This is a genomic window from Streptomyces sp. NPDC001270 (genome assembly GCF_042896695.1).
Classification (GTDB): Bacteria; Actinomycetota; Actinomycetes; order Streptomycetales; family Streptomycetaceae; genus Streptomyces.
The window spans coordinates 394,975-451,351 of record NZ_JBIAXM010000001.1 but is presented as its reverse complement, the minus strand read 5'-3'; the positions used below and the strand labels follow the sequence as shown (position 1 = coordinate 451,351).

The following is a 56,377-nucleotide window of genomic DNA, read 5'->3' as shown; positions in this document are numbered from 1 at the left end:
TGATGCCCATGCGGTCGCGGATCATGACCAGCCGCTCGGTACGGGCGTCCCAGATGGCGAACGCGTACATGCCGTTGAGGTGCTCGACGAGCTTCTCGCCCCAGACCAGGTAGCCGCGCAGCACCACCTCGGTGTCGGAGTCGGTGTCGAACCGCTGTCCGGCGCGGCGCAGTTCCGCGCGGAGTTCGGTGAAGTTGTACGCCTCGCCGGAGTAGACCATGCTCACCGCGCCGTCGGGGGTCTCGACGGTCATGGGCTGGGCGCCGCCCGGCAGATCGATGACCGCGAGTCGCCGGTGTCCCAGGGCCGCGTGGGGCGAGAGCCAGACGCCCTCGGCGTCCGGTCCGCGGCACGCCATGGTCCCGGTCATGGCGTCGAGGTCTTGTCCATGCCCCGTCAGGTCACGCTGGTAAGAGACCCAGCCGGTGATTCCACACATAAGCACCTCATTCCCGTCAGGAAAGTTGCCTCGGGATACTGGTGCCCTATGCATGTGACAGATTCACGCTCCGGGAAACCCGGACAATGTGGCATTTCACACAAGTAAACTTGTGTTAATAAGAGGTTTCGGCGGTGCCGCGGACCTGGCCTGTGGGGATGGGAATTCCCCCACCGCCGAATTACCGCGACACCCCGTGACCGCCCCGGCGGGCGGAGGCCGACGGGCCCGCCGTGAGGCCGGGGCCCACCGTCAGGCCGGTGCCACCGATACCGCCGCCAGCCGGTGCACGTCCTTCGCCGTCCCCGTCACCCCGGACAGGAAGCCCTGGGCCCGCGGTGACGCGTGTTCCGTCAGCCAGGCCGGGTCGATGTCGCACACCGCGATGCGGACGCCCGTCCCGGCCAGCGCCAGCGGGAGCGTGTGGACGACCGTGGACGGGAAGCTCAGGATGGTCCGGCCGATCGGGCCGCGGCGGGCGATCAGTTCCAGGGGGAGATCGGGACGGACGATCTCCAGGCCCGTCTCGGTCGCGAGGCGGCGCAGCTTCTCCGTGCTCTCGCGGCGGTGGGCGAAGTAGCGGTCGGCGCCGTGCGCCTTGGCCAGGCCGCGTACGGCCTCCACGTACCGGTCGCCGTCCACGACACCGGTCTCCACCAGCGACGTACCGACCATGTCGGCGCCCTTGGTGATGCGCGGCGGCCCGAACCGGGCGCGGGTCCAGCCGAAGCCGTTGGCGGTGACCGTGACGCCGTCGGGGACCTCCTCGACCGGCATGGAGGAGAACACCTCCACCCGGCGGCCGGCGCTCGGCGTCAGGCGGCGCCGGGCCGAGGAGGAGACCGGGGCGAACAGCAGGTCGCGCGGGCCCGGCCGGCCGCCCTTGCGGTGCCAGCGCACCAGCCGTTCACCGCGCGCGAGTTGGGCGACGAACTCCATCGTCGCGGTGCCGTCGTCGACCACCACCAGGTCCCGGGCCCGGGTGATGGTCAGCAGCAGTTGTACGTAGCGGGAGAACGGATCCCCCATGACGATCCGGTCGGCCCGGCGCAGCGCACCGGCGAGGCCGCCGATGGTGTGGAAGGGCGCGGTCGTACCGCCCCGCGCCTCCTCCCAGCGCACCTCGTACCCCTCGTCCCGGGCCAGGTCGGCCATGCGACGCAGCTGACCGCGGGTCATCGGGTCGGTCGGGGACAGCACGACGACCGTGAGGTCGCGGCCGGCGGACGGTTCGCCGTCCGCGACGGTCCGCCGTACCTGGGGCGGCACCGACCGTGCCGCCCCGGGACCGGACGCCTGCGCCCCGGCCGCTCCGCTCAGGGCGTGGGTGTGCGCCCACTCCAGTACGTTCAGCAGCTGTACCGGGCTCTCCACGAAGGCGAGCGTGCTCAGGCTGGGGCCGGCGTTACCGGCGCGGCGGTTCATCGGCGTACGACCGTCCCGTGAGGCGTTCGGCAGGCGTCCAAGGCGGACTCGGGTGCAATCGGTGTCAGACCTGGACCGGCTCGCCCGCCGCCGCGGCGATCTCCGCCTCGGCGACGGCACCGGCGACCCGGCGCAGCTTCTTCATGGGGCCAAGCTCCGAGTCGTAGACCTTCTTGACGCCGTCGCCGAGCGAGGACTCGATGATCCGGATGTCGCGGACCAGGCGCGTGAGGCCCTGGGGCTCGACGGAGGCGGCCTGGTCGGAGCCCCACATGGCGCGGTCGAGGGTGATGTGGCGCTCGACGAAGGTGGCGCCGAGGGCGACGGCGGCGAGCGTGGTCTGCAGGCCGGTCTCGTGGCCGGAGTAGCCGATCGGGACGTTCGGGTACTCCTGCTGCAACGTGTTGATCACGCGCAGGTTCAGCTCCTCGGCCTTGGCCGGGTAGGTGGAGGTGGCGTGGCAGAGCAGGATGTTGTCCGAGCCCAGCACCTCGACCGCGTGGCGGATCTGCTTCGGGGTGGACATGCCGGTGGAGAGGATGACCGTGCGGCCGGTGGCGCGCAGGGCGCGCAGCAGCTCGTCGTCCGTGAGGGAGGCGGAGGCGACCTTGTGGGCCGGGACGTCGAACTTCTCCAGGAAGGCGACGGCCTCGGTGTCCCACGGGGAGGCGAACCAGTCGATCCCCTTCTCCTTGCAGTGCTCGTCGATCTTACGGTAGTCGTCCTCACCGAACTCCACGCGGTGGCGGTAGTCGATGTAGGTCATCCGGCCCCAGGGCGTGTCGCGCTCGATGTCCCACTGGTCGCGCGGCGTGCAGATCTCCGGGGTGCGCTTCTGGAACTTCACGGCGTCGCAGCCGGCCTCGGCGGCCACGTCGATCAGCTTGAAGGCGTTGTCCAGGTCGCCGTTGTGGTTGATGCCGATCTCGCCGGTGACGTACACGGGACGGCCGGGGCCGGCCTCACGCGAACCGAAGGTACGGATGCGGGAGTTGGTGGTCATCAGGGGTGTCCTTACTTGGTGAGGGAATCGAGAGAGGGGCCGAGGATCCAGCTGGCGATCTCTCGGATGGCACCGTCGCCGCCGGGGACGGTGGTGACCGCGCGGGCGGCGTCGCGTACGACCTCGTGGGCGCTCGCGACCGCCACCGGCCAGCCCACGAGGGCGAAGCAGGGGAGATCGTTGACGTCGTTGCCGACGTAGAGCACGCGCTCCGGCGCGATGCCCTCTTCCTCGCACCACTGCTTGAGGGCGAGGTCCTTGCGGTCGATGCCGTGCAGCACCGGGATCTTGAGCTTGCGGGCCCGCGCGGCGACGACCGGGTTCTGCTCCGAGGACAGGATCAGCATCTTCAGGCCGCTCCTGCGCAGCGCCGCGATGCCGAGTCCGTCGCCGCGGTGCACGGTGACGAACTCCCGTCCGTCGGCGTCGATCTGCACCCGGTCGTCGGTCTGGGTGCCGTCGAAGTCGAGGACGACCGCGTCGATGTCGTCGGCCGCGGGGAGCACGGCACCGGCCGGCTCCGCCGCACGGGCGGCGTCCGCGTCGAACAGCGGGGCCAGCGCGCGGGCGCGGGCGAGGTCGTGCGGGTCGTCGACCTCCAGGACCCGGGCCGGGTCGGTGCGCACCAGCTCGGTGTGGCCGAAGAAGCGGTGGTTGTGCTTGCGGAACCCGGCGGCGTCCATGGCGTAGGCGGCGCCGGTCTCCAGCAGGTCCTGGGGGCGGTCCTGGCGGCGCGGCCGGAACGACTTGTCGTGGTTGACGCCGTAGCCGCCCTGGGTGGCGGTGGAGTGGGTGACGCGGGTGGTGCCGCCGGCGGCCTGCTCGCGGGCGGACTCCACGGCGACCGGGTCGTCGCCCGCGTCCCGCCAGACGAAGCCGTGGAAGGCGGCCACGGTCAGCGCGGTGTCGGCGCCGTTCTCGACGACGGCACCCGCGACCCCGTCCAGGTCCTCGTGGGTCAGGAAGGGGCTGGTGCACTGCACGAGCAGGACGACGTCCACGCTCGCGCCGTGCAGCCTCTCGTGCGCGTCCATGGCATGCAGCACGGCGGCCTCGGAGGTCGCGGTGTCACCCGCGATGGCGGCGGGCCGCAGCACGACCTCCGCGCCGGCCTGCCGCGCGGCCTCGGCGATGGCCTCGTCGTCGGTGGAGACGACGACGTCGGTGACCAGCCGGGCGGCCAGGCACGCACGCACCGCGCGGCCCACCAGCGGCACGCCGGCGACGGGCGCGAGGTTCTTGGCGGGTACGCCCTTGGAGCCGCCGCGCGCGGGGATCACGGCGAGCACCCGGCGCACGGAAGCACCTCGGCCCGCTTCGGAGTTGGACATGGGCTCTCCTCCTTGACGCGGGATCCGGTCGCTCACAGCTCTCCCATTCGTCGGATCACGGGTGCCACCCGCTGGACGCCGTGCCGGTACGCGCCGCGTGCCGCCCTGCGGACGATCTGGCGGACGGGTCCCGGTGACTTGTCGGCGGCGGGTGCGCCGGGCAGCGGGGAGCCGTCCGGGCCGAGGTGGTGGCGGGCGAGGATCCCCGGCAGATAGCCGGGCGCGGTCTCGGTCGTGTAGTAGGGGTTGAGGCGCGGCAGGCCGCCGGGCCGGTCGAGCAGCCGGGCGATGCGCTGCCGGGCGAAGTCGAAGGCCGTGCCGTACGAACCGTCGGCGGCGACGCCCTGCCGGGCCAGCCACGCGGGCTCGGGCGCGGGGCGGTGCCCGGCGTCCAGCTGGTCCCAGGAGGCGAGGCAGCCGGATCCGACGAAGTGGTGGTTGCCCAGCACCTCGCGGACCCCGAGGTCGGTCAGGACGACCGTGGGGATCCGGCGGTGCAGCGCTTCGAGGGCGGCCGTCGAGCTGACCGTGACCAGCAGGTCGGTGCGGTCGAGCACCTCGCCCATGTGCCCGTACACCAGCTGGAAGTTGGCGGGCAGTTCCTTGCCCTGCGCCAGCTTCTGGTAGGGCAGTTCCTCGATGTGCGTGGTGTGCTCGCCGGGCCGGGAGCGCAGCTTCAGCAGCACCTCGCGGTCGGGGAACGCCTGCGCGTGCCGGATCAGCCGGTCGAGCAGGTACGTACGGTCCTTGCGGCTGTCCGGGACCGAGGGCTGGGCCGCGAACACGACGGTGTAGGGCCGGCCGCCCGGCTCGCCGGCGGGCGCGGGGTCACCGGCGTAGGGGTCGCCGCCCAGGAAGGGCAGCGCGACCTCGGTCACGGACGAGGCGTCGGCGCCCACGCCCTCGTACACGGCGCGGAAACGGTCCGCGTCCTGGCGGGAGTTGGCGAGGACGAGGTCCGCGCCGTGCCGCAGCAGCAGACCGTCCGCCAGCTTCTCGTAGACGACGCCGACGTAGCCGGTGACGACGACGGGCCGGTCGGTGCGGTCCTCCCACACCCGCTTCAGACCGTGCAGCATGGCCTGGACGCCGCCGCCGACGAGGGCGAGGACGAGGACGTCGTACGACTCCTGGTCCATGGCGCGCAGGAACTCGACGGCGGTCACCTCGCGCAGCGAGTCGGCGTGCACGCCGACCTCTCTGAGCTGGCGGGCGGTGGGGGTGGCACGCCCGCGCAGGAGGTAGCCGTCGAGGTGGATGCCCGATCCGTCGGGTTCGGCGGGGCGGCCGGCGATGCGGGTCGCGGTGAGCGCGCCCCACTTCCACCGGGTGTCGGAATCCGCGAGGACGGCGACCCGCAGGGAGTTCGTTGCACTTACTGGCACACCGAAGAAGCTAGGAAGCCATTCCTAGCTTCCGCCCAACCCAAATACAACAAACGGTTAACAGCACGTCGCCGAATGGCGAATCAGGCCGGGATCCCACGGCGAAAAACCGTGGTTCACGGCTTCGCCACATGTCGTTCACCTGATATCAAGGCGGCCGTCAAGACGAATGCTGGGGCTCCCCCTAACGTCGACGGCGTGGTCAAGCTCTCCGTCATCGTGCCGTTCTACAACGTCCAGCAATACGTGCCGGACACTCTCCGAAGCCTGCGTGCGAACGCCCGTGAAGACTTCGAGTTCATCCTCGTCGACGACCGCTCGACCGACGGGACACCGGAGCTGCTCGCGCGCGCGGAGCACGAGCTGCCAGGCGCTGTACTCGCCCGGCACGAGAAGAACGGGGGACTGGCGACCGCGCGCAACACCGGTATCGACCGGGCACGCGGCGAATACCTGACCTTCCTGGACGGCGACGACTGGCTCGCCCCGGGCTACTACCCGCGGCTGGTCGCCGCCATGGACGAGCTGGGCTGCGACTTCCTGCGCACCGACCACGTGCAGTGCACGGCGCGGGCGCGGGTGGTGCACCGGGTGCCGCACGGCCGCCGCAACAGGGTGATGAAGCCGCGGGAGGCGATCCTGCCCGCCGACCGCACCACCTCGGTCGACTACGCCTACGCCTGGGCGGGGATCTACCACCGCCGGCTGGTGGACCGCGGACTGCTGCACTTCACCGACGGGCTGCGCACGGCCGAGGACCGGCCGTGGATCTGGAAGCTGCACCGGGAGGCGGATTCGTTCGCCGCGGTGAACCTGCTCGGCACCTTCTACCGGCGCGGGGTCGCCTCGTCGCTCACCCAGATCGGTGACGTCCGGCAGCTCGATTTCATTCGAGCATTCGATCAGGTCATCGAAGAAACCGCCCAGGACCCCCAGGCGGACGAACTGCTGCCGAAGGCCGTCCGGACTTACTGCGCCATCATTTCCCATCATCTGGGATCCATCGAAAGGTTCGAGCCGCCGGTGGCGAAGAAGCTGAAATCACTGAGTGCCGCGGCGCTGCGGCGCATGCCGCAGGCCGTCCTGGACGACGCCCTGGACTCCATGGACCTCCAGCGCGCCACGAAGCTGCGCCGGCTGCGCCGCCGCCCCGCCCCGTCGGGGGTCGCCGCGTGACCACGCAGATCTTCCAGGCGTCGACGCTGTACGGCATGGCGACGCTGGCCGCCGCCCTCGACTCCGGCGCGTTCCGCCCCGCCGACCGGCGCATCCTGCTGGTCTGCAACAACGCGACGACACCCGAGACGACGCCGGGCCCGGACGAGATGCCGGGCTTCGAGCGGCTGCGGGAGCGCTTCGACGACGTGATCTCGTACAACGAGACGATCTTCCCCTTCCACCCGGGCGGCTGGCTCCCGCGGCCGGAGGACGTCCCACTGTGGGAACGCTATCTGCGGCTGGCCTGGGACCTCGGTGACGACGAGGTCGAGCTGGCCGTCGAGTCGATCCAGGTCAACCCGTCGCTCGGCATCGCGCAGATCTTCACCGGCGCCGCCGTCACCGTCTACGCCGACGGCCTGATGAGCTACGGCCCCACCCGCAACAAGATCGACCCGCTGGTCGGCACCCGGGTGGACCGGCTGCTCCACCTCGATCTGGTGCCGGGCCTCGTGCCGCTGCTGCTCACCGAGTTCGGCGTGGCGCCGGAGATCGTCCCGACCGCCGTGTTCACCAAGGTGCTGGCCGAGCTGTCCGGCAGCGGTGACGGCCTGCCGGACATCGACGAGCCCGCCCTGCTGCTCGGCCAGTACCTGTCGGCGCTGGGCATCCTCAGCGCCGAGCAGGAGGAGGACCTCCATGTGCGGATGCTGAAGGGGGCCGTCGACCTCGGTCACCAGCGGATCGTGTTCAAGCCGCACCCGTCCGCCCCGGCCCGCTTCACCCGCACCCTGGAGCAGGAGGCCGAACGGCTCGGCGCCGACCTCACCGTCGTCGACACGCCGGTCCTCGCGGAGGTGCTGTACCAGCGGATGCGCCCGGCCCTGGTCGTCGGCTGCTTCTCCACGGCGCTGCTGACCGCGTCCGCGCTGTACGGGCTGCCTACCGCCCGCGTAGGCACCGACATCCTGCTGGACCGGCTGTCCCCGTTCGAGAACAGCAACCGCATCCCGGTCACCGTCGTCGACGCGCTGCTGCCCGACCTGGCGGACCGTTCCGCGGTCACCGAGCAGCGGCCCGGCACGGACGCGGCGGCCCTCGGCGAGCTGGTCCGGGCGGTGGGCTTCACCATGCAGCCGAAGATCTACCCGCGGCTGCGCCCGGATGCCGAGCGCTATCTGGCCAAGCACCTGAGCCCGCACACGCTGCGCTACTTCAAGCGCAAGCGGCTGACCTCGCTCGGCCTGCCCGGCGGGATCCCGGCCCAGCTGTCGTTCATCCCGCGCAACGCCACCGTGCGCCGGGTGGCCCGGCGGGCGCGGGCGCTGAAGAAGGCCGTCAAACGTTAAGACCGGGCATAACCGAACAAAAGCCCTTGGGCTAGCACGGACTGGATCACCGTGCTACCCCAAGGGCTTCTCTCTACCCTTTTACATAACGACTCATTGCCCAGAGTTCACCTGGGGTTCCGCATTGGTTAGACATGGAGGGGGAGATGGTCGTATTTCCTTAAGACACATGAAGGTTCGGTCGGCCCACGGCCACACACGGGGCGGGCCCGATTGAAGGATTGATAACGTCCATGCGCATCGCTGTGTTCGTCGAGAACCGTAACGGCGTCGGCCTCGCCGCACAGATCATGAACGCCCCGGAGGCCCAGGCCCACTCCTTCCACCTGGTCACAGCCGACCGGGACGGGGACGTCGCGGGCTGGATCGAGCAGGAGGCGGCAGCCCGCTTCGACGATCTCAAGGTGCACAACCTGTTCCAGGTCGACGAGGCACTCAGCGGTGCCGAGTTCCTGGAGGAGGTGGGCCACCGCATCCACGCCTTCACCGACCGGGAGCGCATCGACCGGCTGGTGTTCTTCAACGACCAGTCGCAACGGGGCCGCCGGGTGGCCGGGGAACTGGGCCGCACCCTGCCGCTGATCCTCGTCCAGGACGGTCATCTCGACTTCCACTTCAAGAAGACGGACTCGGGCCTGCGCGACCAGAACTGGTACTACGGTTCGTCCTCGCCGGCCGCCGTCTGCGTGTGGGGACCGGCGACGGCGCACCACCTGCTGTTCCGCCAGGCGGACGCCGACGCGCCCGTCCACATCACCGGAGCGCTCGGGCACAGCGACGACCCCCAGCTGCTCAGGGCGGCCCGCTCGACCACCCACCGGCACGCCAAACGCCCCGGTGAGCCGCTGCGCATGGTCATCCTCGACCAGCCGCTCAGCGACCAGAAAAAGCTCTCCCGGGGCGACCACCGGCAGCAGCTCACCGAGCTGTGCGAGGCGCTCACCGCCTTCGGCGAGGTGGAGATCAAGCCGCACCCCTCCACGCTCCGCGGCCACCTGGAATGGCTCCAGAACCTGCCGGACGTCACGGTGCTCGACGAGAGCGCGCTGCTGGAGGCGGAGGCCCTCGACGGCTACGACCTCGCGATCACCTTCTTCTCCACCACCTACCTCCAGACCCTGCGGGCGGGCACGCCGCTGATCCTGTTCAGCCCGCCCCCGCTGAACATCGTCTTCCCGACGATCAACCACCCGCTGCTGCGCAACGTCGGCACGGTCGGCGAACTCGTCGACGTCGCCGCCGACCTCCAGCGCTCGGGCAAGTTCACCGCCAACGTGCACGGCGAGCCGGTCGAGCACTTCCTCACCTTCCACGAGGACGTGCCCTCCCGCGTCCTGCGCCGCATCGAGGAGGCCGAGGTCCCCGTGGAGCGGCCCGCCCCGCGGTGGTCCGCACCGGACGAGGGCCCGCAGGCCCACCTGTCGCGCGCCGAACGCGCCCTGCGCGCCGTCGAGGGCCGGCTGAACCGGCCGCGCTCGCTGGCCATCCTCGGCCTGGGCTTCTCCTACGTCACCGGCGTGGCGATCCCCGTGCTCACCTACACCCAGGCGCTGCTCGCCCAGAGCCCGGTCGACATCCGCTACTTCGACCTCGGGGTCTACTCACGGACCGAGGACGTCCTGGCCGACCTGGAGGGCGCCGAGGTCGTCCTGATCAACAGCCTCGCCCCGTTCTGGCGCTCGCCGCTGGCCAACGAGCTGACGGAGGCGCTGCACGCCCTGGGCCGCACCGTGGTGCTGTACGCCCACGAGACCGAGTACGTCATGAACTTCGAGGGCGAACAGCACGCGCTGCGGCACGCCGAGATGCTCAAGGTGCTGCCCAAGATCAAGGTGCTGTGCGTCTCCACCTCCCAGGCCGACATGTTCCGGCAGCTCGGCGTGAGCGACCCGGTCGTCGTCTACAACACGGTGCCGCTCGACACCCACCGCGCCCGCGCCCGGCGGACCCCCGGTGAGCGCCCGCGGATCGTGATGGTCGGCTCGATGCAGGACCGCAAGGGCCTCGACCTGTTCTCGCGGGTCGCGGAACTCGCGTACGCGCAGGGCCTGCCGTGGCGCTTCGCCTGGATCGGCCACAAGACCTGGCGGATCGGACCCTCCACCCTGCTGTCGGACCGCGTCGAGTGGATGGGAGCGCTCTCCCGCGACCGGGTGCGCGAGGAACTCGCCGCCTCGGACGTCTTCTTCCTCTCCAGCGTGGACGACCCGATGCCGCTGTCGGTGGTCGAGGCGGTGCAGCAGCGGCTGCGCGCCGTCACCTACCACCGGGTGGGCTCCCGCGAGGTGCTGGAAGGCGTGCCCGGCTACCACTCGTTCGCCGAGTACACGCCCGAGGCCGCGCTGGACGCGCTGCGCAAGGTGCTCGACGAGGAGGTGTCGGAGCAGGAGTACCAGGACGTCGAGGAGCTGTTCGACATCTCGGCCTTCACCGCCCGGATGACCACGGCACTCGGCCTCGCCGGCCCCGAGGACGTGGTGCGGGGTGGCGGCGCCGGGCCGGAGCCGGACGGCGAGACGGTCTACGGCGAGGGGCCGTTCGCCGCGGTGCTCTCCCGGCACGGCAAGTACCTCGCCGAGGACTTCACCCGGCACCTCACCTCGGGCAAGCACGACGACGCGCTGCGCGTGGGCACGGAGATCCTGCGCCGCCGCCAGCCGGTGGACGTGCTCATCGGCATGGCCGAGATCCGGGCCGGGCGCGGTGAGGTCGACGAGGCGCACCGGCTGCTGTCCGCCGCCGCGATCGCGGGCGGCGACCGGGCCAGGGTCTGGTCGGAGATCTCCCGCGTGGCGGGCGCGCTCGGCAGCCGCGGAAAGGCGATACGGCAGCTCGCCCGCAAGGAGTCGATCCGGATCGACCTCTCCAACCGCTCCGCGCGGCTGCTGAAGTCCGACTGAGCCGAACACGTCACGGGCCGGCGGCCGACGCGCCGCCGGCCCCGGCACGGGACCTGCCGGTCGAGCAGGCGGTTCCCCCGGGTGCGGGGTGGGTGTCCCTCGGGTGCGGGGTGGCTGTCCCCCGAGTGCGGGGTGAGCGGCTCCGGCATCCCGGGGATATCAGGACAGAACACCGCAATGAACCCCGCGGATCCGGGTAAGCGTGCGGGACCATGCCAGCGACATCCCCCACCCGTGCCTCCGTTCCCTCTCCTCCCCCGCCCGCCGCACTTCCCGCCCCGCCTCCCGGCCCCGGCCGCCACGGGGGCCGGCTGCTCGCCCTGGACGGGCTGCGGCTGCTGGCCGCGCTGATGGTCTGCCTCTACCACTTCGCCGGCCGCGGCGGCGACATCTCCCGCTCCTGGGGCCGGACACCGGCCCTGGTCTTCCCCGACCTGTCCCAGGCGGCCGTCTACGGCTGTATCGGCGTGCAGTTCTTCTTCGTCATCAGCGGCTTCGTGATCTGCCTGAGCAGTTGGGGCCGCGGCCCCGGCGACTTCCTCCGCTCCCGCGTCGCCCGCCTCTACCCCGCCTACTGGGTGGCCGTGCTCCTGGTCACCGCCGCCGCGTTCGTCCTGCCCGTCGTCCTGCACCCGCTGCGCCTCGACCAGATCCTGGTCAACCTGACGATGTTCCAGCAGCCGATGGGCGTGCCCCGGGTGCTGGGGGTGTGCTGGACGCTCTGGGTCGAGGTCCGGTTCTACGCCCTGTTCGCGGTGTGCGTGGTGCTGCGGGGCGTCACCTACCGCCGGGTCGTGCTGTTCTGCTGTGTGTGGACGCTGGCCGCGGTGATCTGCAAGAACGCCGGCAACCCGCTGACCGCGCAACTGGTCATGCCCGAACACGCGCCGTTCTTCGTCGGCGGCCTCGCGCTCTATCTGATCCACCGCTTCGGCCACAGCCCGACCCTGTGGGGCCTGGTGGGCGTCTCCTGGCTGCTCGGCCAGGAGTCCGTCACGACCGGGCTGTGGCGGCCGGGCGCCACCGGCGACTTCCACCGCAACCCGTACGTGATCCTGCTGCTGGTGACGCTGGGCTTCGCCGCCGTGGCGGCCGTGGCGCTGGGCCGGACGCGGTGGGCCGCCCGGCCCTGGCTGACCGCGGCCGGCGCGCTGACGTACCCCTTCTACCTGGTCCACGAGCACCTGGGCTGGTTCGTCATCCGGGTGCTGCACCGGGGACTCGGCCTGCCGCCGTGGCCGACGCTCACGGTCACGGTGCTCGGGCTGCTGGGTCTGGCCTGGCTGATCCACCGCTGCGTGGAACGACCGCTCGGGCCGCGGCTGAAGCAGGGCGGCGGAGCGTGGGGGCGCGACGCCCTCGACGGCAGCGGGCCGGGCGGCGGCGTACCGGGCGGGGGACGGCCGGGGGCCGGTGCGCCGGGCGGCTGACGGCCGGGCGGCGGCGCGGCGGCGCCCTGGACGACGGACGGCCGAGCACCGGTGATCAGGCGGGGGACGGCCAGTGGGCCGATGTGCCGGTGCACCGGGCGAGGGACGGCCGATGTGCCGGTGAGCCGGTGGCCCGGCCGTGCGTCGCTCCCGGCGGTGCTCAGCCGGGGCCGTACCGCGCCTCGATGCCCGCGATCACCAGCTCCAACCCCTCCTCGAAGCGCCGGTCGTAGTCTTCAAAGATCTCCGCGCCCGCCGCGGCCGTCAGAATAGGTCCTGGGGCACGTGGACCCCCCACACCTCCCGCAGCGCGCCGCACACCTCGCCCACCGTCGCGCGGGCCCGCAGGGCCTCCTTCATCGGGTACAGGACGTTGTCGTCCTTCCCGGCGCCTCCGGCCGCCTTGCGCAGCGCGGCCAGCGCCGAATCCACCGCGGCCCCGTCCCGCGAGGCCCGCAGCGCGGCCAGCCGCTCGGCCTGGCGGGCCTCGATGGCCGGGTCGACGCGCAGCGGTTCGTAGGGTTCCTCCTCGTCGAGCCGGAAGCGGTTGACCCCGACCACGACCCGGTCGCCCGCGTCGGTCTCCTGGGCGATGCGGTATGCGTTGCGCTCGATCTCCGCCTTCTGGAAGCCGTGCTCGATCGCCGCCACCGCGCCGCCCAGGTCCTCGACCCGGCGCATCAGGTCCAGCGCGGCGGCCTCCACGTCGTCCGTCAGCCGCTCCACGGCGTACGAGCCGGCGAAGGGGTCGACCGTCGCCGTCACGTCCGTCTCGTACGCCAGGACCTGCTGGGTGCGCAGGGCGAGGCGGGCGCTCCTGTCCGTGGGCAGGGCGATGGCCTCGTCGAAGGAGTTGGTGTGCAGCGACTGGGTGCCGCCCAGCACCGCGGCCAGCGCCTGCACGGCGACCCTGACCAGGTTCACCTCCGGCTGCTGCGCCGTCAGCTGCACCCCGGCCGTCTGCGTGTGGAACCGCAGCATCAGGGACTTCGGATCCCGCGCGCCGAACTCCTCGCGCATCACCCGCGCCCAGATCCGGCGCGCGGCACGGAACTTGGCGACCTCCTCCAGGAGCGTCGTACGGGCGACGAAGAAGAAGGACAGCCGGGGGGCGAACTCGTCGACGTCCATACCCGCCGCCACCGCGGTCCGCACGTACGCGATGCCGTCCGCCAGGGTGAAGGCGATCTCCTGCGCGGGCGACGCACCCGCCTCGGCCATGTGGTAGCCGGAGATCGAGATGGTGTTCCACTTCGGCAGCTCGGCGCGGCAGTACCGGAAGATGTCCGCGGTCAGCCGCAGGGACGGCCCCGGCGGGAAGATGTAGGTGCCCCGCGCGATGTACTCCTTCAGTACGTCGTTCTGGATGGTGCCGGTCAGCCGGTCGGCGGGCACGCCCTGCTCCTCCGCCACCAACTGGTACAGCAGCAACAGCAGCGCCGCCGGGGCGTTGATCGTCATCGAGGTGGAGACCTCGCCGAGCGGGATGCCGTCGAACAGCACCCGCATGTCCTCGATCGAGTCGACGGCGACCCCCACCTTGCCGACCTCGCCGTGCGCGATCGGGGCGTCGGAGTCGTGGCCCATCTGGGTGGGCAGGTCGAAGGCGACGGACAGGCCCGTGGTGCCGTGCGCGATCAGCTGCCGGTAGCGCGTGTTGGACTCGGCGGCCGTGCCGAAGCCCGCGTACTGGCGCATCGTCCAGGGGCGGCCGGTGTACATCGTCGGGTACACGCCCCGGGTGAAGGGGTACGCGCCCGGCTCGCCCAGTTGCCCGGCCGGGTCCCAGCCGCGCAGTGCGTCCGGCCCGTAGACCGGCTCGATGGGCAGTCCGGACTCCGACTCACGCGCCATGGTGGTGCCTCCGCGGTACGTCTCTACGCCGATGTCCGCCGGCCGCTTCCGGCCAGTCGGCTACTCCCCACCATGCCCCGTAGTTCGGCGGCGGTCACGCTGGGAAGCATCATGGGCATGAGGTTCACGGGGATCGACCGGATCGCTCGACGGCCCGCCGCCGCACTCGCCTCGGCCGCCGCGCTCACCGTGCTCACCGTGCTGTGCGGGTGCACCGTGCAGCCCACGACGGCCGACGGGAAGAACCGCTCGCCGGTGCGCATCCAGCTGCCGAGCGCCCGCCCGCCGGCCACGCCCGCGTCCGGCGGCGGCCCGGCGAAGGCCACGCCCGCGCCCGCGGCACCGTCCGCTCCCGCGCCGTCGCGCACCACCACGTCGCCGTCCGCCCCCGCGCCACCGCCGCCTCCGGCGCCGCCGTCTCCCGCGCCGCGCGTCCTGTGGTCCCGCGGGGACACCGGCCCGGACGTGCGCGAACTCCAGGCCCGGCTGCGCCAGGTCGCCTGGCTGTCCGACGGGCCGACGGGGACGTACGGCGAACTGACGGAGGAGGCCGTCAAGGGCTTCCAGGGCAAGCGCGGGCTGCCGCCGACCGGGCGGACGGACACCGTCACCTGGCAGCGGCTGGTCGGCATGACGCACGAGCCGGGCAAGTGGGAGCTGTACCTGATGGGCGGTCAGCCGGCCGCCGCGCCCGATCCGCGCTGCCTGACCGGCCGGGTGCTGTGCATCGACAAGACCAGCCGGACGCTGCGCTGGATGATCGACGGGCGCACGGTGTCGACGATGGCGGTGCGGTTCGGCGCGCAGTACACGCCGACCCGGGAGGGCGTGTTCCAGGTCTACTGGAAGTCACGGCACCACGTGTCGACGCTCTATGACTCCCCCATGCCGTACGCCATGTTCTTCAGCGGCGGCCAGGCGGTGCACTACTCGGCCGACTTCGCGGCCCGGGGCTACGCGGGCGGCTCGCACGGCTGTGTCAACGTGCGGGACGAGACGGCCGTGGCGGCGTTGTTCGCGCAGGTACGGACGGGCGACAAGGTCGTCGTCTCCTGGTGAGGCACCGACCGGCACGGAGTGCGGGCCTGGCGCGCGGGCGGGACCGGGGGAACGTGTCCCGCCCGCGCCAGGTGCACGAGCCGTAGGTACGGGGGGAACCCCGGCTCGGTGCGACAGCCGATGACCAGTCGGCTCGTTCTGTACTGCGTCACAGCGGCCGAAACTGTCACACCCGTCCCGGAAAAAGTTTCCCCGCGCCGCGAAGACGCAGGTCGGAGGGGTGGAGGCGGGAGACTCGGCCGAAGCTGCCGAACCGGCCGAACCAGCCGCAGCACCGGGCGGGTGACGGCGGAGGCACCGGGCGGGTGACGGCGGAGGCACCGGGCGGGTGACGGCGGAGGCACCGGGCGGGTGACGGCGGAGGCACCGGGCGGGTGACGGCGGAGGAGACTCAGAGCGCGGTGTAGGTCGGGCTCGGCGAGGGGCCCGGCGACTGTGCGGGGCGGTCCGTGGGCGCCGGGGCGGGGGAGGACGGGAGGGTCCTCTGACCATCGCCGCCGCCGTTGCCCTTGCTGTTTCCCTTGCCGTCGTCGTTGCCGTCGCCGCGGCCGTGGTCGTGGCCACGGCCCTTGCCCGGGTGGCCGCCGTCGTCTCCCCCGCTCCGGCCGTCTCCCCCGCCCCGGTCGCCCCAGCCGCCACGGCCGTCCTGGTCTCCCCGGTCGTCCTGGTCGTCCTTGGTGCCGTTCTTGTCCTTGCCGCCGTGCTCGTCCTTGCCGTCGGCGCTCTCCGTGCGGACCTCGCCCGCGGAGCCGTCGTTCTTCAGGAGGCTCTTGCAGTAGGCCGGCACCCGCGCGGGGCCGCCCGCTGCCGTCTCCAGTCGGCGCTCGCGGCCGGAACCCAGCTCCTTGCCGCCCTGGAGGTCACGGCAGGCCGCGGGCGCACCGCCCCAGGGTCCGGCGGCACTCCCGGCCCGGCCGGTGGAGTCGTCGGCGCCCGGCTTGACGGCGTTGGGGCCGGGCGTCCCGACCCCGGAGCCGGTGGCGGGGCTGTGGCTCGGCGGGGCGCTCGGCGTCGGCGGCCCCGACGGGCCGCCCCGGGTGGCGGGCACGGAGGGCGAGAGAAGCGGGCCCTCGGGCGTGCCGGCGACCGAGACCGACGCGGCGGGCCCGGGGTCACCCTCGCCGAAGGGCACCGGGAGGACTCCGGTTCCGGCGGCCACCGCGACCCCGCCGACCGTGCCCACGACCAGTGCGGCGGCGAGCGCCAGCCGTACGGGACGGGCCCGGCGGCGACGGGCGGGCGCGCGGCCGGCGCCGGAACCGATACGGACCAGCCCCGCGTCGGACGGCCGGCGCACCGCACCGGAGCGTCGCTCCTGCGAACCCTCCCGGTGCCCCACGGCGGCCGGCTCGGACGCCTCTCCCCTGGCCTTGCGGAAAGCCGCCAACGCGCCTTCCTCACCGGGGAGTTCGGCTCCGGCGGGGACACCCTCGGCGGAGAGCGCGGCCAGTGTCCTGGCGAGTCGTTCGGCCTGGCCGCGGGCAGCCGCGTCAACGGTTTCGAGCGGCTCACCGCGCAGCAGACGTTCCGCCGTTTCCCGGTTCAGCCACGGGTACTGCTCGTCGGCCATCACATGTCCTTCTGCGTCCGCGAACGCGTTTGCGTCACAGTGGCGGACGTCACCGTACGACCGCGTGGTTCTCGCTGGGCCGGCAGGGAGTCGAGCCGCCCGGCGGATTCCGGATCCGCGCCGAGCAGCTCCGCGAGCCGTTTCAGACCGCGGTGCGCGGCGGTGCGGACGGCGCCCGCGCGCTTGCCGAGTGTTTCGGCGGCGGTCTTGGCGTCGAGTCCGACGACCACGCGCAGGACGACCGCCTCGGCCTGGTCCTGCGGGAGCTGGGCGATGAGGGAGAGGGCGCGGCCGGTGGCCAGGGCCTCGATGGCCTCGCCGGCCGTGTCGGACTCGGCGGCCCGGGTGGTGAGTTCGGTCTCGTCGCCGCCTGTCACGGGGCGGCGGCCGCGCATGCGTATGTGGTCGAGCGCGCGGTTGCGCGCGATGCGGGCGGCCCAGCCGCGGAACCGGTCCGCGTCCCCGCTGAAGCGTTCCAGGTCGCGGGCGATCTGCAACCACGCCTCGGACGCGACGTCCTCGGCGTCCGCGTCGCCGACCAGCGTCCGTACGTATCCCAGCAGCCGTGGCTGCACCGCGCGGTACACGGTCCGGAACGCGGTCTCGTCCCCGTCCTGTGCCGCGCGCACCGCGGCGGTCAACTCCGCGTCGTCCCCCAGCACCCGTGGTGCCCTTCCTCGCGCGAACCGGCTCCGCTCACGCGGACCGGATCTCGCCGTCGTGGTTCCTGAATCGGTGGTTGCGGTGTTCGAGGCCGCAGCTGGATGCGGTGGTCATGCGCCCGCCGCGCCTCGGCGCGAAAGGCACGTTACGACCTGAAACCGCTCCCGTCCACGTCTGTACGAGGTGCAACCACCTCGTGACGCGGATCGGTGTGACAGAAAACGCCCCGGCGACGCTGAAGGAAGTACGGGCCGCCGCGCGGCCCGTGCCGCGCGACGGCCGGGGCCTCTCCTGTGGGGGGTGGCGGCCCCGGCCGTCGCCTCGGCCCTTCAACTCCGCCCTGGGGTTCTGCGCGAGGTCCGTGACCAGTGCGACCAGTGCGACCAGCGCGTGACCGGCGGGCCGGGTTGCCGTGCGGTCCGAATCCCCGGGGTCGATGACTCTTGAGCCACCGCCACCTGTCCCCTACCGGCTGCCTCCAGCCACCCGCCACGTGCCTGGTTCGAAGCCTGCCCGCTCCTGGTGTCACCCACTGTAGAGGGTGGGCAGATCGACCAGGAGGAGGTCGTCACGGCGGCCGGCCAGGTCGACCAGATCAGGGTAAAAGCCGTGCAGGGAGTACAGCGCCAGAGTGGTGGCAGCGGTGTCGTACCCCTGATCCGCGAGCAGGGCACGGATGCGTTCCAGGCGTTCCAGGTCGCCGGTTCCCCGGCGGGCGGCGGTCGCCTTGGCCTCGCCCAGCAGCGCGATCCTCGCGCGGGGAGCCTGCGGGCGCTCACCGGCGGCCAGGGCGATGACATCGACCTCGTGCTTGGTCCGGGCGGCCTGGTCGGCGACCTCGGTGGTACCGACCGGGCCGGGCAGTCCGCCGGGCAGCAGGGCGTGGGCGTACCGGCTGGTGAACTCGCGGGCCAGGTCCTCGAAGTGCGGTCCAAGGATCTTGGAGTTGAAGGCCGGAGTGGCCTGCTGCCACACCTGCTCGGCGAAACCCTGCTCCACGGCTGCGGCCTGTGGGAGGGTGATGAGCTGGTTGAAGCGGATGACGGGGTCGGCGAGGGTGATGACGGGGTGCCTGGAGCGGAGGATGTCCTGTTCCCGGCGGATGTAGCCGGTGGATTCCAGCACTCCGAGAGGATGCGCGACGGCGTTCCGCGGACGCTCCAGGGCCGCCCCGATCTTGCTGGGGGTGGTGGCGCCCCGCGCGATCGCGGTGAGGATGTCGTAGTACAGCGTGTGCTGGGTGATCCTCGGGTCCTCGCGCAACAGGTACTCGGTCTCGGTACGGGAGTACACGGCCCGACCGGGATCCAGCAGGGTGCGGGTGAGCCAGGTGTCGAAGCCGTCGTCCGGGTGCGGCCGGCCCGCCACCGGCCGGTAGCCGGGGGCCCCGCCCAGGACCGCGTGCACCTTCAGCGCGGTCAGCGGGTCGGCGATCTGCCAGAAGTCCCGGCTGTCACGGTAGTCGAAGGCGCCCAGCCGTAGATCGACCACGGCGCGTCCGCGCAGCGGCTTCGTCCCCGAGAGCAATTCGTGCATGACGCTCATCGCGGAGCCGCACAGGATCAGCCGTGGCCCCGGCCCGGCACCGGGCCGGGCACCCCGCTGGCGCTCGTCGTAGAGCTGTTGCAGCAGTCCGGGGATTTCAGGCGAGTGCTGGAGCAGATACGGCAGCTCGTCGATCACCAGGAACGGGAGTGCCGAACGGGCGGTCACGTCAAGGGCATTGGACAGGACATCGCGCCAGCCGGTCAGACGCAGACTCCCTGGCCGCAAGCCGGCGTGGGTGGCGACGGCGTCACTGAACCGCTGGATCGCAGGCAGCCGCCCCTCCTCCCGGACCGCCGTGACGTACAAGCCGCCGACCTGCTCGGACAGGGCCTGCAGAAGGTACGACTTCCCATACCGCCGCCGCCCGGACACGATGCCGAGCCGCATCGCCGGATCCGGATCAGTGAGGAACTCCGCAAGCAGATCCCACTCCCGCTCCCGGTCGACGACATCGTCGGGCTTGGCCGGCGGACTTGCCATCGATCGTCCTCCCAGCAACTTGGCCACCACGGATTACGTCCAAGTCTACTTCGACATGTTCCGTCGTACTGGAATTCACCTCTGAACCGGCGATGAGCGCCGATCCGGACGGAAAGCGAGAACCTGCACACTGCACCGAGAGAACAAAATGACTGGTCAGATGCCTTTCATGCTTCCGGCAGGCCAGGAGTGGCGGCCCCGGCCGTTGCCTCGGCGGGGGACACCGTCCCGCGCGAGGTCACTTCTTCTCCTTGGGCCGCTTCTCCTCGGGGGCCGGGGTTCCCTCGGTCTGCATCTGCTCGGGAGCCTGCGTCACCTCGGTCTGTTTCTCCTCGGGCTGTTTCTCGTCGGCCTGCGGTTCCTGGGCCTGCGGGGCAGCGGTCCGCGGTGCGGCGGTCTGCGGTTCCTCGGTCCGCGCGGCCGCCGCTGTCGCCGTGGCCGTCGCCAACTGCCGGGCACAGTAGGCCGGTACCTTCTCCGCGCCGCCCGCGGCCGTGACGAGCCGCTGCCACGCCGTCGAATCCAGCGCCTTTCCACGGCCCTTGACCTGCTCGTACGCCCGGCAGTGGGCCAGCAGGTCCGCGGCCGTGGCCGGGCGGTCCCGGTGCCCGTGGTCCGGGGCAGCGGACGGAGCGGGGGCCGGGCCCGTGGCGGCCGGGCCCGTGGACGGCTTCGCGGGCGGCCGGTCGCCGCTGTGCGTCGTGCCGCCGCCGTCCGCCGGCCGCGCGGACGGCGCGGCGGGCCTGCGGTCCTCGTGCGCGGGCGACCCGGCCGAGGCGATGGCGGCGACGGCCAGGCCGCCCAGCGCGATGCTCGCGAGCACCGCGGAGAGCGAGGCCCTGGCAGAGAGGCGGACGCGGCGCGGCCGGGAGAGCCGCCAGTCGTCGCGGCGCCGGGTCCGCGCCCGGTGCGCCTGCGTGCCGCGCGCGGCACGGAACGCGGCGACGGCCCGCCGCTCGGCCTCCGGGTCGACACCGGCACCGTCGGACCGGACCACCGTGCCGATCCGCTCCGCCAGCACCGCCTCCGGGCCCGCCTGCCCCCACACGGGCGCGACGCCGGCCCGGTGCGCACGCCGACGACCGGACCGCCCGCCGTCACTGTGCCGTTCGCCCATGTCCGTTCCCTGTCCCACCCGAGCCGAGCGCCGTCCGCCACGGCCCGCCGGGGCCCCGAGGCCGGGGACCCGCCGCCGCGCACGCCCGGCGGGACGCCCGGCCCCGTCGGCCTCCCCGGCCCCGTACGAGCCGCGCCCGCCGCCGTTCATGTCGCATCCCCCAGCGTGCCGGTGCCCTCATCCGTCACACCGCCGTCCGCCGCCGGCCGGCCCAGATCACGGCCGAGGCGTTTCAGCCCGCGGTACGCGGCCGTGCGCACTGCGCCGGGCCGCTTGCCGAGGACGCGTGCGGCGCCGGGGCCGTCCAGACCGACGACGACCCGCAGCAGCACGGCCTCGGCCTGGTCCCGCGGCAGCCCCCGGATCAGGGCGAGGGCGTGTTCGGTGGAGATGGCCTCCAGCGCCTGGTCGTACGTGCTGTGCGGGCCGGGCAGGTCCAGTACGTCCTGTTCCAGCCCGGTGGCCCGGGGCCGTACCCGCTGCCTGCGCAGATGGTCGAGGGCCCGGTGCCGGGCGATGGTCGCGGTCCAGCCGCGGAACCCGGCGCCGTCGCCCTTGAACCGGCCCAGGTCCCGGGCGATCTCCAGCCAGGCGTCGGAGGCCACGTCCTCGGCGTCCTCGCCGACGAGTCCGCGGAGATAGCCGAGCAGCCCCGGCTGCACGATCCGGTAGGCCACGGCGAAGGCGGTCTCGTCGCCGTCCTGGGCCCGCGCGACGGCCGCGCCCAGTTCGCCGTCGTACGCCTGCGGGCGGCGGCGTTCCCCTCCCTGGCCCAAGAACCGTCCTCGTCCGTCCGGAGCCGTGCCCGTGCTCGTGCCGCCGCTCCTCCTCACAGCGCACGGCATCGTGCGACACGGCGACTCGCGTCCCCCATGGTGATCAGCGCCGCACCTGACAGATGTGTCACAGCGCTCGGCGGACTCCGCCGCCCGCGGGCCGGCGGCCGTCAGCGCCCGGACGCCGACGCCGTCGCGTCCCGGCACAGCAGACGCAGCGAGCCCTGCCCGTCGAAGCAGCGCCGCGCCTCGTCCACGGGGTCCCACAGCCGGCCGTCGGGCGTGCGGACCCAGTGATCGCCGCCGGTCGCCCACCACTCGGCGCCGGTCTGCCGGACGATCACCTCGCCGGCGTAGGCGCCGAAGCCGCGCAGCACGTCCCGCACGGCGGCGTACGGTGGCCCCTCGCGCCGTATCTCGTCGATCATCCGGTCGACCCGCCACAGGCTCTGCGCCGAGTAGTCGAGCCGGACCCGCGCGCCCTCGCGCATCGTCGCCACCACGTCCGCCGCCCATCGCACGGGCTTGCTCGCGGCCTGCGGCCTGGTCTGCTGCTGTGCTGTCACCTGCTGCGCTGTCACACAGTCAAGAGCGACACGGGCGCCGCTTTCGTCACCCGGATCCGCACCGGCGCGCGCAACCGGCGCAGGACCGCCCCACCTCCCTCGCACCACGGCCACAGGGCCGGCCCGGCTCAGCCCAGCCGGTTCGCCAGTTTCTGGAAGTCCGCCCAGGAGACGGACGGTTGGCCCGGGTCCCACAGTTTCTGCACCGTGGCCCGCAGCGGCATCCGGATCCCGGCGGCCACCTGGTCCTGCGTCTGGGCGTTCGGGTCGTCGCACCACACGGCGAAGGATCCGCCGAGGATCTGCGGGTCGTAGTGGGCGGGCACGGCGGCGGTGCCGCGCAGCACCCGCGGGGTCCACTGCTCGTAGATGCGCTGCCCGGTGGGGTAGACGAAGGTCTGCGGCTGGCCGAGGACGTAGTACAGGAACTCGTCGTTGTAGTTGATGACCTTGCGTCCCTCGCCCAGGTAGTCCGTCGGCTGCCGGGCGCCTATCTCCTTGCCCGTCCAGTAGGCGACCTCCAGGTCCTTGGCAGGCTGCACGGAGGTGCCGCGGTAGAAGCCGTCGTTCCAGGCCCGCATCGTGCGCTGGTGGGCGCGGACCGTGTCGGCGCGGCCGTTGAGCCAGCCAGTCGCCAGGTCCTGGATGGTGCCGCCCGAGCCGTACGCCGTGCGGGCGGCGGCGGCCAGCTGCGGATAGGAGGCGGCGGGGTCGGACACCGCGACCGCCTGGTACTCGTCGCCGCCGAGGTTCCAGTAGGGACCGGGGAAGACGCCGGCGAACTCGTTGAGGAGGTCGTCCACGAGGCCGGCCGCGGCGGGCTTGGAGATGTCGATGGCACCGCGCGTGACGGTGCCCTGTGCGTTGCGCAGCTTCAGGTCGGGGTGGGCGGCGAGGACCGCGCCGAGGTGTCCGGGCGAGTCGATCTCGGGGACGATGTTGATGTGCCGGCCGGCCGCGAGGTCGGTGATCTTCTTGACCTGCGCCTGGGTGAGATGGTCCTTGGAGACGATCTCGGGATGGGTTGTCGACTGGATCCGGAAGCCCTGGTCGTCGGAGAAGTGCAGCCCCAGCTCGTTGAACTTCAGGTCTCCCAGCTCACGTATTCGGTCCTCTATCCAGGACTCGGTGAACGGCTTGCGGGCTATGTCCAGCATGAAGCCGCGCCGCTGCTCGGCGGGCTCGTCGCGCACGACGCCCTCCGGGGCGGTGCCGCCGCCGTGCACCTCCTGCTTGAGGGTGCGGGTGCCGTAGAAGACGCCCGCGTCGGTGGGGCCGCTGACGGTGACGCCGCCGCCCCGCACGGTCATGGTGTACGACTCGGGGTTCGCCTTCTTGTCGCCGCTCAGCTCCAGCCGTACGTCCCCGGCCCGGGTGTCCTGCTGCTGCCCCGCGTAGTCCAGGCCCAGCTCGCTCGCGATCAGCTTGCCCTCGTCGGCCAGGGCGGGGTCGGTCACCACGACCCGGTCGCCGCCGGCCGGGCGCCAGCCGGGGCCGCGCTCGGCGGTGTGCGAGCGCACGGCAGGTATCGTGCGGGGGGCCTGGGACAGCGGATAGGAGCGGCTGGGGCTCGGGGTGGCCGAACCCGGCCGTGCCGCCCCGGCGGGCCGCGGCCCGCCGTCCGCGGAGGCCCAGACGCCCAGTCCGACGCCGAGCGCCACCGTGCAGACGAACGCTCCGCCGACCGCCGCGCGCCGCCGCCTGACCTGCTGCGCCGACTCGCGACGCCTGTGCTGGCTCACCTCGCCAACGTAAAGCCGATGTCGACGCGATGCGTCCACGAACGGTTCCCAAACTCTGCCGTCCGGGTGAAATCCGGGCATCCGTCGGACACGGCATGACCACTCTCGATAACGTGGTGACACACCCTTCACAGCATCCGCTGCCGCCCCACATGTGACGCGAGGACCCACGCTGCCTGCGCACCGTCTCCCGTACCCCTCCGGGTCCTCCGGCGGAGTGGCCATACCGGCGCTCCCGGAGCAGACCCGCGTCCCGCCGTACCCCGGCCGGCTGGCCGGATTCAACGCCGACGCCGCCGACGAGGCCCACGAAGCCCTTCTGACCTGCCTGCACAGCCCGCGCTGGGCCCAGCGGGTCGCCGCCCACCGCCCCTACCCCGACCTCGACGCGCTGCTGGCCGCGGCGGACGAAGCGGCGTACGACCTGACGCCGGCGGACCTGGCCCAGGCGCTGGCCGCCGAGACCCCGCAACCCCTCCCGGAGGGCACCTACTCCGCCGCCCACACCGCCCTCAGCGCCGCGCACGCCGCCTACGAGGCCCGCTTCGGCCATGTCTTCCTCATCCACCTGGGCGGCATCCCGCCGGACGAGGCCCTGGACCGCACCCTCGAAGGCATCAGGTCCCGGCTGACGAACGACCCGGACGAGGAACGGGTGATCACGGCAGAACACCTGCGGCGCCTCGCAAGGCAACGTCTGGTGGAGCGGCTGAGGGGCGGGGGGAACCGCAGCACACCCGGGGCCCCACCCCGGTAGCCGCCACGCCCCCGATGATCCGTCCGTGCACCTTTGAGCACCATTTTGATCACACCGGGAGGCCCCCCGCCGAGCGCCGCGGGCACCCCGCTACCATGCTGGGGGCCGGTGGACCGTACCCGGCCGGGCCCGACCGACACCGAACAAGCCGGCGCGGCCCTTGTCCCCGCTCCCGGAGGGTTCTTCCGTGCCGGCTGGAACGCTGTACCGCGGCCGGGAAGGAATGTGGTCCTGGGTGGCTCACCGAGTCACCGGCGTCCTCATCTTCTTCTTCCTGTTCGTTCACGTGCTGGACACCGCTCTCGTGCGTGTTTCCCCCGAGGACTACGACAAAGTCGTAGCCACGTACAAGACGCCGATCGTCGCGCTGCTGGAGTACGGCCTCGTCGCCGCCATCCTCTTCCACGCGCTCAACGGCCTGCGCGTCATCGCCGTCGACTTCTGGTCGAAGGGCCCGCGCTACCAGAAGCAGATGCTCTGGACGGTCGTAGGTGTCTGGGTCGTCCTGATGGCCGGTTCGATCTACCCGGTGCTCGGCCACGCCGCTCGTGTCCTGTTCGGGAGCTGACGCCGATGTCCACCACTGAAACCACCGCTTCCGGGATCGGCCCCGTCGAGGGCGAGTCCCTGTACAGCGTCGACCACCCCGCGCCGCTCATCGAGGCCCCGCGCCTGCGCACCAAGAAGACCCCGAAGTCCACCCGGGGCAACTTCGAACTGGTCGCCTGGCTGTTCATGCGGCTGTCCGGCATCGTGCTGGTCGTCCTGGTCCTCGGCCACCTGCTCATCCAGCTGTTCCTGGACGGCGGCGTCTCCAAGATCGGCTTCGCCTTCGTGGCCGGCCGCTGGGCGAACCCGTTCTGGCAGGTCTGGGACCTCGCCATGCTCTGGCTCGCGATGCTGCACGGCGCCAACGGCCTGCGCACGATCATCAACGACTACGCGGAGCGCACGAACACCCGGCTGTGGCTGAAGGGCCTGCTCTACACCGCCACGGTGTTCACCATCCTGCTGGGCACGCTGGTGATCTTCACCTTCGACCCGAACATCCGCTAGGCACGGGGCTGCGAGAATCATGAAGATCCACAAGTACGACACCGTCATCGTCGGCGCCGGCGGCGCGGGCATGCGCGCGGCCATCGAGTCGACGAAGCGCAGCCGCACCGCGGTCCTGACCAAGCTCTACCCCACCCGCTCCCACACGGGCGCCGCGCAGGGCGGCATGGCCGCCGCGCTGGCCAACGTGGAGGAGGACAACTGGGAGTGGCACACCTTCGACACGATCAAGGGCGGTGACTACCTGGTCGACCAGGACGCCGCCGAGATCCTGGCGAAGGAGGCCATCGACTCGGTCCTCGACCTGGAGAAGATGGGCCTGCCGTTCAACCGCACCCCGGACGGCACCATCGACCAGCGCCGCTTCGGCGGTCACAGCCGCAACCACGGCGAGGCCCCGGTCCGCCGCTCCTGCTACGCGGCCGACCGCACCGGCCACATGATCCTCCAGACGCTGTACCAGAACTGCGTCAAGGAGGGCGTGGAGTTCTTCAACGAGTTCTACGTCCTGGACCAGCTGATCACCGAGGTCGACGGCGTCAAGCGCTCGGCCGGCGTGGTCGCCTACGAACTGGCGACCGGCGAGATCCACGTCTTCCAGGCGAAGGCCGTGATCTACGCGTCCGGCGGCTGCGGCAAGTTCTTCAAGGTGACCTCCAACGCGCACACGCTGACCGGCGACGGCCAGGCCGCGGTCTACCGGCGCGGGCTGCCGCTGGAGGACATGGAGTTCTTCCAGTTCCACCCGACCGGCATCTGGCGCATGGGCATCCTGCTCACCGAGGGCGCCCGCGGTGAGGGCGGCATCCTGCGCAACAAGGACGGCGAGCGCTTCATGGAGAAGTACGCGCCGGTCATGAAGGACCTCGCCTCCCGCGACGTCGTCTCCCGCTCCATCTACACGGAGATCCGCGAGGGCCGCGGCTGCGGTCCCGAGGGCGACCACGTCTACCTGGACCTGACGCACCTGCCGCCGGAGCAGCTGGACGCCAAGCTGCCCGACATCACCGAGTTCGCCCGTACCTACCTCGGCATCGAGCCGTACACGGACCCGATCCCGATCCAGCCCACCGCGCACTACGCGATGGGCGGCATCCCGACGAACGTCGAGGGCGAGGTCCTGTCGGACAACACCACCGTCGTGCCGGGTCTGTACGCGGCCGGGGAGGTCGCCTGCGTGTCGGTGCACGGCGCCAACCGCCTGGGCACCAACTCCCTGCTGGACATCAACGTGTTCGGCCGCCGGGCCGGCATCGCCGCCGCGGAGTACAGCCAGAAGGCCGACTTCGTCGAACTCCCCGAGGACCCGGCGTCGTTCGTCGTCGAGCAGATCGAGCAGCTGCGCGACGCGACGGGCACCGAACGGGTGGCGACGCTCCGCCGCGAGCTTCAGGAGTGCATGGACGCCAACGTCATGGTGTTCCGCACCGAGCAGACGATCAAGACGGCGGTCGAGAAGATCGCGGAGCTGCGCGAGCGCTACAAGAACGTGTCGATCCAGGACAAGGGCAAGCGGTTCAACACGGACCTGCTGGAGGCCGTCGAGCTGGGCAACCTGCTGGAGCTGGCCGAGGTCATGGCGGTGTCCGCGCTGGCCCGCAAGGAGTCCCGCGGCGGTCACTACCGCGAGGACTACCCGAACCGCGACGACGTCAACTTCATGCGCCACACCATGGCGTACCGCGAGGTGGGCGACGACGGCACCGAGTCCGTCCGTCTCGACTACAAGCCGGTCGTCCAGACCCGCTACCAGCCGATGGAGCGTAAGTACTGATGGCAACCCCTGTTCTGGACAAGGTGGAGGCGGAGGCCGCGGCGTCCCCCTACATCACGGTCACCTTCCGGATCCGCCGCTTCAACCCGGAGGTCTCGGCGGAGTCCACGTGGGAGGACTTCCAGCTGGAGATCGACCCGAAGGAGCGGGTCCTCGACGGCCTCCACAAGATCAAGTGGGACGTCGACGGCACCCTCACCTTCCGCCGCTCCTGCGCCCACGGCATCTGCGGTTCCGACGCGATGCGGATCAACGGCAAGAACCGCCTCGCCTGCAAGACGCTGATCAAGGACCTCAACCCCGAGAAGCCGATCACGGTCGAGCCCATCAAGGGCCTCACGGTCCTCAAGGACCTGGTCGTGGACATGGATCCGTTCTTCCAGGCGTACCGGGACGTCATGCCGTTCCTCGTCTCGAAGGACACCAACGAGCCGACGCGCGAGCGGCTTCAGTCGGCCGAGGACCGCGCCCGCTTCGACGACACGACCAAGTGCATCCTGTGCGCGGCCTGCACGTCGTCCTGCCCGGTCTTCTGGAACGACGGCCAGTACTTCGGCCCGGCGGCGATCGTCAACGCGCACCGTTTCATCTTCGACTCGCGTGACGACGCCGGCGAGCAGCGCCTGGAGATCCTCAACGACCGCGACGGCGTGTGGCGCTGCCGCACCACCTTCAACTGCACGGACGCCTGCCCGCGCGGCATCGAGGTGACGAAGGCGATCCAGGAGGTGAAGCGGGCGCTCATCACGCGCCGCTTCTGACGCCCCTCCCGCACACCGCCGAAGGCCCCGTTCTCCCTCCGGACGTCCGGAGGGAGAACGGGGCCTTCGCGCTGTCGGACGCCCTGCCCGGCCCCGGGAGCCGGCCGTCCGTCCGGGAGAGCGGTCCGGCCGGCCGCGCCGGAACGGGTCAGGTCAGCGGCCCCGGGCGCCGGTCGATCGCCGTCAGGTCGATCTCGATGTCGAAGGGCACGGTGAGCTTGAGACGGTCGTGGAAGATACCGCTGAGCGCGTACGTCGTGGTGGCGGGGTCGAGTTCGTAGACGTAGACGACGGGGAAGCCCTTGTTCTCGTCCTGCTCGACCCGCCAGAAGTGCGGGACCCCGGCCTGCGCGTACTTGCGGGGCTTGACCTCGCGGTCGCGCTCGCGGGAGTCGGGGGAGACGACTTCGACGGCGAGGACGACGTCCTCCGGTTTGTGCCACGTCTGGTCGGGACCGGTCGCCGCCGTGGTGGGCACCACGAGCAGGTCCGGCTCCGGCCGGTTCTTTTCGTCCAGCCGGACGGTGAACTCCCGGTCGACGTCATAGCGATCCGGCGCCTGCAGCAGCAGGCTGTACTCCAGTAGGCGCATGCAACGCAGATGGAACCGGGTCTGCGGACTCATGAAGACAAGACTCCCGTCGAGCAATTCCGTATGTGGCGGGAGGTCCGGAATCCGGTCGAGGTCGTCCGCGGTCCAGCCCTCGGCGGGCGGAATGGGCCAGTGGCTCGCCGACCCGGCGTCCAGCTCGTGATCGGATGCGGCGCTCATCAGTGCTCCCCTAGGTCGGAGTCTCGCCTGTCCCTTCAGCGTACCCAGGAGGAATACGGACCGCCTCACCTCAACGAGTGATCACGACCAGGTCCCCCGGACCGGTCCCGGAAGGCGCCGGATCCGCCCCGCTAATGTGACGTCATGTCAGACGAAGAGTCGTACGAGCTGCTCGGTTTTGACAATGTGCTGGTACCCGTCGGGGACCTCGGCGAGGCCGTCGGGTTCTACCGGCGGGTCGGGTTCACCGTGGGGTTCCGGTTCGACGAGGGCGGGATCGCGCTGCTGAAGGTCGGCGGCGAGACGCCCGGGATCCTGCTGCGGGCCGAGGAGGAGTTCGGGCACCGGCCGCCGCCGTGGCCCTCGCCGCGGATCTGGCTGGAGGTACCGGACGCGCGGGTGGCGGCGGACCGGCTCGCCGATGCCGGGATCGCGACGCTCGACGAGCCGGCCGCCGTGGCCACCGGGTGGGCCGTGGAGATCGCCGACCCCTGGGGCAACGTCATCGGGTTCACGGACTATTCGAAGCGGCCGGAACTGGGCCGGCGGTCCTGAACCGCCGGCCGGCCGTCAGATCCAGTCCAGCTGCCAGAGCCGGAACACGCCGGTGCCGTCCGAGAGGTACTGGCCGCCGGCGACGTCCTCGCTGCTGACCGTGTACTGCTTGGCCTGCCACAGCGGGATCAGCGGCACGTCGGTCGCCACCTGCGTCTGCAGGTCACGGAAGTCCTTGGCCGCATCGGTACGATCGGCGTACTTCTGGCTGTCCAGGATGAAGTCGTCGACGGCCTTGTTGCTGTAGGCGGTGCCCAGGGTGGAGCTGCTGCCGACGAGCGCGGCGCCGAAGGTGTCCGGGTCGGGGTAGTCGGCGACCCAGCCGACCGCCCAGGCGTCCATCTTCCCGGCCGCCCAGCGCTTTTGGAAGTCGGTCCACTCGTACCCCTCGACGTCCACCTTGAACAGGCCGTCCGCCTCCAGTTGCTTCTTCAGCAGGGCGGACTCCTCGGCTCCCGCGCCGCGGCCCCTGCCGTAGCCGAGGGTGATGTGCACCGGCAGCTTCACCCCGGCCTCGGTGAGCAGTTCCTTCGCCTTCGCGGGGCGCTGGGTCGGGTAGTCGTCGAAGAACGACGTGGTGTGGCCGGTGAGGCCGGTCGGGATCAGCGAGTACAGCGGGTCGACCGTGCCCTGGTACACGGTGGCGGCGAGTTCCTCACGGTTGACCAGCCAGGCCATGGCCTGGCGCACCCGTACGCCGTGCAGCGGCGAGTCGGTGCGGGTGTTGAGGTACAGGTTGCGGGTCTCGGAGCTGTCGGACTCGGTGACGCGCTGGTTCGGGTCGCTCGCGTTGAGGCCGGACAGCACGCCCGGCGGCAGCTGACGGGTGGCGACGTCGACCTGCTTGCCCTGCCACGCCTTGTCGAGGGCCTCCGAGTCGCTGTAGTACCGCATCTCGATGGGCCGGCCCGTGTCCTTCAGGTAGCCCTGGTAGTGCGTGTTCGGCGCGAGGACGGCCCGCTGGTCCTTGGTGTACGAGGTCAGCGTGTAGGGGCCGCTGCCGTCGACCCCGGAGTCGGTGCGCAGGTGGTCCGCCGGGTACTTGTCCCGGTCGACGATCGCACCGGCGCCGGTGGCCACCTTGAACGGGAAGGTGGCGTCCGGCGACGACAGGTGGAAGGTGACGGTGTCCTTGCCGTCCGCGGTGACCGAGCCGAGGGTGGAGAGCAGCGACTCCGGGCCGAGATCGGAGTTGATCTTCTTGATCCGGTCGAAGGAGTACGTCACGTCCTCGGCGGTCATCTCCCGGCCGCTGCGGAAGGTGATCCCCTCGCGCAGCCTGCACCGGTACGTCTTCAGGTCGCTGCCCACGAAGCCGCAACTGCGTGCCGCGTCCGGCACGGGCTTCACGCCGTCCGGCTCGTACGTCAGCAGCGACTGGAAGACGCTGCTGTACAGGGCCCAGGAACCGGCGTCGTAGGCGCCGGCCGGGTCGAGCGAGGTGATGGCGTCCGTCGTGCCGACCTTGATGGTCTTGTTCTTGCCGGCCTGCGACGGCAGCAGTTGCCAGCCGCCCACTCCCACGATCGCCAGCACGATCAGCGTCACGAGAATACGCATGCGAACCGATCGCATGGTGATGCCCTCCCCGGGCCTACCGCGGACCCTGCCCCTGACCTTGCACAAGTGCCACGCCCCGGCGTGGCGCCGCTCACCTAATCACACGTGTTTGGCCGGAGGGAAGAGTATTGGGCCGAGATGTGCGAGAACTTACCCAGCACGTGTTACAGCCGAGTTTCACAGTCCGTTCACAGTGGTCGGTTCATCACGATATGGCGTGATTCAATTCATGCCGATATGCCCCTCTTGGACTGCCGCGACCTGCGCATTCACAGCGCACACCAAGTGCGTCACCGCTCCAGAGGGTTACGTGTGGGGGTGTGGTGGCACCCGGGACGCTCAGATCCGTCCCGAGGCCAGCTGAACGACCGTGATGTCCGACGGTGCCCCGACCCGGGTGGGCGGACCCCAGGCACCCGCGCCCCGGCTGACGTACAGCTGGGTGTCGCCGTAGCGCTCCAGGCCCGCCACCGTCGGGTTGGCGGCCGCCGCGAGCAGGCTGCCCGGCCAGAGCTGGCCGCCGTGCGTGTGCCCGGAGAGCTGGAGGTCGACGCCGTGCCGGACGGCCTCGTGGATCTGCACCGGCTGGTGCGCGAGGAGCACGCACGCCCGTGCCGGGTCGCGGTCGCCGAGGGCCTTGCCGAAGTCCGGGCCCTGGCCCTCGCTCTCGCCCTGGACGTCGTTGACCCCGGCGAGGTCGAAGCCGGGCAGTTCGGTCCGGGCGTTCTCCAGCGGGCGCAGCCCCAGCCGCCGTACCTCCTCGACCCACTGCTCGGCGCCGGAGAAGTACTCGTGGTTGCCGGTGACGAAGTACGCCCCGTGCCGCGCCGACAGCTGGGCGAGCGGCGCCGCCGCCGGGCCCAGGTCGTGCACGCTGCCGTCCACCAGGTCGCCGACGACCGCGATCAGATCGGGCTGGGTCGCGTTGACCGTGTCCACCACCCGCTGCGCGAAACCCCGGCCGAGAACGGGGCCCAGGTGGATGTCGCTGACGACGGCGATACGGAACCCGTGTGCCGAGCGCGGGAGTTTGGCCAGCGGGACGGTGACCCGCTTCACCCGCGGTCCGCGCAGCACGCCGTAGGTGCCGTACCCGGCCGTGGCCACGGCGGCCGTGGCCGCGGCCCCGCCGACCACCCGGGAGACGAAGAGACGGCGGGAGGGCTCCGGCAGGGCGGACGGGGCCGGACCGGGAACGCGCTCGGACCGGGCGGACGGGGCGGATTCCGGACCGATGTCGGGGGCGGTGTCCAGGTCGGTGTGCAGGTCGGTGTCCCGCGGCGGGCCGGCGGCCGGGGCCGACCGCGGCGCCGGCTCCCGGGGCGCGGCCTGCGCCGGTACGGGTGGCGCGCCCGCCGGCACCGCCACCGGGACCGGGGCGGGACGGCCCGCGGCGGACCGCGGCGGCAGCCGGCGCAGCAACGGCCGTGCCACCTCCCCCGCCACCACCGCCAGCAGGAGGTAGAGCGCCAGCGCCATCCAGAGGAAACCGGGCCAGGCCAGGGCCCGTTGGAGCCAGAACGGAGCCCCGGAGCGCTCGGCGACCAGGGCCGCGACCATCAGGACCGGGCCCGCCACGAACACCGCCGTGCCAGTCCGGCGGGCGAGGCCCGGCCCGGCCGTCGTGTCACGGACCAGGCGCCGCCAGACGTACCAGTGCAGCCCGGCGACGACGGCCAGCACGGCCAGTGCGCCGAGCACCAAGACGATGACCACTCTGCTGTGTCCCCCGCGTTCTTCCCGCTATGACGTCCGACGCAGTGCGCGCAGTCCGCGCAACCCGATGCCCCCGATGACTGTCCCCAAGAGGAAGGAGACGATCGCCAGCAGCAGATGCACCCAGAAGTAGGCCGTCGGGTGCCCGTTGTCGAAGGCGAGCCCGCTGCTGTCCTTGACCAGGTTCTTGACGAAAGTGACCCAGATGACCCAGCTCCACACCCCGAAGACGAGCAGGAACCAGGACACCGGGCGGCTGAGCTTCATACCTTCAGTATCGCCGTCGGCTGTCCGGATCCGTGTCCGGGGTGGGGCGGGCCGGAAGACTTCACGGCCCGCGACAGGTACGTTCTCGACCGTGCCCGTTCCTCATCAGACCGTGAGGCGATCTCTGCTGGTCTCCTCCGCCGCCTTGCTGTCCGTCTCGCTCACGGCCCCGGCCGCCCTGGCGGCCCCCGGCCCCTCGACCGGTCCGTCGGCCACACCACCGGCACAGATGTCGACGGTGGGGGGTGTCCGCCTCGGCCAGGCGGGCACCCAGGTCGACCTGGCGGGCGGCGCACCCGTGCTGCCCAAGGACCTGACCGCGCGCTCCTGGATCGTCGCCGACGCCGAGACCGGCGACGTGCTCGCCGCCCACAACGCGCACTGGCGGCTGCCCCCGGCGAGCACGCTGAAGATGCTGTTCGCCGACACCGTGCTGCCGAAGTTCCCCGCCGCGACGAAGCACAAGGTGGTGCCGTCGGACCTGGCGGGCGTCGGCGCCGGATCCAGCGTGGTCCCGGTGACGGAGGGCCGGACCTACACGGTCCGCGACCTGTGGCTGGGCGTCTTCCTGCGCTCCGGCAACGACGCCGTGCACGTGCTGTCCGCGATGAACGGCGGCATAGCCGAGACCGTCCGGGACATGCAGACGCACGCCGACGATCTGCAGGCCCTCGACACGACCGTGGTCAGCCCCGACGGCTACGACCAGCCGGAACAGGTGTCGTCGGCGTACGACCTGACGCTCATCGCCCGCTCCGGGCTGCAGAAGAAGGACTTCCGCGCGTACTGCTCCACGGTCCGGGCGCGGATCCCGGTCGGCACGACGAAGGAGAAGGGCAGGACGGTCGAGCGGACCACGGAGATCCAGAACACCAACCGGCTGCTCAGCGGTGACACCGACGTCCCCGTCTACCAGGGGATCGCGGGCGTGAAGAACGGCAACACCACCAACGCGGGCGCCACCTTCACCGGTGTCGCGGAGCGCAACGGCAGGGTGCTGCTGGTCACCGTCATGAACCCGGCGAAGAACGCGCACAACGAGGTCTACAAGGAGAGTTCGAAGCTCCTCGACTGGGGCTTCGCGGCGGCCGGGAAGGCGCAGCCGGTGGGCGAGCTGGTGCCGCCGAGGAGCGCGCAGGCGACGGCCTCGCCCAGCGACGGACCGAGCACGGCGCCGGGTGCCACGTCACCCGCCGACGGCAAGGGCGCCGGTGCGCCGGGCGGCGGGGCCTCGACCGAACCGGTGGCCGCCGCCACGGACCGTTCGAGTGGCGTCGGGACCGCGCTGGCGATCGCCGGCGGGGCGCTGGTCGTGCTGGCCGGCGGGGTGTTCCTGGTCAATCGCCGATGGCCGCTGCCGGATCTGGTGCGCCGTCGGACGTCCCGTTCCTGACCTCGGCCCCGTCGCTCTGCGTCGCCGTCCAGGCGGCGCAGAACAGCACGAGTTTCGCGGTGAGGTTGATCCACAGCAGCAGCGCCACGGGCACCCCGAAGGCCCCGTACATGCTCTTGGTCGCGACGCCCTGGATGTAGCCGCTGAGCAGCAGCTTGAGGAGTTCGAAGCCGACCGCGCCGATCAGTGCGGCGACGATCAGCCGGCGGCGCGGCGGCTCGACCCCGGGCAGCAGGGTGAGGACGTAGAGCAGTACCAGGAAGTCGGCGAGCACGGCGACGGCGAACGCGGCGACGCGCAGCAGGAGGCTGCCCCAGCTCGCCCGGTCCAGGCCGAGCTGGTCGGAGATCCAGCCGACCAGCGCGGAGGCCACGGTCGAGATGGCGATGGTCGCGAGCAGGGCACCGCCGAGGCCGACGAGGACCCCCGCGTCGACGGCCTTGCGCAGGACGGGGTTCTCCGTGGCCTCGGCCCGTTCCCACACCGCCCGCAGGCAGTCGCGCATCTGGCCGACCCAGCCGATGCCGGTGAACAGCAGGACGGCACCGGCGATGAGTCCGACGGTGCCCGCGTTCTGCACCAGGGCGTTGATGTCCAGTTGGCTGGAGATGCCCGGGACCTGTTCGGCGATCTTCTTCTGGAGCTGTGTCTGCTGCGCCGTGCTCAGGGTGGCCGCGGCGATCGACGCGGCCACGGTCAGCAGCGGGAACAGCGCGATGAAGCTGATGAACGTCATCGCGGCGGCCAGCCGGGTCCACTTCACCCGGTCCAGGCGCTCGTACGCCCGCCAGGCGTGCGTGGCGGTCAGCCAGGTGACGAGCGGGCCGATCCCGGGGAGCCTCTTCAGCCAGTCCATGATCCGACTCTGCCCTCCGCGGGGAACACCAATGTCCGGGTACCCCAGAAGCGCAGGATCGTGGCGAGGCCCATGCCGATGCCGGCGCCGGAGACGGTGTCGGCGTACTGCGAGGTCAGGCCGAGGCCGTAGTGGCTGACGGCGATGCACAGGAGCTGGACGAGGGCGCCGGCGAGGTTCACGGCGACGAAGACGGCGTACGGGCGCACGCCCCTGGGCTGCGCGTGGCGGTAGGTGCCGTGCGCGTTGCCCAGGTAGGCGACCGTGCAGCCCGCCGTGAAGGCCAGGGTCTTCGCGGTGAGCGGGTCGAGGCCGGCGGGGCCGCGCAGCCAGGTGAAGAGGGCCAGGTCGGTGGCGTAGGCGAGGAGCCCGGCGATGGCGAAGCCCACCAGCTCGCGTCGGGCGGCAGTCACCAGTTCGCCACCGCCAGCCCGTACATGGCGAGCCAGGCCAGCCCGATCAGGGCCAGCGCGCGGTCGTGCAGGACGACGTCCTCGGGCTCGCCGGCGGTGCCTCGGTCGGCGAAGACGGCGTACCTGAGGATCCCGAGGATGAAGGCGACCATCGACAGCTGCCGCCAGGGCAGCACGCCCGCGTGCGGGCCGCCGCCCTCCTCCAGGGCCCACATGCAGTACGCGAGGACGGCGACGCCCGCGGCCAGTTGCCAGACGAAGCGCAGGTATCCGGTCGTGTACTCGGTGAGCAACGCGCGCGTGGCGCCCGCTTTTCCGGCCGTCTGGAGGGCTTCCGAGTAGCGCTTGGCCGACACCATGAACAGCGCCCCGAACCCGGTGGTGATCAGGAACCAGCGGGACAGCGGGATGCCGAGCGCGACCCCGCCGATCATCGCGCGCATCACGAAACCGATGGTGACGACGGCGAGATCGGCGACCAGGACGTGCTTGAGGCTGACGCAGTACGCCAGTTGCAGCACGACGTACGCGGTCAGCAGGGCCGCGACGAGCGGCGAGGTCAGCCAGGCGGCGGCGGTCGGCGCGAGGACGGCCAGGACGGCTCCGGCGGCGTAGGCGAGGGGCACCGGGACCTGGCCCGCGGCGACCGGGCGGCGGCACTTGGTGGGGTGGGCGCGGTCCGCCTGGGCGTCCCGGGCGTCGTTGATCAGGTAGACGGCGGCGGCGCAGGCGGTGAACAGGACGAAGACGAGGGCGACCTGGGTGAGCGCGTGCCGGGAGAAGATCTGCCCGGCGGCGGCCGGGGCGGCGGCGACGAGGCTGTTCTTCACCCACTGCTTGGGCCGGGTGGTCCGCAGCAGGCCGCCCAGGACGGTGCCCTTGGCCGGGGGCGCGGCCGACGCGGCGGAGTTCCGGCGCCGCTCCGGCAGCCCGGCCTCGCCGGCGTGCACGCCGTCCGTGAGGGGCGCTGTCTCAGTCATGGCCGCACCCGGTCATCCAGCGCGCGCCGAGCCGTGCGGTGAGCGCGCCCAGGGCCGCGCCGGCGGCGACGTCGGAGGGGTAGTGCACGCCGGCCACCAGACGGGACAGGCACATGGCGGCGGCCAGCGGCGGGAACCCGGGGGCGCCCAGCGCCCCGAACGCCACCGCGGCGGCCGTCGCCGAGGCGGCGTGCGAACTCGGGAAGGAGTACCGGCCGACGGTGCGGACCAGCGGCTCGACGTGCCCCGGGCGTGCTCGGCGCACCAGGCGTTTGACGCCCGTGCTGGTGAGGTGGGCGCCCGCGACGAGTGCCGTCGCGCGCAGCCAGGAACCGCGCCGCGCGCCGTCCGCGGCGGCCGCGGTCAGCCCGGCGGCGAGCCACAGCGCGCCGTGCTCACCGGCCAGCGACAGGCCGCGTGCGGCGGACGCGACGCGCGGATCGGCACCGCAGCCGCGGAGTGCGGAAAGGATCCGGTGGTCCATGTCGTCCATGTGGTCCATGTCGTCCATGTGGACCCACTGTTCACCCCCGCACCGCCAGACTTACGGCAATATTGAGCGACATCCCATTAATCACCCATTTCGGGGAGAGATTGGATGTTTCTTAATTAATCGCCCACATAGGGGCGATACGGTCACCGGCATGTCTGGAGCCATGGTTTCCGTCACCGGCTGGGGCCGCACCGCCCCCACCTCAGCCCGGCTGGTCCGCCCGCGGACGTACGAGGAGGCCGTGGCCGCCGTCCGCGGCTGCGGGGCCCGCGGCGGCATCGCGCGGGGCCTGGGCCGGGCCTACGGGGACGCGGCGCAGAACGCCGGCGGGGCCGTGCTCGACATGACCGGCCTCGACCGCATCCACGCCATCGACGCCGACGGCGGCACCGTGCTGTGCGACGCGGGCGTGTCCCTGCACCGGCTGATGGAGGTGCTGCTGCCGCTCGGCTGGTTCGTACCGGTGACGCCCGGCACCCGCCAGGTGACGGTCGGCGGGGCGATCGGCGCCGACATCCACGGCAAGAACCACCACGTCTCCGGCTCCTTCGCACGCCATGTGCTCGCGCTGGAACTGCTCACCGCCGACGGCGAGATCCGCGCGGTCGGCCGCGGCACGCCCCTGTTCGACGCGACCACCGGCGGCATGGGCCTGACCGGCGTGATCCTGACCGCCACCGTGCGGCTGCTGCCGGTGGAGACCTCGTACATGTCGGTCGACACCGAACGCGCCACCGACCTCGACGACCTGATGGCCCGGCTGACCGCCACCGACCACCGCTACCGCTACTCGGTCGCCTGGATCGACCTGCTGGCCCGCGGCACGGCCACCGGCCGCGCGGTCCTCACCCGCGGCGACCACGCGCCCCTGGACGCGCTGAACACGGGCACGCGCGCGTGGCGGCGCCCGCTGTCCTTCCGCCCCCGGCAGCTCCCGCCCGCCCCGCCCCTCGTCCCGGAGGGCCTGCTCGGCCGCACCAGCGTGGGCCTGTTCAACGAGATCTGGTACCGCCGGGCGCCACGCACGCGTACCGGCGAACTCCAGCGGATCCCCGCCTTCTTCCACCCCCTGGACGGCGTGCCGCACTGGAACCGGATCTACGGCCGCGGCGGCTTCGTCCAGTACCAGTTCGTCGTCGGACACGGCCAGGAGGAGGCCCTGCACCGGATCGTGCGCCGCATCTCCGCCCGCCGCTGCCCGTCCTTCCTGGCCGTCCTCAAGCGCTTCGGGGAGGCGGACCCCGGCTGGCTCTCCTTCCCGGTGCCCGGCTGGACGCTCGCCCTGGACGTCCCCGCGGGCCTGCCCCGGCTCGGCGCCTTCCTCGACGAACTGGACGAGGAGGTCGCCGCCGCGGGCGGCCGTGTCTACCTCGCCAAGGACTCCCGGCTCCGCCCCGACCTGCTCGCCCCGATGTACCCCCGGCTCGCCGACTTCCGGGCCCTGCGCGCGGAGATCGACCCGCGCGGGGTGTTCGTCTCGGACCTCGCCCGCCGCCTCGGCCTGTAAAGCCCCTGAAGTCCCCCTCCCTTGGAAGTCCCCCTCCCTTGGAGCTGTCGTGAAGGACGCCTTCGGCCTCCCCCAGTCCCTGCTCGTCCTCGGTGGTACGTCGGAGATCGCCCTGGCCACCACGCGCCGGCTGATCGCCCGCCGCACCCGCACCGTGTGGCTCGCGGGCCGCCCCTCGCCCACCCTGGACAAGGCCGCCGAGGAACTGCGCGGCCTCGGGGCGGACGTCCGCACCGTCGCCTTCGACGCGCTCGAACCCGAATCGCACGAGGCGGTGCTCGGCAAGGTCTTCGCCGAGGGCGACGTCGACATGGTGCTGCTCGCCTTCGGGATCCTCGGCGACCAGGCCCGCGACGAACGCGAGCCGGTGAGCGCGGTCCGGGTCGCCCAGACCAACTACACCGGCGCGGTCTCGGCCGGCCTGATCGCGGCCTCCGCGCTCCAGACGCAGGGCCACGGCTCCCTGGTCGTCCTCTCCTCGGTGGCCGGCGAGCGGGCCCGCCGCTCCAACTTCATCTACGGTTCCAGCAAGGCGGGCCTGGACGCCTTCGCCCAGGGCCTCGGCGACGCACTGCACGGCACGGGCGTGCACGTCATGGTCGTACGCCCCGGATTCGTACGGTCCCGGATGACGGCCGGCCTCGACGAGGCCCCTCTCGCCACCACGCCGCAGGCCGTGGCCACGGCCATCGAACTGGGCCTGCGGCGCCGAGCGGAAACCATCTGGGTACCAGGCCCCCTCCGCCTGCTCATGACAGCCCTACGCCACACCCCAAGAGCACTGTTCCGCCGCCTCCCGATCTGACGCCCTCAAAGGACCACAAGGAACTGCGCGCGCGACCAGCCCCACCGACCCGCACCCGAACACCCACCACCCACCCCACACCCAGGGACGCGGGGAACTGCGCGACCAGCCCCCACCAACCCGCACCCGAACACCCACAGCTCACCCCCACACCCAGGGGCGCGGGGAACTGCGCGACCAGCCCCCACCAACCCGCAGCCAAACGACCGCCAGCTCCCATAGGGGCGCGGGGAACTACGCAAACCACCCCCACCCACCCGCACCCAAACGCCCCCGCCACAACCCCCGGCCCCGCGAGAAACCCCCACCTACCCCCAGCCGAACAACAATCCCCTCACGCCCCACCCAGCGGAGCGCTCATCGCGCGGCCCGCCTGCGGCGGCACCAACGCCCCTCCGAAGGCGAACTCCCGCAACTTGCGCCACACCCCGTCGGGCCCCTGCTCGTAGAGCGCGAACCCGGTGCACGGCCACTCGGCCTCGAACCCGGCCAGCTCCCGGAAGGCACGGTCCATCGCCGCGTCCTCGATACCGTGCGCCACCGTGACGTGCGGGTGGTACGGAAACTGCAACTCGCGCGCGAGCGGACCGGAACCGTCACGCACCCGCGTCTGCAACCAGGTGCAGGTCTCCGCTCCCTGCACGACCTGCACATAGACCACCGGCGACAGCGGCCGGAAGGTCCCCGTGCCGGACAGCCGCATCGGGAACGGCCGGCCGGCCGCGGCGACCTCGGTCAGATGGGCCTCGACGGCCGGCAGCGCGGAGGCGTCGACCTCCGTCGGCGGCAGCAGCGTGACGTGCGTGGGGATGCCGTGAGCCGCGGCGTCGCCGAAGCCCGCGCGCCGCTCCTGGAGCAGGCTGCCGTGAGGCTCCGGGACCGCGATCGACACGCCGATCGTTACGGTCCCCACGTCGTCTCCTGTCGTCGTCTGACGTCGTCTGTCGTCGGCCGGGCCGGATCGCCGGTTCCGCACTCGGCCGTCCGGCTATCGACTCTAAGGCCACAGCCGAGTCATGGGCAGGCGCAGCCGAAGTGATGTGCGGCGCCCTGCCCGATGCCCGTGTGTGCGGTGGTGCGCCTCAGTGCTTGGCGGGCAGGAATCCCACCCGGTCGTACGCGCGGGCCAGCGTCTCCGCGGCGACGGCACGCGCCTTCTCGGCGCCCTTGGCGAGGATCGAGTCGAGCGTCTCGGGATCGTCCAGGTACTGCTGGGTGCGCTCCCGGAACGGCGTCACGAATTCGACCATGACCTCGGCGAGATCCGTCTTGAGCGCCCCGTAGCCCTTGCCCTCGTACTTCGCCTCCAGCTCGGACACCGCCGTCCCGGTGAGCGTCGAGTAGATCGTGAGCAGATTGCTCACGCCCGGCTTGTTCTCGGCGTCGTAGCGGATGACGGTGTCGGTGTCGGTGACCGCGCTCCTGACCTTCTTGGCGGTGGTCGCCGGCTCGTCGAGGAGGTTGATGAGGCCCTTCGGCGTGGAGGCCGACTTGCTCATCTTGGCGGACGGGTCCTGGAGGTCGTAGATCTTCGCCGTCTCCTTGAGGATGTACGGCTTCGGCACGGTGAACGTCGCCCCGAACCGGCCGTTGAAACGCTCGGCGAGGTCGCGGGTCAGCTCGACGTGCTGGCGCTGGTCCTCGCCGACCGGGACCTCGTTGGCCTGGTAGAGCAGGATGTCGGCGACCTGGAGGATCGGGTACGTGAACAGGCCGACGGAGGCGCGGTCGGCGCCCTGCTTGGCGGACTTGTCCTTGAACTGGGTCATGCGGGACGCCTCGCCGAAGCCGGTGAGGCAGTTCATGACCCAGGCGAGCTGGGCGTGCTCCGGGACATGGCTCTGGACGAACAGTGTGCAGCGCTCCGGGTCGAGGCCGGCCGCGAGGAGCTGGGCGGCGGCGAGCCGGGTGTTGGCGCGCAGTTCCTTCGGGTCCTGCGGGACCGTGATCGCGTGCAGGTCGACGACCATGTAGAACGCGTCGTGGGACTCCTGCAGGGCCACCCACTGGCGGACGGCGCCGAGATAGTTGCCGAGGTGGAACGAGCCCGCGGTGGGCTGGATCCCGGAGAGCACACGGGGACTGTCAGAGGCCATGTTCACCATTCTCTCAGGTGTCGGGCCTCGATCCCGACCTGGCCGGAAACGGGCGGGAACCGATTCGGCTCGTGCGGTGTATCAAGAGCGTGAGGACGCGGGAGGGGGGCCGCATCGTCGATGAGGCCGCGGTGATCGCACGCGTACGCGCCGGAGAGCCGGAGGCGTACGCGGAGCTGGTGCGAGCCCATACGGGCATCGCCCTGCGGGCGGCCGCGGCGCTCGGGGCGGGTGCGGACGCGGAGGACGTGGTGCAGCAGGCATTCGTCAAGGCGTACTGCGCGCTGGGCCGTTTCAAGGACGGCGCAGCGTTCAAGCCCTGGCTGCTGTCGATCGTCGCCAATGAGACGAGGAACACAGTGCGGACGGCGGCGCGGCAGCGCACACTCGCCGGCCGGGAGGCCGCCTTCGCGGAGGCCGAGCCGCTGATACCGGAGGCGGCGGACCCGGCGGTCGCCACGCTCCACACGGAGCGTCGCACGGCCCTGCTGGCCGCCCTGGACCGGCTGAGTGAAGAGCACCGCCTGGTCGTCACCTACCGCTATCTCCTGGAGATGGACGAATCGGAGACGGCGCAGGCCCTCGGCTGGCCCCGGGGGACGGTGAAGTCCCGCCTGAACCGCGCCCTGGGGAAGCTGGGGCTGCTGCTGCCGGAATTCCAGCCCAGGGAAGGGGGTGACGGGCGTGACTGAGTCGTACGACGGCGAGGACGGACGAGCCTCCAGAGGCGCCGGGGGCCGGGGCTCACGCCGTCCGGGCGGCGACCGGGGGCCGCGGGGGCGGAGCCGCGGACGGTCCGGTGGCTCCGCCGCCGCCCGGCTGCCGGAGGAGCTGCGGGCGCTCGGCCGGTCACTGGGCGCACCCGGGGCAGACGGGCCCGACGGCGCCGCGGGTCCGATCGGCGCGGAGACGATGGCCGAGCGGGTGCTCGGGCAGCTCCTGGCCGAGCGGGTGCCGGTCCCGGTGGCCGAGCCGCCGGGCCTCCGTGAGCGGCTGCGCGCCGTCCGGCGCTGGACGCGGCTGCGGTGGCGTTCTCTGACGGCGACGCTGTGCGGTCTGCTGGCGGTGCTCGCGCTCACTCCCCCGGTGCGCGCCGCGGTCCACGACTGGTTCGGCTTCGGCGGGATCGAGGTGCGCTACGACCCCTCGGCGGTGCCCTCCCCCGGCGCCGAGGTGCCCGGCTGCGGCCGCTCGCTGACCCTCGCGCAGGCGAGCCGGCGGGCCGGGTTCGAACCGCTCGTGCCGGACGCCCTCGGGGTGCCGGACGCGGTGACCGTGACCGATGAGCCGCGCGGCCGGCTCCTGCTGAGCATGTGCTGGCAGGAGCGGGGCGGCACGGTCCGGCTCGACGAGTTCCCGGCGAGCCTGGACCCCGGCTTCGTCAAGACCGTGCGGGAGGCGCCGGAGTGGATCGAGCTGCACCGGGCACAGGCGCCGGACGGCATCCCCGACTTCGCCCTGTGGTTCCCGCAGCCGCATCTGCTGGGGTTCTGGCTGGTGGACGCGGACGGCGACCGCTACCGGCAGCAGGTGCGCACGGCGGGTCCGACCCTGCTGTGGACCCACCCGGCACAGCCGAGCACGGGGGCCGGGGGCGGGGGCGGCGCAGGGTCCGGCGGTGAGGGAGCCGGTGGGCCCTCGGGCGGGGAGGTGACCCTGCGGCTGGAGGGCGTGGATACACGGACGAGGGCGGTGCGGATCGCGAAGTCCCTCACCGCGCTGTCCCAGTCGGCCGGCCGCCCGGCCTGAGCGGCCCCGCGGATCCGGGCAGTCCGGTGACGCCACGGACAAGTCCTCGAAAAAGTGGGTGCGGGAAGGGAACCCGGGCGGGCCGGGCGGTGTACCAGAAGTGACACGTGGCCCGCCGACGGGCCACACGGATTCGTCCGACTGGGGGATCGCATGGCGAAAGGCAAGGCTCGTGAACTGATGGCATGGGGCGGGGTGTTGGCTGCCTTGCTCGGGCTGCTGTTATGGGGTGCGCCGTCCGCGGTGGCCGGCGGCCCGACCAGCGTGCTGGTGGCCTCACCCCAGAGCGAAGAGGCCACCGCGCGGTACTACTCGGACGAGGAGTACGAGCAACTCCAGGCTCTGCTCGGCCCGGAGAACAAGGGCTCGCGCACCATGCCACCGGAGGCGACCCTGTCCTCCGCCCGGCAGATCAATGTGACCTGGCTGGCGCACGACATATCGCCCTGGCGAGTGGACCGGGTCTTCCCCCTCGACTCACCCTCGCAGGAGATCTGGATCCACACGGCGGCGAACCTGCCCACTTCGGGCAACGGCTACTGGCACCAGGCCGAGCAGCCCACCCAACTGCGTTCCTTACTCGGGGAGTTGGGGGTGATGGGCAAGAGCACCGGCCAAGCAGGCTACAGCGGCATCTTCCCGTCCCCATGGCAGTCGTCGGACACCCCTGACCCATCGGTGCAGGAAGACCAGACCACCACGACGGTGTCGATCAGCACCGGACCCGAGGACGACGGCACCGACTGGTGGTGGGCGATACCAGGCGCGGCGGCGGGAGCGGCGCTCGCACTCGTGCTGCGCCGCTTCCTGCCCCGGCTGGCGCCCGCGGCCCTGCGGCGTGGCAGCCGAGAGCCGGGGCCGCGACAGGAGCTGCGGGACATGTGAGAGCCCAAGGGAACCGCGGAGCCCTGCGGGCCACCGGCTCCGGGCCACCTGGCCCCGGCCGGGTGTCAGCCGAGGTCGACCTCCGGGTACAGCGGGAACCCGGCCACGAGGTCGGAGGCCCGCTGCGAGATCTCGTCCGCGATCTTCGGGTCGAGGACGTGCTGCGCCCTGGACGTCGTGCCCTTGCTGGTGGTGCCGGGCTCGGCCGTGGTGAGGACGCGGCCGATGAGCGCGGCCACCTCGTCCATCTCGGCGGTACCCAGGCCACGCGTGGTCAGGGCCGGGGTGCCGATGCGGATACCGGAGGTGTACCAGGCGCCGTTGGGGTCGGCCGGGATCGCGTTGCGGTTGGTGACGATGCCGGACTCCAACAGTGCGGCCTCGGCCTGCCGGCCGGTGAGGCCATAGGAGGTGGCGACATCGATCAGATTGAGGTGGTTGTCGGTTCCGCCGGTGACCAGGGTGGCGCCCCGGCTCATCAGGCCCTCCGCCAGAGCCCGGGAGTTGTCGACGATCCGCTGGGCGTAGTCCTGGAAGGACGGCTGCCGGGCCTCGGCGAGGGCGACGGCCTTGGCGGCCATGACATGCGGAAGAGGGCCGCCGAGCACCATCGGGCAGCCGCGGTCGACCTGGTCCTTGAGCGAGTCGTCGCACAGGACCATGCCGCCGCGCGGGCCACGCAGCGACTTGTGGGTGGTGGTGGTGACGATCTGGGCGTGCGGAACCGGATCGAAGTCGCCGGTGAGGACCTTGCCGGCGACGAGACCGGCGAAGTGCGCCATGTCGACCATGAGCGTGGCACCGACCTCGTCGGCGATCTCACGCATGATCCGGAAGTTCACGAGACGGGGGTAGGCGGAGTAGCCGGCGACGATGATCAGCGGCTTGAACTCGCGGGCGGAGGCACGCAGCGCCTCGTAGTCGATGAGGCCGGTCGCCGGGTCGGTGCCGTAGGAACGCTGGTCGAACATCTTGCCGGAGATGTTCGGGCGGAAACCATGGGTGAGGTGGCCACCGGCGTCCAGGGACATGCCGAGCATGCGCTGGTTGCCGAACGACTGGCGGAGTTCGGCCCAGTCGGCCTCGGAGAGGTCGTTGACCTGCCGGACACCGGCCTTCTCCAGCGCGGGCGCCTCCACACGCTGGGCGAGGACGGCCCAGAAGGCGACGAGGTTGGCGTCGATACCGGAGTGCGGCTGGACATAGGCGTGGCGGGCGCCGAAGAGTTCCCTGGCGTGCTCGGCGGCGATCGACTCCACGGTGTCGACGTTGCGGCAGCCGGCGTAGAAGCGGCGGCCGATGGTGCCCTCGGCGTACTTGTCGCTGAACCAGTTGCCCATCGCGAGAAGGGTGGCCGGGGAGGCGTAGTTCTCGGAGGCGATCAGCTTCAGCATCTCGCGCTGGTCGGCGACCTCCTGGCCGATGGCGTCGGCCACCCTCGGCTCGACGGCGCGGATCACGTCGAGGGCGGCCCGAAAGGCAGTGGACTCGGCGGAGAGGGACGAGGAGAGGGGGGCGGGGGACTGCTCTGGCATGAGGACCTCCGGACGGTGTGCGTACAGCGTTCACGGTTCGGCCCAGGCGCACGGCACTCGGTCTCGCTGAGGCCGCTCCCCGATGGTCCATCCCATCCCAGCGCGCCAGTCACGGCCCGCGGCCAGCCTACCGGGCGCGCAGGACGGGGAAGCGGGGCGGTGGTCGCATGTCGGGGACGCCTGCGGGTCCCTCCCGCGCGCGAGGATGGGAAGAGGATAGGAAAAGGGGGGGACGAATCCGACTCGCTGGCCACAGGAGTTCCCGTGAACGCTACGGAGACGCTCATCGCCGCCGCCGACGCCCACAGCGCGCACAACTACCACCCGCTGCCGGTGGTCGTGGCCACCGCGGACGGGGCCTGGATGACGGATGTGGAGGGCCGGCGCTATCTCGATCTGCTCGCCGGCTACTCCGCACTGAACTTCGGGCACGGCCATCCGCGTCTGGTGGCGGCGGTCAGGGCTCAGTTGGAACGGGTGACGCTGACGTCACGGGCGTTCCATCACGACCGGTTCGCGGCGTTCTGCGCGGAGCTGGCCGAGCTGTGCGGCATGGAGCTGGTGCTGCCGATGAACACGGGCGTGGAGGCGGTGGAGACCGCGGTGAAGACAGCCCGGAAGTGGGGCTACCGGGTGAAGGGGGTGCCCGCGGAGATGGCGAAGATCGTGGTCGCCGGGGGCAACTTCCACGGCCGTACGACGACGGTCATCAGCTTCTCCACCGACCCTCAGGCGCGGGCGGACTTCGGGCCGTACACGCCGGGCTTCGAGATCGTGCCGTACGGGGACCTGACCGCGATGCGGTCGGCGCTCACCGAGAACACGGTCGCGGTGCTGCTGGAGCCGATCCAGGGCGAGGCGGGCGTGATCGTGCCGCCGGCCGGTTATCTGCCGGCGGTGCGGGAGCTGACCCGGGAGCGGAACGTGCTGTTCGTGGCGGACGAGATCCAGTCGGGACTCGGCCGGACCGGACGGACCTTCGCGTGCGAGCACGAAGGGGTCGTACCGGATGTGTATCTGCTGGGGAAGGCGCTGGGCGGCGGAATCCTGCCGGTGTCCGCGGTCGTGTCGGGTGCGGAGGTGCTCGGGGTGTTCCGGCCGGGTGAGCACGGGTCGACGTTCGGCGGGAATCCGCTGGCCTGTGCCGTGGCGCTGGAGGTGATCGCGATGCTGCGGTCGGGCGAGTACCAGGCGCGCGCGGCGGAGCTGGGCGAACATCTGCACCGTGAGCTGGGCGCGCTGCTCGGCACCGGCGCGGTGACGGCGGTGCGCGGGCGCGGCCTGTGGGCCGGCGTGGACGTCACGCCGACGCTCGGCACGGGGCGGCGGATCTCGGAGCGGCTGATGGAGCGTGGGGTCCTGGTGAAGGACACACACGGCTCGACGATCCGGATCGCGCCGCCGCTGGTGATCGAGAAGGAGGATCTGGACTGGGGGCTCGATCAACTGCGGGCGGTGCTGGCTGCCTAGGTCGGTCGCGGCGCCGATGGCGGGAGCGACGGTGCCGGAGCGGGCCGCCCACGCTGCCCACGCCCGCCTCGCGCGCTCTCGCGCTCCAGTGACCGGGCCGATCCGGACCGGCTGCCGCCCGAGCCCCCGTGCCCCCGTTCTCCGGGCTCCGGGCTCCCGTGCTCCCGCCGCCCGTGCCCCCTCGGCCTCCCAGGGCAGTACGTCCAGGCTCCGCATCTAGGGCTGCGCCGTCCCGGCCTCTTTCCTCTGGGGCTGTTCGGTCAGGGACTGCTCCGCCGGGGCCTCTCCGAAGCGGGCCAGGGCCAGGGCGCCCGCCACCGCCACCGCGAAGCCCACGACCGCCGGCCAGGCCATGCCTTCGCGGGTGCGGTCGCCGAGCCACACCACGCCCACGGCCGCCGGGCCGATCGTCTCCCCGATCACCATTCCGGCGGTGGCCGTCGTCACCGAGCCGCGCTGGAGGGCCGAGGTGAGCAGCAGAAACGCGGCGCCCCCGCCGATCAGCAGGGCGTAGGTGGCCGGGTTGGTGAACAGGGCCGTCGGCGTGAGGCCGTCGATCAGCCGTACCGCCACCTCCACCACCCCGAACCCGCACCCCGCCCCCAGCCCGAGCAGCAGCGCCCGGTTCCGCCCCCGCAGCCGTCCGCCGACCGCCCCGACCAGCAGCACCCCCAGGGCCACCGCGGGCATCGCGTACTTCAGCGCCGCCGAGCCGCTGCTATGGCCCTCCGGCCCGGAGGCCAGCCCCAGCATCGCGAGCCCGGCGCACACCACCGCCACCGCGCCCCACTCCACCCCGCTCAGCCGCACCCGCAGCAGGTGCGCCGCGACCACGGCGGTCACCGCCAGACTCGCCGCCAGCGCCGCGGCGACCGCGTAGATCGGGAGCGACCGGAGCGCCGCGATCTGGAGCAGGAACCCGAGCCCGTCCAGCCCCAGCCCGGCCAGATACCGCCACTGCCGCAGCGCCCGCAGCAACAGCGCCGTGCCACCGCCCCCGCCGACGTCCGCCGCCTCCCGGGCGGCCATCGCCTGCAACACGGTCGCCGTACCGAAGCAGACCGCCGCGCCCAGGGCGCACACCATTCCGAAGAGCACAATGCGACTGTAGGGGACGGGAGGGCCCGGGGCCCGGCCCCGGGCAGGCTCACACCGGACTCTCGCCCCCACTCGCCCGCTCACCGGCGCCCCGCTCACCCACGCCGGGATTCGTCCCCGAACCAAGCCGCAAGGGGATCATCCACGGACCAAGCCCCTTGGGGATCACCCCCGGCCAAGCCGCGAGGGGACCGTCGTCCCCGGACCAAGCCCTTGGGGGATCACCCCCGTACCAAGCCCGGCAGAGTGGTTACGGCAGTACGCGGCACAGGGCCTCCAGGGCTGCCGTCCAGGCGTGGTCCGGTGGGGTTCCGTAGCCGACGACCAGGGCGTCCAGGGGGGCGGTGTCGGCGTGTCCGTGGCGGTACGTGGTCAGGCCGTGCAGGCCGAGACCCTGCCAGGCAGCGGCCTGGACCACCGACCGTTCGGTGCCGGGCGGCAGGCGCAGGACCGCGTGCAGACCGGCCGCGATGCCCGTGACATGGACCTCGGGCGCGCGGGCGGTGAGAGCCGCCACGAGGGCGTCCCGGCGGTGCCGGTAGCGCAGGCGGGCGGAGCGCACCTGACGGTCGTAGGCGCCGGAGGTGAGGAACTCGGCCAGGGTGAGCTGGTCCAGTACCCCGCAGCCGTCGCTGTTGCCCTTGGCGGCGGCGCACTCCTCGACGAGGGACGGCGGCAGCACCATCCAGCCCAGCCGCAGACCGGGGGCGAGGGACTTGCTGGCGGTGCCGAGGTAGACGACGTGGTCGGGGTCCAGGCCCTGGAGCGCGCCGACCGGCTGACGGTCGTAGCGGAACTCGCCGTCGTAGTCGTCCTCCAGGACCAGGCCGCCGGTGCGCCGCGCCCAGTCCACCACGGCGGCCCGCCGGTCGGGGTGCAGGGCCGTGCCCATCGGGAACTGGTGGGCGGGCGTGAGCAGCACGGCACCCGCGTCCGGTATGGCACGGGTGTCGGTGGCCCGTTCGTCGTAGGGCAGCGGGGGGATGGCCAGGCCGGCGTCGGTCAGCAGGTCCCAGTGGACGGACAGGCCGTACGACTCGACGGCGACCGTGCGGGCGCCGCGGGCCCGCAGCACCTTGGCGAGGATCTGGAGGCCGTGCACGAAACCGGCGCACACCACGATGTTCCCGGGATCGGCGCGCACGCCCCGGGAACGGGCGAGGTAGCCGGCGAGGGCGGTGCGCAGTTCCGGACGGCCACGCGGGTCGCCGTAACCGAGGGCGTCGTTGGGGGCGGCGGTGAGGGCGCGGCGGGCGGCCTTGAGCCATTCGGTGCGCGGGAAGGCGGCGAGGTCGGGGGTGCCGGGCGTCAGGTTGTGGGTCGGCCGGCCGCGGACGCGGCGGCGGGGTGCCGGGGCGGCCTCGCCGACGACGGCCGGTATCCCCGTGGCCACCCGGGTGCCCGAGCCCTGCCGGGCGGTGAGCCAGCCCTCGGCGACGAGGTCGGCGTAGGCGTCGGCGACGGTGTTGCGGGCGATGCCGAGGTCGGTGGCGAGGGTGCGGGAGGAGGGCAGCCGGGTGCCGGGGGCGAGGCGGCCGGTGCGGACCGCGTCCCGCAGCGCGTCGGTGAGGCCCCGCCGCCGACCGCCCGACCCGGTCGGTTCCAGATGCAGGTCGATGCCCAAAGTGGCCCAGGATTCCGCCATGGAAATGGACCATACTCCTGGGCTGCCTGGCTTCTAGTGTCGAAGTCATGACCACACAGGACGACGTTCAGTACGCACCCGAGTTGACCCCCCGCCTGCGCATGGCCGAACTGGCGCCGGAGGTGTACAAGGCGATGATCCGGCTGGACACCGCGGCCAAGAAGGGCCTGGACCCGAAGCTGTACGAGCTGGTGAAGATCCGTGCCTCGCAGATCAACCACTGCGCGTTCTGCCTCGACATGCACACCAAGGACGCCCTCGCGGCCGGCGAGAGCGTCGAGCGGATCGTGCAGCTGAGCGCGTGGGAGGAGTCGCGGCACTTCTACACGGAGAAGGAGCTGGCGGCGATCGAGCTGACCGAGGCGATCACGGTCCTCACCGACGGCTTCGTACCCGACGAGGTGTACGAGAAGGCGGCGAAGCTGTTCGAGGAGGCTGAGCTGGCACAGCTGATCGCCGCGATCACGGTGATCAACGCCTGGAACCGGTTCGGCGTGACCACCCGGACGACGCCGGGCCACTACCAGCCGGGCCAGCACCCGTGACCCGTACGCAGGTGCTGGACCGCTCGGTCGCCGAGGCCCTGTCGGCGCTCTCCGGGGCGGCCGAACGGGGACTGGGCGACCCGGTCCTGGCGGAGCTGGTGATGATCCGCGCCTCGCAGCTCAACCACTGCGCGTTCCGCCTGGACATGCATCTCGCGCCGGCCCGGAAGAACGGCGTGTCCGAGAATCGGTTGCAGTTGCTCAACGCCCGGGAAGAGGCCGAGGACCACTACAGCGAGCGGGAGCGGGCCGCACTGGCGTTCACCGAGGCGGTGACCGCCCTCACCGCGAGCGCCTCCCGCACGGCGTCCGGGCGGGACTTCGTGCCGGACGCGGTGTACGAGCGGGCCGCCAAGCACTTCGACGAGACCGAACTCGCCCACCTCGTCGGGCTGATCACGGCGATCAACAGCTGGAACCGGCTGATGGTCAGTGTCCGGGTCGCGCCCGGTGGGTACCGGCCGTGAGCGGGGCGGGGGCAGGACACATGAGGAATCTTGATCTGCTCGGCGAACTGCCGGTGGTGCGGAAGGTGGAGGTCTTCCGCTCACTGCATCTGCGGCGGTCGCCGGGTGATCCTCTGGTCCTGCCGGGACCGTGGGACGCGGCGAGCGCCCGGGCCCTTGCGGAGGCCGGGTTCCCGGCGCTGGCCACGCCCAGTGCGGGGATCGCCGCCTCTCTCGGGTACGCGGACGGGCAGACTCCGGCGGACGAGATGTTCGCCGCGGTGGCCCGGATCGCCGGCGCGGTGGACGTGCCGGTGTCGGCGGACGCCGAGAGCGGCTACGGGCTCGCGCCGAAGGAGCTGGTGGAGCGGCTGCTGGAGGCGGGGGCCGTGGGCTGCAACCTGGAGGACTCCGTGGCGGGCGCCCTCAGGGACCCGCACGAGCAGGCCGACTGGCTCGCCGCGGTGCGTTCGGCCGCCGGTGACGAACTGTTCGTCAACGCGCGCGTGGACACCTTCCTGCGTGGCGTCATGGATCCCGACGCGGCCATCGAGCGGGGCGCGGCGTATGTCGCGGCCGGAGCCGACTGCGTCTATCCGATCATGGCCCCGGCACAGCTGATCCCGCGGCTGCGGTCCGGGATCCAGGGCCCGCTCAATGTGCTCGGCCGGCTCGACGGGGACGGCCCGCCGCCCGCGGAACTCAGCCGGCTCGGGGCCACCCGGATCACGTTCGGTCCGGGCCTGCACCACTCGGCGGACGCGGCGCTGCGGCGCATCGCGGGCGGACTCGTGCGGTGAGCGGGCAGGGGGCGGGCGCTCCGATGCCCCCTGCCCGCCAAGGCACACAAGGCACGCAAGGCCAGGTGCGCTCACCCGGGCGCCTTCGCCCATCCGCAGGCACCCCTGCCCCTGCCCCTTGCCCTTGCCCTTGCCCTTGCCCTTGCCCTTGCCCTTGCCCTTGCCCTTGCCCGCAGGATGGACCGTCGAGGCTTCCTTGACTAAAGTCAAAGAGCTATGGAGCCTGAGCCCGTTGCCGACGAAGACGTGGCGGCTTTCCGCCGGTTCAACCGGTACTTCACGCGCCGGATCGGCGTCCTCGACGACCGCTACCTCGGCCAGAACCGCCCGCTCGGCGAGGCCCGTCTGCTCTTCGAGATCGGCGACGGGGTCCCGCTGCGCGAACTGCGCACCCGGCTGGGCCTGGACGCCGGCTATCTGAGCCGGATGGCGCGGGCACTGGAGACGCAGGGCATGGTCCGCGTCGGCGTCCCGCCGCACGACACCCGGCTGCGGACGGTCGAGCCGACCCCGGCCGGGCGCGTCGAGGTCGAGGAGCAGAACCGGCGCGCCGACGCGCTCGCCGCCGGTCTGCTCCGGTCCCTCACCCCGGACCAGCGCGCCGAGCTGACCGGCGCCCTGGCCACCGCCCAGCGTCTGCTGCGGCTCGCGGGGATCACCGTGCGGGTCGTCGACGGCGCCTCGGCCGACGCCCGCGCCTGCCTGGACGCGTACGCAGCCGACATCGACGAGCGCTTCCCCGAGGGCTTCGACAAGTCCGACCTGGTGGGCCCCCACGAGGTGTCGGGCGCGGCCGGTGCCTTCCTGGTCGCCTACGAGGAGGGGCGGCCGGTGGGCTGCGGGGCGCTGCGGCGGCTGGCTCCGGGCGTCGGCGAACTCCGGCACGTGTGGGTGCACGCGGACGCCCGCCGCCTCGGGCTGGCCCGGCGGCTGCTGGCCGGTCTGGAGGACGAGGCACGGGCCCGCGGACTGGACGTCGTACGGCTGGACACGCACCGCACGCTCACCGAGGCGCAGGCGATGTACCGGGCGTGCGGGTACACGGAGATCCCGGCGTACGTCGACCACGTCTACGCCCATCACTGGTTCGAGAAGCGGCTGACACGGTCGGCCGCGGGACCGGACCCGGACTTGGTTCCGGCCCCGCACCCGGACCCGGTTCCCGACAGGGACGTGGGCGCGTAGCGGGGGACGGAGACATACGCGGGCCCCGCTCCGAGGTGGCAGGAGCGGGGCCCGGGTAGCTCGTGGCCCAGGGAGCACCGGGTGCCCGAAGATCCGGAGGCCCCGGAGGCCCGGGAGCGGATCAGTGAGACCCGGACAGCCCCGGGGAGCGGATCAGATGAGGCCCAGGGAGCGGACCGCCTCGCGCTCCTCCTCCAGCTCCTTGACGGAGGCGTCGATACGGGCGCGGGAGAACTCGTTGATCTCCAGGCCCTGGACGATCTCGTACCGGCCGTCCTTGACGGTGACCGGGAAGGAGGAGATCAGGCCCTCCGCAACGCCGTAGGAGCCGTCCGACGGGATGCCCATGGAGGTCCAGTTGCCCTCGGCGGTGCCGTTGACCCAGGTGTGGACGTGGTCGATGGCGGCGTTGGCGGCGGAGGCCGCGGAGGACGCGCCGCGCGCCTCGATGATCGCCGCGCCGCGCTTGGCGACGGTCGGGATGAACTCGTCGGCCAGCCACTTCTCGTCGTCGACGACCTCGGCCGCGTTCTTGCCGGCGATGGTGGCGTGGAAGATGTCCGGGTACTGGGTGGCGGAGTGGTTGCCCCAGATGGTCAGCCGCTTGATGTCGGCGACCGTCGAACCCGTCTTCTTCGCCAGCTGGGTCAGGGCGCGGTTGTGGTCGAGGCGGGTCATCGCGGTGAACCGCTCGGCCGGTACGTCCGGGGCGGCGGACTGCGCGATGAGCGCGTTGGTGTTGGCCGGGTTGCCGACCACCAGGACCCTGATGTCGTCCGCGGCGTGGTCGTTGATGGCCTTGCCCTGCGGCTTGAAGATGCCGCCGTTGGCCTCCAGGAGGTCACCGCGCTCCATGCCCTTGGTGCGCGGCCGGGCGCCCACGAGGAGGGCGACGTTGGTGCCGTCGAAGGCGACGTTCGGGTCGTCCGTGATGTCGATGCCCGCCAGGAGCGGGAACGCGCAGTCGTCCAGCTCCATGGCCGTGCCCTCGGCCGCCTTCAGCGCCGGGGTGATCTCCAGGAGGCGCAGCTTGACCGGCACGTCCGCGCCGAGCAGCTGGCCGGAGGCGATGCGGAAGAGCAGGGCGTAACCGATCTGGCCGGCCGCGCCGGTGACGGTGACGTTCACGGGAGTGCGGGTCATGGCGTTCTCCGTATGACAGCTGGCGGTGGGGCGTCCCTGCCCCGGGGGTACGGGATCCCGCCCCGGCCGGTGACCGGTGCCCGCCGCGACGATCGATCACGGTTCAGTTGATCGATCTCTTGGCGTCAAGAGAGATCCAGCGGTCAGGCTATCGCGCGTCGGACCTGGCGCACCGCCCACCCCGTGTGGCCCGTCCCACAGACCCCAGGGGCCCGTCCCGCAGACCCCAGGGAGAGGCGGCCGCCCGTCCGGGAGAGGAGAGACAAGGGCGGCCGCCGTTCGGGGATACCGGATTCCGGACTCCCGTGGGGGTACGGTTCGCGTTCCCACGTTGCCGCCAACCATGCACACCGCGCGGAATTTCATCAGAACGGGGCACGCCTGCACCGCACGCCGCCCCGCCGTTCGTCCCTCGCAGCATGGCTCCCCCGTACGTCCCCCACCGCACTTCCCTCCCGTACGCCACCCCCGTACCCCCTCACCCCTCACGCCTCGCGTTCGCGTACGCCCTTCACCCCGTGCGCCCATCCGCCCGACCCTGCCCAACTCCCGCCCCGCTCCCCGGTGTTCCTAACGCGTGCACCCCGTCCGTCCGTTCGACAGCGTCGCGCACGCCTTCGCCCCGGTGGCGTTCGGTACGGCCACCATCGGGGTGTACGCGAGGGTGTCGCCGGCCTCCGTGACCGTGCCGGTGCGGCCGGCGGTGGCGCCGACGGTGAGGCGGACCTCGTCACCCGGTCCCGCGCCGGTGATCCGCCCCCAGACCGCGCCGCAGGTCCTGCTGTAGCGGACTTCGACGGTGACGGTACCGACGGTGGCGGTCCGGGCAGTGGTCACCAGGTCGCCGCCGCACCCCATGGCCTCGGCGTCCTTGCCCGTGCAGTCACCGCCGACGCACTTGACCCCGGCGGGCAGGCCGGCGGCGGTGCTCGTGGACGGGGCGGGCGACTTGGCCGTGCCCTCGTCGTTCTTCTTGTCGCCGCCCCTGCCGGTCAGCAGGAGGAAACCGGCGATGACGAGGAGCACACCCACGAACCCGGCAAGGAACATCGCCGTCTGCCGCCTGCCGCCCCGGCCCCCGGAGGCGGCGCCCGGGTCCACTCCCCGCGGCGGCGCGCCGTACCGGCCAGGAGCCGCCGGTGTCCGGCCGGAGGCGGGCGGCGGCGTGTACGACCGTGCCGTCCTGCCGCCGGCCCGCGCGGGGCCCTGACGCCCGGCGGCTTCCCGGGAGTTGCCGCCCGTGCCGGGGCGCCGCCGGGCGCCCGCCCGCGCATCGGCGTCGGGTGCGGTCGGCTGGGGCGGGATCGTCGGGGACACGCCGGTGGGGCCCGCGATGCCGGGTGCCGCCCTCGCGCCGGCGCTCCGGCGTGTGGTTCTGCCCGCGCTCCCGGCGCCGGCCGACGGCGCGCCGAACTCCCCCAGTGCGGCGCGCGCTTGGGTGATGCGTATCGCCTCCATGGTCAGGTCGTGCCGCATCTCGGAACGGCTCCAGGCGCGTTCGGCCAGTTCCCACATGGTGGTGAGGTGGATGGGATGGGTGCCGGTGACCTCCGCGAGCGCGACGATCGCGCCCTTCGGTGCGAGGAGCCGGCCGTTGAGGTAACGCTCCCAGGACGTCTTGCTGTAGCCCGTGCGGTCGGCCAGCGCCGCGATGCTCAGCTCCGCGCGGTCCACGAGCCGCCGTAATTGGCCGGTGAACTCCTTGACCTGCGGATCGAGTTGGTCGGGCAGGGCTTTCCAACGAGGCATGGGTTCCCCCTCTTCCCCCGGTCGGTGCTGTCGTGTGCCCGGTGTCGCCCGGTGTCGGGTCCCCGTCGCCCTCCCCGCAGTTCCCCCCGCGGGGGGCGCCCCGTCGCCGGTCCCGGTTCTGGCTACCCACAGGGATGCGTTCGCCACGGACCGCAGTTCCGCGGGCGAGGGCGCACAGGAGCATCGAGCCGGCCGGTCACACACCACCGCACGCCGCAGACCACGCGCCGCACGCCACAGACCACGCGCCGCGCTGCGCACGCCACACTCCGCACGACGTATCCGGCGGGCCCGTCTTCCCGCAGGGCCCGCGGACCGTGGCGGAGCGGTCACTTCCCTGACGGCGGAACGGTCACTTCCCTGACACAGCGTGCGGACAGGCATGGAACGGGCCGGGCACGGCACGGGAGGGTTGAGGAGCGACGGCGGCCCGTCCCGGCTCGGGGGAAGAGACGGGCCGCCGTCCTCGGGCGGGGCACGGACCGGACCGGCCGGCGCCGCCTACTGGTTCATCGTGAAGTGCAGCGTGTCCTTCAGGAACGGGATCTCCAGCCACGGCCTGGGCTGGGCC

At 72.1% G+C, this 56,377-nt stretch carries 52 protein-coding genes (2 of these 52 running past the window's edge); 22 read left to right on the top strand and 30 right to left on the bottom strand.

Going from position 1 to position 56,377, the window contains the following annotated elements; genetic code table 11:
* The 5 genes from asnB to ACFY2B_RS02080 all read right to left on the bottom strand — a co-directional run.
* Positions 1–439 carry the 5' end (the start) of an asparagine synthase (glutamine-hydrolyzing) gene (asnB, locus tag ACFY2B_RS02100; protein WP_390761194.1) on the bottom strand. The gene continues 1,391 nt to the left of window position 1, outside the view, so the window shows 439 of its 1,830 coding nt (coding positions 1–439); its start codon is at positions 437–439; its stop codon lies beyond the left edge, outside the window.
* A 252-nt stretch (positions 440–691) separates the two neighbouring features.
* A complete protein-coding gene (locus tag ACFY2B_RS02095) occupies positions 692–1,864 on the bottom strand; it encodes a hypothetical protein (protein WP_390761193.1) in 1,173 nt (390 codons plus the stop codon).
* Between the two features lie 64 nt (positions 1,865–1,928).
* On the bottom strand, positions 1,929–2,867 hold the full coding sequence (locus ACFY2B_RS02090) for an N-acetylneuraminate synthase family protein (protein WP_376524215.1): 939 nt from the start codon (positions 2,865–2,867) through the stop codon (positions 1,929–1,931).
* Positions 2,868–2,878: 11 nt separating this feature from the next.
* Positions 2,879–4,198 carry a cytidylyltransferase domain-containing protein gene (locus ACFY2B_RS02085; RefSeq protein WP_390761192.1) on the bottom strand — a complete coding sequence of 440 codons (1,320 nt, stop codon included), beginning with the start codon at positions 4,196–4,198 and terminating at the stop codon, positions 2,879–2,881.
* A gap of 32 nt (positions 4,199–4,230) precedes the next feature.
* Positions 4,231–5,583: a DUF6716 putative glycosyltransferase gene (locus tag ACFY2B_RS02080; RefSeq protein ID WP_390761191.1), complete on the bottom strand. Its 1,353-nt coding sequence runs from the start codon at positions 5,581–5,583 to the stop codon at positions 4,231–4,233.
* A 198-nt stretch (positions 5,584–5,781) separates the two neighbouring features.
* Here ACFY2B_RS02080 and ACFY2B_RS02075 point away from each other — a divergent pair, with 198 nt between their 5' ends.
* The 4 genes from ACFY2B_RS02075 to ACFY2B_RS02060 all read left to right on the top strand — a co-directional run bounded on the left by ACFY2B_RS02075 (position 5,782) and on the right by ACFY2B_RS02060 (position 12,420).
* Positions 5,782–6,759 carry a glycosyltransferase family 2 protein gene (locus ACFY2B_RS02075; RefSeq protein WP_390761190.1) on the top strand — a complete coding sequence of 326 codons (978 nt, stop codon included), beginning with the start codon at positions 5,782–5,784 and terminating at the stop codon, positions 6,757–6,759.
* Positions 6,756–8,090: a polysialyltransferase family glycosyltransferase gene (locus tag ACFY2B_RS02070; RefSeq protein WP_390761189.1), complete on the top strand. Its 1,335-nt coding sequence runs from the start codon at positions 6,756–6,758 to the stop codon at positions 8,088–8,090. The genes ACFY2B_RS02075 and ACFY2B_RS02070 overlap by 4 nt, the downstream gene beginning before the upstream one ends.
* Before the next feature lie 233 nt (positions 8,091–8,323).
* A complete protein-coding gene (locus tag ACFY2B_RS02065) occupies positions 8,324–10,990 on the top strand; it encodes a glycosyltransferase family 4 protein (RefSeq protein WP_390761188.1) in 2,667 nt (888 codons plus the stop codon).
* A 212-nt stretch (positions 10,991–11,202) separates the two neighbouring features.
* Positions 11,203–12,420 (top strand): acyltransferase family protein, encoded by a 1,218-nt coding sequence (locus ACFY2B_RS02060; RefSeq protein WP_390761187.1) that lies wholly within the window; start codon positions 11,203–11,205, stop codon positions 12,418–12,420.
* A gap of 160 nt (positions 12,421–12,580) precedes the next feature.
* Here ACFY2B_RS02060 and ACFY2B_RS02055 read toward each other — a convergent pair whose 3' ends face one another.
* Both ACFY2B_RS02055 and ACFY2B_RS02050 read right to left on the bottom strand, forming a co-directional pair.
* Positions 12,581–12,718, bottom strand: a complete 138-nt coding sequence (locus ACFY2B_RS02055) for a TetR/AcrR family transcriptional regulator C-terminal domain-containing protein (RefSeq protein ID WP_390761186.1) — start codon at positions 12,716–12,718, stop codon at positions 12,581–12,583.
* Entirely contained in the window at positions 12,685–14,274 is a 1,590-nt protein-coding gene (locus ACFY2B_RS02050; protein WP_390761185.1) for a methylmalonyl-CoA mutase, read from the bottom strand. The genes ACFY2B_RS02055 and ACFY2B_RS02050 overlap by 34 nt, the downstream gene beginning before the upstream one ends.
* Positions 14,275–14,391: 117 nt before the next feature.
* Here ACFY2B_RS02050 and ACFY2B_RS02045 point away from each other — a divergent pair, with 117 nt between their 5' ends.
* A complete protein-coding gene (locus tag ACFY2B_RS02045) occupies positions 14,392–15,333 on the top strand; it encodes a L,D-transpeptidase family protein (protein ID WP_390761184.1) in 942 nt (313 codons plus the stop codon).
* Positions 15,334–15,724: 391 nt separating this feature from the next.
* On the opposite strand, the gene ACFY2B_RS02040 is transcribed toward ACFY2B_RS02045, so the two are convergent.
* From ACFY2B_RS02040 to ACFY2B_RS02010, 7 genes are all read right to left on the bottom strand, one after another.
* Complete coding sequence (locus tag ACFY2B_RS02040) at positions 15,725–16,903, bottom strand: hypothetical protein (protein WP_390761183.1); 1,179 nt, start codon at positions 16,901–16,903, stop codon at positions 15,725–15,727.
* On the bottom strand, positions 16,903–17,565 hold the full coding sequence (locus tag ACFY2B_RS02035; protein ID WP_390761182.1) for an RNA polymerase sigma factor: 663 nt from the start codon (positions 17,563–17,565) through the stop codon (positions 16,903–16,905). The genes ACFY2B_RS02040 and ACFY2B_RS02035 overlap by 1 nt, the downstream gene beginning before the upstream one ends.
* 526 nt (positions 17,566–18,091) lie before the next feature.
* Entirely contained in the window at positions 18,092–19,594 is a 1,503-nt protein-coding gene (locus ACFY2B_RS02030) for an ATP-binding protein (RefSeq protein ID WP_390761181.1), read from the bottom strand.
* A 238-nt stretch (positions 19,595–19,832) separates the two neighbouring features.
* Positions 19,833–20,711 (bottom strand): hypothetical protein, encoded by an 879-nt coding sequence (locus ACFY2B_RS02025; protein WP_390761180.1) that lies wholly within the window; start codon positions 20,709–20,711, stop codon positions 19,833–19,835.
* Between the two features lie 146 nt (positions 20,712–20,857).
* Positions 20,858–21,487: an RNA polymerase sigma factor gene (locus ACFY2B_RS02020; protein WP_376524200.1), complete on the bottom strand. Its 630-nt coding sequence runs from the start codon at positions 21,485–21,487 to the stop codon at positions 20,858–20,860.
* Between the two features lie 170 nt (positions 21,488–21,657).
* Positions 21,658–22,053 carry a hypothetical protein gene (locus ACFY2B_RS02015; protein ID WP_390761179.1) on the bottom strand — a complete coding sequence of 132 codons (396 nt, stop codon included), beginning with the start codon at positions 22,051–22,053 and terminating at the stop codon, positions 21,658–21,660.
* 128 nt (positions 22,054–22,181) lie between these two features.
* A complete protein-coding gene (locus ACFY2B_RS02010) occupies positions 22,182–23,795 on the bottom strand; it encodes a glycoside hydrolase family 20 protein (RefSeq protein ID WP_390761178.1) in 1,614 nt (537 codons plus the stop codon).
* Between the two features lie 154 nt (positions 23,796–23,949).
* Between ACFY2B_RS02010 and ACFY2B_RS02005 the strand changes: the two genes are divergently transcribed.
* The 5 genes from ACFY2B_RS02005 to ACFY2B_RS01985 all read left to right on the top strand — a co-directional run bounded on the left by ACFY2B_RS02005 (position 23,950) and on the right by ACFY2B_RS01985 (position 28,143).
* Positions 23,950–24,552 carry a 2-oxo-4-hydroxy-4-carboxy-5-ureidoimidazoline decarboxylase gene (locus ACFY2B_RS02005; RefSeq protein ID WP_390761177.1) on the top strand — a complete coding sequence of 201 codons (603 nt, stop codon included), beginning with the start codon at positions 23,950–23,952 and terminating at the stop codon, positions 24,550–24,552.
* Positions 24,553–24,739: 187 nt separating this feature from the next.
* Positions 24,740–25,120, top strand: coding sequence for a succinate dehydrogenase, cytochrome b556 subunit (gene sdhC, locus ACFY2B_RS02000; protein WP_351745517.1), 381 nt, complete (start codon positions 24,740–24,742; stop codon positions 25,118–25,120).
* Between the two features lie 5 nt (positions 25,121–25,125).
* Positions 25,126–25,608: a succinate dehydrogenase hydrophobic membrane anchor subunit gene (locus ACFY2B_RS01995; RefSeq protein ID WP_376524196.1), complete on the top strand. Its 483-nt coding sequence runs from the start codon at positions 25,126–25,128 to the stop codon at positions 25,606–25,608.
* A gap of 19 nt (positions 25,609–25,627) precedes the next feature.
* Complete coding sequence (gene sdhA, locus ACFY2B_RS01990; RefSeq protein ID WP_376524195.1) at positions 25,628–27,382, top strand: succinate dehydrogenase flavoprotein subunit; 1,755 nt, start codon at positions 25,628–25,630, stop codon at positions 27,380–27,382.
* Entirely contained in the window at positions 27,382–28,143 is a 762-nt protein-coding gene (locus tag ACFY2B_RS01985) for a succinate dehydrogenase iron-sulfur subunit (RefSeq protein WP_376524194.1), read from the top strand. The genes sdhA and ACFY2B_RS01985 overlap by 1 nt, the downstream gene beginning before the upstream one ends.
* Before the next feature lie 148 nt (positions 28,144–28,291).
* Here the strand turns inward: ACFY2B_RS01985 and ACFY2B_RS01980 are convergent, their stop codons facing one another.
* On the bottom strand, positions 28,292–28,915 hold the full coding sequence (locus ACFY2B_RS01980) for a Uma2 family endonuclease (RefSeq protein WP_390761176.1): 624 nt from the start codon (positions 28,913–28,915) through the stop codon (positions 28,292–28,294).
* A 144-nt stretch (positions 28,916–29,059) separates the two neighbouring features.
* Between ACFY2B_RS01980 and ACFY2B_RS01975 the strand changes: the two genes are divergently transcribed.
* Complete coding sequence (locus ACFY2B_RS01975; protein ID WP_390761175.1) at positions 29,060–29,470, top strand: VOC family protein; 411 nt, start codon at positions 29,060–29,062, stop codon at positions 29,468–29,470.
* Positions 29,471–29,485: 15 nt separating this feature from the next.
* Here ACFY2B_RS01975 and ACFY2B_RS01970 read toward each other — a convergent pair whose 3' ends face one another.
* From ACFY2B_RS01970 to ACFY2B_RS01960, 3 genes are all read right to left on the bottom strand, one after another.
* Positions 29,486–31,045 (bottom strand): ABC transporter substrate-binding protein, encoded by a 1,560-nt coding sequence (locus ACFY2B_RS01970; protein WP_390761174.1) that lies wholly within the window; start codon positions 31,043–31,045, stop codon positions 29,486–29,488.
* Between the two features lie 324 nt (positions 31,046–31,369).
* Entirely contained in the window at positions 31,370–32,746 is a 1,377-nt protein-coding gene (locus ACFY2B_RS01965) for a metallophosphoesterase (protein ID WP_390761173.1), read from the bottom strand.
* Positions 32,747–32,773: 27 nt separating this feature from the next.
* Positions 32,774–33,013 (bottom strand): SCO4848 family membrane protein, encoded by a 240-nt coding sequence (locus ACFY2B_RS01960; protein WP_390761172.1) that lies wholly within the window; start codon positions 33,011–33,013, stop codon positions 32,774–32,776.
* Positions 33,014–33,104: 91 nt separating this feature from the next.
* Here ACFY2B_RS01960 and ACFY2B_RS01955 point away from each other — a divergent pair, with 91 nt between their 5' ends.
* On the top strand, positions 33,105–34,406 hold the full coding sequence (locus ACFY2B_RS01955; RefSeq protein ID WP_390761171.1) for a D-alanyl-D-alanine carboxypeptidase family protein: 1,302 nt from the start codon (positions 33,105–33,107) through the stop codon (positions 34,404–34,406).
* On the opposite strand, the gene ACFY2B_RS01950 is transcribed toward ACFY2B_RS01955, so the two are convergent.
* The 4 genes from ACFY2B_RS01950 to ACFY2B_RS01935 are packed head-to-tail and all read right to left on the bottom strand — an operon-like array spanning position 34,351 to position 37,157.
* The gene (locus tag ACFY2B_RS01950) at positions 34,351–35,262 is read right to left on the bottom strand and encodes a YihY/virulence factor BrkB family protein (protein WP_390761170.1); all 912 of its coding nucleotides are present in this window, start codon (positions 35,260–35,262) and stop codon (positions 34,351–34,353) included. The genes ACFY2B_RS01955 and ACFY2B_RS01950 overlap by 56 nt on opposite strands.
* Positions 35,250–35,675, bottom strand: a complete 426-nt coding sequence (locus ACFY2B_RS01945) for a GtrA family protein (RefSeq protein WP_390761169.1) — start codon at positions 35,673–35,675, stop codon at positions 35,250–35,252. Before ACFY2B_RS01945 ends, ACFY2B_RS01950 begins: the two co-directional genes overlap by 13 nt.
* Positions 35,672–36,655: a decaprenyl-phosphate phosphoribosyltransferase gene (locus ACFY2B_RS01940; protein ID WP_390761168.1), complete on the bottom strand. Its 984-nt coding sequence runs from the start codon at positions 36,653–36,655 to the stop codon at positions 35,672–35,674. The genes ACFY2B_RS01945 and ACFY2B_RS01940 overlap by 4 nt, the downstream gene beginning before the upstream one ends.
* On the bottom strand, positions 36,648–37,157 hold the full coding sequence (locus ACFY2B_RS01935; protein ID WP_390761520.1) for a phosphatase PAP2 family protein: 510 nt from the start codon (positions 37,155–37,157) through the stop codon (positions 36,648–36,650). Before ACFY2B_RS01935 ends, ACFY2B_RS01940 begins: the two co-directional genes overlap by 8 nt.
* Positions 37,158–37,299: 142 nt before the next feature.
* Here ACFY2B_RS01935 and ACFY2B_RS01930 point away from each other — a divergent pair, with 142 nt between their 5' ends.
* Positions 37,300–38,655: an FAD-binding protein gene (locus ACFY2B_RS01930; protein ID WP_390761167.1), complete on the top strand. Its 1,356-nt coding sequence runs from the start codon at positions 37,300–37,302 to the stop codon at positions 38,653–38,655.
* Positions 38,656–38,704: 49 nt separating this feature from the next.
* Positions 38,705–39,460: a decaprenylphospho-beta-D-erythro-pentofuranosid-2-ulose 2-reductase gene (locus ACFY2B_RS01925; protein ID WP_390761166.1), complete on the top strand. Its 756-nt coding sequence runs from the start codon at positions 38,705–38,707 to the stop codon at positions 39,458–39,460.
* Positions 39,461–39,794: 334 nt separating this feature from the next.
* Here the strand turns inward: ACFY2B_RS01925 and ACFY2B_RS01920 are convergent, their stop codons facing one another.
* Together ACFY2B_RS01920 and trpS are read right to left on the bottom strand one after the other, a co-directional pair.
* Positions 39,795–40,373 carry a 2'-5' RNA ligase family protein gene (locus ACFY2B_RS01920; RefSeq protein ID WP_376524183.1) on the bottom strand — a complete coding sequence of 193 codons (579 nt, stop codon included), beginning with the start codon at positions 40,371–40,373 and terminating at the stop codon, positions 39,795–39,797.
* Between the two features lie 169 nt (positions 40,374–40,542).
* Positions 40,543–41,556 (bottom strand): tryptophan--tRNA ligase, encoded by a 1,014-nt coding sequence (trpS, locus tag ACFY2B_RS01915; protein ID WP_390761165.1) that lies wholly within the window; start codon positions 41,554–41,556, stop codon positions 40,543–40,545.
* Between the two features lie 131 nt (positions 41,557–41,687).
* On the opposite strand from trpS, the gene ACFY2B_RS01910 reads away from it, so the two are divergent.
* The 3 genes from ACFY2B_RS01910 (at position 41,688) to ACFY2B_RS01900 (ending at position 44,190) form a co-directional block, all read left to right on the top strand.
* The gene (locus ACFY2B_RS01910; protein ID WP_390761164.1) at positions 41,688–42,248 is read left to right on the top strand and encodes an RNA polymerase sigma factor; all 561 of its coding nucleotides are present in this window, start codon (positions 41,688–41,690) and stop codon (positions 42,246–42,248) included.
* The gene (locus ACFY2B_RS01905; RefSeq protein WP_390761163.1) at positions 42,241–43,305 is read left to right on the top strand and encodes a hypothetical protein; all 1,065 of its coding nucleotides are present in this window, start codon (positions 42,241–42,243) and stop codon (positions 43,303–43,305) included. Before ACFY2B_RS01910 ends, ACFY2B_RS01905 begins: the two co-directional genes overlap by 8 nt.
* A 153-nt stretch (positions 43,306–43,458) precedes the next feature.
* Positions 43,459–44,190: a hypothetical protein gene (locus ACFY2B_RS01900; RefSeq protein ID WP_390761162.1), complete on the top strand. Its 732-nt coding sequence runs from the start codon at positions 43,459–43,461 to the stop codon at positions 44,188–44,190.
* Positions 44,191–44,255: 65 nt separating this feature from the next.
* Here the strand turns inward: ACFY2B_RS01900 and ACFY2B_RS01895 are convergent, their stop codons facing one another.
* Entirely contained in the window at positions 44,256–45,725 is a 1,470-nt protein-coding gene (locus ACFY2B_RS01895; RefSeq protein ID WP_390761161.1) for a glycine hydroxymethyltransferase, read from the bottom strand.
* Positions 45,726–45,989: 264 nt separating this feature from the next.
* Between ACFY2B_RS01895 and rocD the strand changes: the two genes are divergently transcribed.
* Complete coding sequence (rocD, locus tag ACFY2B_RS01890; RefSeq protein WP_390761160.1) at positions 45,990–47,195, top strand: ornithine--oxo-acid transaminase; 1,206 nt, start codon at positions 45,990–45,992, stop codon at positions 47,193–47,195.
* A 216-nt stretch (positions 47,196–47,411) separates the two neighbouring features.
* On the opposite strand, the gene ACFY2B_RS01885 is transcribed toward rocD, so the two are convergent.
* A complete protein-coding gene (locus tag ACFY2B_RS01885) occupies positions 47,412–48,281 on the bottom strand; it encodes a DMT family transporter (RefSeq protein WP_390761519.1) in 870 nt (289 codons plus the stop codon).
* A 262-nt stretch (positions 48,282–48,543) separates the two neighbouring features.
* Complete coding sequence (locus tag ACFY2B_RS01880; protein ID WP_390761159.1) at positions 48,544–49,938, bottom strand: PLP-dependent aminotransferase family protein; 1,395 nt, start codon at positions 49,936–49,938, stop codon at positions 48,544–48,546.
* A 47-nt stretch (positions 49,939–49,985) separates the two neighbouring features.
* Between ACFY2B_RS01880 and ACFY2B_RS01875 the strand changes: the two genes are divergently transcribed.
* From ACFY2B_RS01875 to ACFY2B_RS01860, 4 genes are all read left to right on the top strand, one after another.
* Entirely contained in the window at positions 49,986–50,483 is a 498-nt protein-coding gene (locus ACFY2B_RS01875) for a carboxymuconolactone decarboxylase family protein (RefSeq protein WP_390761158.1), read from the top strand.
* The gene (locus ACFY2B_RS01870) at positions 50,480–50,950 is read left to right on the top strand and encodes a carboxymuconolactone decarboxylase family protein (protein WP_390761157.1); all 471 of its coding nucleotides are present in this window, start codon (positions 50,480–50,482) and stop codon (positions 50,948–50,950) included. The genes ACFY2B_RS01875 and ACFY2B_RS01870 overlap by 4 nt, the downstream gene beginning before the upstream one ends.
* Before the next feature lie 20 nt (positions 50,951–50,970).
* Positions 50,971–51,729, top strand: a complete 759-nt coding sequence (locus tag ACFY2B_RS01865; protein ID WP_390761156.1) for an isocitrate lyase/phosphoenolpyruvate mutase family protein — start codon at positions 50,971–50,973, stop codon at positions 51,727–51,729.
* Between the two features lie 216 nt (positions 51,730–51,945).
* The gene (locus tag ACFY2B_RS01860; RefSeq protein ID WP_390761155.1) at positions 51,946–52,914 is read left to right on the top strand and encodes a GNAT family N-acetyltransferase; all 969 of its coding nucleotides are present in this window, start codon (positions 51,946–51,948) and stop codon (positions 52,912–52,914) included.
* Between the two features lie 153 nt (positions 52,915–53,067).
* Here ACFY2B_RS01860 and ACFY2B_RS01855 read toward each other — a convergent pair whose 3' ends face one another.
* From ACFY2B_RS01855 to ACFY2B_RS01845, 3 genes are all read right to left on the bottom strand, one after another.
* Positions 53,068–54,057: a malate dehydrogenase gene (locus ACFY2B_RS01855; protein WP_390761154.1), complete on the bottom strand. Its 990-nt coding sequence runs from the start codon at positions 54,055–54,057 to the stop codon at positions 53,068–53,070.
* Positions 54,058–54,627: 570 nt separating this feature from the next.
* The gene (locus ACFY2B_RS01850; RefSeq protein ID WP_390761153.1) at positions 54,628–55,806 is read right to left on the bottom strand and encodes a DUF2690 domain-containing protein; all 1,179 of its coding nucleotides are present in this window, start codon (positions 55,804–55,806) and stop codon (positions 54,628–54,630) included.
* Positions 55,807–56,307: 501 nt separating this feature from the next.
* Positions 56,308–56,377 carry the 3' portion of a DUF3017 domain-containing protein gene (locus ACFY2B_RS01845; protein WP_390761152.1) on the bottom strand. It continues 404 nt past the right edge of the window, so only the last 70 of its 474 coding nucleotides appear in the window; its start codon lies beyond the right edge, outside the window; its stop codon occupies positions 56,308–56,310.

Bases quoted from the DNA above. Each gene is read 5' to 3' on its own strand.
- ACFY2B_RS01975 (WP_390761175.1), top strand. From the start codon at position 29,060: ATGTCAGACGAAGAGTCGTACGAGCTGCTCGGTTTTGACAATGTGCTG.
- sdhA (WP_376524195.1), top strand. From the start codon at position 25,628: ATGAAGATCCACAAGTACGACACCGTCATCGTCGGCGCCGGCGGCGCG.
- ACFY2B_RS02060 (WP_390761187.1), top strand. From the start codon at position 11,203: ATGCCAGCGACATCCCCCACCCGTGCCTCCGTTCCCTCTCCTCCCCCG.
- ACFY2B_RS01875 (WP_390761158.1), top strand. From the start codon at position 49,986: ATGACCACACAGGACGACGTTCAGTACGCACCCGAGTTGACCCCCCGC.
- ACFY2B_RS02065 (WP_390761188.1), top strand. From the start codon at position 8,324: ATGCGCATCGCTGTGTTCGTCGAGAACCGTAACGGCGTCGGCCTCGCC.
- ACFY2B_RS02085 (WP_390761192.1), bottom strand. From the start codon at position 4,198: ATGTCCAACTCCGAAGCGGGCCGAGGTGCTTCCGTGCGCCGGGTGCTC.
- ACFY2B_RS01935 (WP_390761520.1), bottom strand. From the start codon at position 37,157: ATGGACCACATGGACGACATGGACCACCGGATCCTTTCCGCACTCCGC.
- ACFY2B_RS01940 (WP_390761168.1), bottom strand. From the start codon at position 36,655: ATGACTGAGACAGCGCCCCTCACGGACGGCGTGCACGCCGGCGAGGCC.
- ACFY2B_RS01900 (WP_390761162.1), top strand. From the start codon at position 43,459: ATGGCGAAAGGCAAGGCTCGTGAACTGATGGCATGGGGCGGGGTGTTG.
- ACFY2B_RS01860 (WP_390761155.1), top strand. From the start codon at position 51,946: ATGGAGCCTGAGCCCGTTGCCGACGAAGACGTGGCGGCTTTCCGCCGG.
- ACFY2B_RS01995 (WP_376524196.1), top strand. From the start codon at position 25,126: ATGTCCACCACTGAAACCACCGCTTCCGGGATCGGCCCCGTCGAGGGC.
- ACFY2B_RS02025 (WP_390761180.1), bottom strand. From the start codon at position 20,711: ATGGGCGAACGGCACAGTGACGGCGGGCGGTCCGGTCGTCGGCGTGCG.
- ACFY2B_RS01885 (WP_390761519.1), bottom strand. From the start codon at position 48,281: ATGGTGTGCGCCCTGGGCGCGGCGGTCTGCTTCGGTACGGCGACCGTG.
- ACFY2B_RS01880 (WP_390761159.1), bottom strand. From the start codon at position 49,938: ATGGCGGAATCCTGGGCCACTTTGGGCATCGACCTGCATCTGGAACCG.
- ACFY2B_RS01855 (WP_390761154.1), bottom strand. From the start codon at position 54,057: ATGACCCGCACTCCCGTGAACGTCACCGTCACCGGCGCGGCCGGCCAG.
- ACFY2B_RS02050 (WP_390761185.1), bottom strand. From the start codon at position 14,274: ATGGCGCGTGAGTCGGAGTCCGGACTGCCCATCGAGCCGGTCTACGGG.
- ACFY2B_RS01865 (WP_390761156.1), top strand. From the start codon at position 50,971: ATGAGGAATCTTGATCTGCTCGGCGAACTGCCGGTGGTGCGGAAGGTG.
- ACFY2B_RS02045 (WP_390761184.1), top strand. From the start codon at position 14,392: ATGAGGTTCACGGGGATCGACCGGATCGCTCGACGGCCCGCCGCCGCA.
- ACFY2B_RS02090 (WP_376524215.1), bottom strand. From the start codon at position 2,867: ATGACCACCAACTCCCGCATCCGTACCTTCGGTTCGCGTGAGGCCGGC.
- ACFY2B_RS02040 (WP_390761183.1), bottom strand. From the start codon at position 16,903: ATGGCCGACGAGCAGTACCCGTGGCTGAACCGGGAAACGGCGGAACGT.
- ACFY2B_RS02030 (WP_390761181.1), bottom strand. From the start codon at position 19,594: ATGGCAAGTCCGCCGGCCAAGCCCGACGATGTCGTCGACCGGGAGCGG.
- ACFY2B_RS01850 (WP_390761153.1), bottom strand. From the start codon at position 55,806: ATGCCTCGTTGGAAAGCCCTGCCCGACCAACTCGATCCGCAGGTCAAG.
- ACFY2B_RS01895 (WP_390761161.1), bottom strand. From the start codon at position 45,725: ATGCCAGAGCAGTCCCCCGCCCCCCTCTCCTCGTCCCTCTCCGCCGAG.
- ACFY2B_RS01960 (WP_390761172.1), bottom strand. From the start codon at position 33,013: ATGAAGCTCAGCCGCCCGGTGTCCTGGTTCCTGCTCGTCTTCGGGGTG.
- ACFY2B_RS01980 (WP_390761176.1), bottom strand. From the start codon at position 28,915: ATGAGCGCCGCATCCGATCACGAGCTGGACGCCGGGTCGGCGAGCCAC.
- ACFY2B_RS01950 (WP_390761170.1), bottom strand. From the start codon at position 35,262: ATGGACTGGCTGAAGAGGCTCCCCGGGATCGGCCCGCTCGTCACCTGG.
- ACFY2B_RS01930 (WP_390761167.1), top strand. From the start codon at position 37,300: ATGTCTGGAGCCATGGTTTCCGTCACCGGCTGGGGCCGCACCGCCCCC.
- ACFY2B_RS01970 (WP_390761174.1), bottom strand. From the start codon at position 31,045: ATGCGATCGGTTCGCATGCGTATTCTCGTGACGCTGATCGTGCTGGCG.
- trpS (WP_390761165.1), bottom strand. From the start codon at position 41,556: ATGGCCTCTGACAGTCCCCGTGTGCTCTCCGGGATCCAGCCCACCGCG.
- ACFY2B_RS01985 (WP_376524194.1), top strand. From the start codon at position 27,382: ATGGCAACCCCTGTTCTGGACAAGGTGGAGGCGGAGGCCGCGGCGTCC.
- ACFY2B_RS02095 (WP_390761193.1), bottom strand. From the start codon at position 1,864: ATGAACCGCCGCGCCGGTAACGCCGGCCCCAGCCTGAGCACGCTCGCC.